Source organism: Streptomyces sp. cg35, from assembly GCF_050410835.1.
Taxonomy (GTDB): domain Bacteria; phylum Actinomycetota; class Actinomycetes; order Streptomycetales; family Streptomycetaceae; genus Streptomyces.
In genome coordinates this window covers 1,237,248-1,290,942 of record NZ_CP191268.1, presented here as the reverse complement: position 1 = coordinate 1,290,942, position 53,695 = coordinate 1,237,248, and the positions used below count along the sequence as shown (strand labels likewise).

Below are 53,695 nucleotides of genomic sequence, written 5' to 3'. Positions count from 1 at the left end.
GGGATCATCACGTCCAGCACGTTGTACCCCGCGTCCCGCAGCGTCGTGGCGGTCTCCTTCGGCGAGGCGGCCGACGCGTTCGTGCGGGTCAGGATGACGAGCAGCGGGGGAGGCGTCATGCCCATGGACGTCATGGTCTGGAGCCCGCTGCGTACCGATGCGGCGCGCTGTAGTTCCATGCCCGTGGGCTGGATCATCAGGACCGCGAGGTGCGAGACGGCGAGCGCGGCCATGTGAGCACCGCCTATGCGGGCCTTCCAGGCGTCGGTGTCGATGCCGAGCACGCCGTGCGCCGGCGTGCAGGCCACCGCCATGTTCGGCAGGCTCATCGGGTCGCGGTGCGGCATCACCGTCGCCCCGCCGATGGGGGACAGCTCCGCCCACGTGGCGAGGGAGCCGTCCTCGTCCTCGCCGGGCTCGTCGGTGTCGAGGCCGGCGGTCGGGTGCCCCTGGTCGGCCCACCGCTTGAGGCAGTGGGCGAGCGTGGTCGTCTTGGTGCTGCCGCCCTTGCCGACGAAGGCAATGCGGACCCCGGATTCGGGGAGTACGAGTTGGCTGGTCATGCGCCGCAAGCTAGGACCGCGCGCGCGAGGGGGGCCGAGGCAGGGCCCACCTGTGGGGCGGCGCTATCCTGATCCGTTTTGCCCCTGCACCCCGCGACTTGTAAAGACCGCAGGTCACAGGCTTGCGGCCCTGTAAAGACGCGGGATTCCTTCAAGCGGAATCGCTTGAAGGAATGCTCCCCCGAACTACAGGCCCTCGGGCGGCTCACCGGGATGGAGTCCCAGGTGAGCGCAGATCGCCTCCAGCATGGTCTGCTGCTGGATCAGCATCGCGTGCTGCCTCTTGAGGGCTTCGAGCGCCACGGCGAGATGATCGCCGCGCACGGGCCTGAACTTCGCCAGATCGTACTGGGGGAAGCTGCGCGCGTGCTCGGCGGCCTCCGCCGTGCGCTGCACGGCGTCGGCCAGCTCGGCTTCGGTGCGGCTGCTCATGCCGCCTCGTCCTGCTGCACGCGCGGGTCTCCCACATACGGGATCATGCGCTGGACGATCTGCTGATCGGCGTGGATGTCCTTGTAGTAGAGGCTCAGCCCGAACGCGTCGCCCAGATTTACGGCACAGCGCTTGAGCGCCCCGGACAGGGCGGACTTCATGGCGTTGTCGTGGGCGTCTCCGTAGTTGCCCTGGTTGGTCTTGGCGTCGAAGGCGGCGTCGTCGAACCGGGCGATGACGTGCCCGCACGGCGCCTTCACCGACAGACGCGCCTGCGCGCGGTAGGCGACGTTGAAGCGGGCCGCGCCGTCGCTGTTCTTGTAGGTCACGTCGAGGGTGTTGGACAGCTCCAGCGTCTCGACGTCCCACCCGCCGACGGCGAACACGCGGTTCAGCCACACCCGGATGTCGAAGGCCTTCACGTACTTGAAGCCATTGGGGTCGACCTGGACGCGCCGGAAGTCCAGGGGCTTGAGCAGGTACTCGACCTGCCTGGGGGACAGCTGGCAGACGTGCTGCGCGGGCTCGGCCGGCGCCTCGCTACGCTTGAGGTGGTGCAGGGTCGTTCGCTCCACGGGGCGGGTCCTCTCTGTGCTCCGAGAGCGTGTCGCGTACTGATCTGGCTGGTCTGCCGCGACACGCTTTCGCGTTTCGTTCTGCTAATACAACAGTACAGGGCGGGCGGGGGAATCCCCGGATCAGGTCCGGGTGATCCCGCTTACGAGCCCGTCCGCTTGCTGGGCTTCTTCGTCCGGGGGTCCAGGCGCCGCGTGTCGATGCCCCACTGGGTGATGGTGTCCTCACGCCAGTACACGAAGCCCGACTCCCGCAGGTCCTCCTCGGGGATGTCGTACGGCGCGCCGCGCGTGCGCCGCCGCTTGGTCCACTGGTTCACCGTCGCGGCCTCGACCGCGAACAGCTCCGCGACCTGCGGCACCGACAACAGGCGCATCCCGTCGGCGGCGTATTTCTGCTGGTCGGAGTAGACGTGGTGCCCGCCGCGCTGGACGGTGCGGATCACCTGCCCGTCGTCGTCGAGCACCTTTTCCACCTTGCCCGCGAGGAAGACGTAACGCGGGTCGTACAGGTGCTCTCCCGCGCTGCCGCGCGCCTCGACGACGGGGCCGAACTTGCCCTTGCGGGCCCATGCGCCGGCGGTCGTGCGGTTCATGCGGAGCCGCTCGGCGATCTCGTCGACCGGGATCGGGTCCACGGATTCCCACCATTTCGACTGGTCGTGCGCGTTCATGAATAGGTGTCCCATCGGAATGACCTGGCTGGTCTTTCCAACGGTACAGCCACGTGGCGCGATCAGCAGATCAGGCATCCGCGGTCTGCCGATCGGGATGGTGGGCGGTGCAGTAGTAGACGTACCCGGCCTGGGAGCCGCGCCAGCACCAGCCGGCCTCGCGCAGCGCGAGCCTTATGCGCATGTAGGACAGGGCGCCCGGCGCCTCGAAGAGGGTTCCGCACGAGCGGCACGTCAGCCGCCACGGCGGCCTGATGCCCCCAGGCGCGCTCACGCTGCGGCCTCACGGTCGATGGTCAGGTCCATGCACGAACAGTTGGAGTCATCGCACGGAAGGCGCAGGTCCTCGGTCAGCGGCCCGTGGTGGCGGTGCTGGGTGTGCCCGCACCGGCAGTACGTCGAGCCGCCGGCCTCGGTGACGCGGCGCTCGGCCTCGGCCCACGCCGTGAGGAAGCCCGCCTCGCGCTCGGCGCTGGCCCGCTCGGCGTCGAGCGCGGCCGGGGTGAGTCGCTGTTCCATGTCGAAGGTGTCGACATCGGCGAGGACGGCGGCCAGCTCCGGCTGCTGCTCGGCGAGCTGGACCAGGCGCCGCAGGGCGGTCGCCTGACGCTGCGCGGTGTTGGCGCGCTCGGCATAGGTGGGGTGGTCGGTCATCGGGACAGCTCCGGGTGGCGACGGGCGAGGGAAGCGGTATTGCTGAGGATCTTGGACGCCTCGTTGAGGCTACGGACGTCCACTGACAAAGCGGTCTGCTCGTCGAGGCCGGCGATGTGTTCGGCCAGGTCGCGGGCGGTCTCGGGGAACGCGCAGTCCACGCGCACGGGGTAGTCCTGGCCGGGGCGAGTCCACGTCAGCTCCCAGTTCCACGCCTCGGCGTGGATCATCACGCGGCCGTGGGGGGTGTCGGTCTCGTAGGCGGCGAACGGCTCGGGCTGTATCTCGGTCCAGGTCAGCGTGCTCATGGGGGGGTGCTCCTTCTCCCGCCCCTTCGTGGGGCGGGATCTTTCTTCTTCGTGAACTGTTTACAACAGTACAGGAGTGGGGCGGGTTTGTCGGGCCACCCCACTCGGGGCGGTCAGGCGGCTGCGCCCATGTCGTAGCGGTAGGCGTCGCACTCGCCGAGTGCGTCGTCGTAGCAGGTCGGGCACAGCGTCTCGCACGTGCAGAAGGCGCGTATGACGTGCCAACCCTCGTCCTCGGCCTCGCTCTCGTCCCAGCTCGGAGGCGCGATCTCGTCGCAGTGCGCGCACTGGATGCGGCTTTCGAGCTCAAGGTCGTGCTCGGGGTGGGCGTCGAGGGTGTGGCGGGCGGTCTTCATCGTGCTCTCTTCTCTCTCGTGCTCTGTCTATAACAGTACAGGCGAGGGGGAGGGGATGCCGGATCGTCGGCGGGTGATGCCACTCACTCGGTACGCTCGCCACAGATGTCGCACTCCGGCCTGAGCGACCAGGCGCGGCCCGTCCGGGTCCTCTTCTCCCCGGGCGGGCCGTCGCCGTCTCAGCCCATCGCGCGCAACTTGCCCATGATCCGCGCCAGCGGCAAGGCGACATCCCCGCCCTCGTGCCGCGCGATCAGGCGCAGCGCTCGGCGCTCCTCCTCGTCGAGGGGGACGTCGCCCACGTGCGCGAGCATGGCGTCCAGGTAGCGCCGCGTATAACGCTCCGCTGCCTGCTGCCACAGGACACGCTCATCCATCTCGCACGGGTCCTCGATGACCGCCGCGTCGTCCTCGGGGAACAGCCAGCGGTGCCGGATCGGGCAGCGCCGCACCGCGCGCACCGCGTGGCGCGTCAGGTCCTCGCGCTGCTCGACGGTGAACTCGGAGCCGTCGATCAACTCGACGTCGGCCGTTTCGGGCACGACGTACGGATCGGGGCTGCCCGAGCGGTTCAGGCCCCACAGGTGCAGCGTCCGGCCGGCGCGCTCGACCGGCACGCCGAACCGGTTGCGGGCCAGCACGCCGGCGCGGCGATGCAAGACGCCGGCTTCGGTCACTTCGGTGTGCGCGACCCACATGCCGGGCTCGGCGTCGCGCATGCTGATCGCCGTCATCAGATCAGTCCCAAGTCGTGTGCGTGCTCGATCATTTCGAGGCAGCCCCCGCAGAACCCGTCCATGGTCGGCTGCGGGTCGTGGTAGCCGCCGGGGCACAGGTCGCCGCGCACGATGCGCGCCTCCTCGGCCTCGGGCCACTGGCGGACATCGGTGGGCCGGTCGCTTCGGTCGCTCATTCGCCGAACGCCTCCTTCTCGCGCTCGACGGCGCGCTGGTGATCTTCTGCGGTGTAGCCGACGTCGCAGTGCGGGTAGCAGAACGAGCCGGGCGGCGCGTTGCAGGTCTCGCAACGGTCGATGAAGTCCTCGGGGCGCCAGAGCCGCAGGCGTAGGCGTGGGGCGCTCACGGGACACGCACGCTGTAGACGTCGCGCAGGTGGATGCGGGCCGCTTCGTACGTCGCCTTCAGCTCGTCGCGCTGCGCGCTGTAGTGCGCGCGCAGCTTGGCTGTCTCGTCGTACGTCTGCGCGCTGTCCAGGCCGATCAGGCGCGCAACGTCGCCGATGCGGCGCAGGGCGGCGTCGGTGCTCTCGGCGTCGACCTCGTCCCAGCCGGCGGCAGCGCTCGCGCACATGACGCTGCCGTTTCCGCAGGGCTGGATCAGGCCGATGGTCTGGCCGTAGCGGTTCAGGACCTCGCCGAAGGCCAGCGTCTCGCCCTCGTAGGTCGCGCGGACCGGGTGGCCGGCGAGGGTGGTCATCGTCTGGTGCTCGCGGGTGGTGCTCATGGGTACTCCCTTGGCCCGCCTCTTTCGCGGGGCGGGGTCGTGCTGGTCGGTCAGGCGGCGGCGATGTACTTGTCGCCCAGGCCGCGGCGCTCGCTGGGCTTGACGGGGCGGCCCAGGGCGGCCCACTCGGCGGAGGTCTGGATCGTCGCGAGGTCGTGCTCGGCGAGGTCGTAGAGCGCGTCGAGGAGTTCCCACGCGTCCATCACGTCGGCGTCGAGGTCGTTGATGCGGGCGTTCAGGTCTGCGGCGGCGGTGTCGCCGGCCTCGGCGCAGATGTCGAACAGGACGTCCCAGATGCGGACGGGGGCGCTCTGGCGGTTCAGGTAGGCGCTGATCGTCTCGGTCATCGTGATCATGGGGTTCGCTCGCTCTCTTGCGTCTCTCGCGTTCTGTTTACAACAGTACAGGAGGGGGGCGGCTCGTCCAAGCCGCCCCCGTGGGGGTCAGGCGGTGAACGTCTGGTTGCTGCTCAGGCGCCACCCCTGCTGTACGGCGAAGCGGACGGCCTCGCTCTGGTAGCTCAGCTGCGCGTCGACGGTGGGCGCCTCGGTGGTGATGTCGACGGTGGAGAGGGCGTTTACGTTGAAGTGGTTGTCCCGGTCAGTGTTGGTGCGGGTCAGCTGCCCGTCCTTGAGCAGGATGTGAAGGATCTGGTCGTCGCGGGCCAGGATCGCGCTGGCGGCGTTGTGGCGGGTGGCGGTGATCATGGCGTGCTCGCTTTCGTGTGTCTCTCTCGCTCTCTGTCTACAACAGTACAGCGTCATGTGGTGCGGTGCCGGATCGCCGGTGGGTGACCCCACTCACCCGCGAACTGGTGCAAGGACCGTGCACCTATCCGCCGGCCACGCAAAAGCCCCCAGCGCGCGGCTGGGGGCTTGCGAGAGAAAGCGAGAGGGATTCAGTTCAGGGGCACGCCCCCTCTCGGCAGAGGGGGCGCTACGCGCTGCCTCACGCGGTGAGCGAGAGGACGTTGCGCGACATCTTCCACGCGCGCAGCTTCATGTCCTGGGGGCGAATGACGTTGCGGTGCAGCATCGAGTCGGCGGACTCGGCGCGGCGCAGGTGGTCGGCCCACTCGATCGCGGACTGGGCGAGCCCGAGCGCGGTGTCCATCAGGGGGGCGTTGGTCTCCATCTCGAACAGGGCGCGCAGCGTCTCGCGACGATTCTCCGTCGCCTTGATCGCGCTGTCGGTCGCGTCCTTGCCGGTCGGCATCGCGAAGTAGTTGCGCACGAACGCCTCGCGGTTCTTCGCGGTGATCCTGATGTGCGACAGCTCGTCGAAAATGCTGGAGATCATCCCGAACTGGTTGCGGGTCTGCGCTACCAGCTCGTGCACGTTCTCGGCGCGCAGGTTCCACAGGCTCGTGTGGCGGATCGTGGCGTGCATCCCGTTCTTGCGGCCCGTCGCCTCGCTCGCGGCCATCTGGTTGGTGCAGATCCAGCGCGTCGCGGTGCCCCAGACGCGCAGCGCGCCGCCCCCGTCGTGGGACGTGGTGAACGCGAGGTAGGGGACGGTCGGGGAGAAGTCGCCCGGCAGGACCGTCTCGTCACCGATGCGCACGAGTCCGAAGATCTTGCGTCCCTCGTTGAGTTCCACGAGGTGCTCGAAGGCGGTACCCGGCACGTCGAGGACGGGGTCGATGAGGTTGCCGAGCGCTTCGTGGTTGATCACGCCGTAGCCCTCTCCCGTTATGCCGAGCGTCTTGCCGCCGGGGCCTCGGGTGATGCGCTTGTAGTCGGCTTCGACCTCGTAGACGGGGCGGCCTTCCTCGTCGAGGCCGGCGATGACGGGGTGGCCGTTCTCGTCGCAGCGCGGGATGCGCTGCACGGTGGGCTCCCAGGTGAGGCCGGCGGCCTCACGGGCGGCGTTCCATGTGGGGGCGTTGATCTGGTTGTTCTGGCCGATCAGCTTCCAGGGCTGGACGCGCAGGGAGGCGGCGGGGATCTCGACGGTGTTCGCGGTGGGGGTGGCGGTGGTCATGATGTGCTCTCGTCTCTCTCGTCGTGCTGTGTTTACAACAGTACAGGAGGGAGGTGGTTGTTCCAAGCCACCCCCCGGGGTGGCGCTGTGATCTAGTCGGCGTAGCGCATCTCGCGCACGACGGGCGGGTGCGCGGCACGCAGGCGCTCGATCAACTCGGCCTCGGTGTCGTCGTCCAGCTCGGTGCGGGTGGCGTCGAGCGCTGCGGTCTCGGCGCTGATCTCGGCGACAAGTGCGAGGCGGTGGCGCTCGCTCATGGTCGCGGCGGCGAGCGCGCGGACGGCTATCTGGTACGTGCGGCGCTTCTTGGGGTCGGTCTCGCACGTCATTGCGAGCGTCATCTGCGTCCACGCGTCATTGAGCGTGTCGTGGTCGATGGCGTTCAGTCGGTCCTGGGCTTCGTTGTACTGGCGCAGGTGGAGGTCGTCGGCTCGCATGATGGTCGCTCGTTTCTGTCGTGCGTTTCGCTTTCTGTCTACAACAGTACAGCGCCGTTCCGGGTGGTGCCGGATCGTGAGCGGGTGACGCCCGACACCCGCCGAAGCGACTGACTGCTCCGTACGCCGAACCGAGACGGGTGAGTGCCATCACTCGCGCTCGATCCGGCACCGACCCGCCCCCATCTGTACTGTTGTAAACGTGAACGAGCGAGAGCCCGCCTCGCTTCTATCCACAGACACGCGACCACCTCTCGCTCGTTCACCCTGTACCAACGTAAAGAGAAAGCGTGCACCGCGATGAGCGAGCAGCAGCCCACCCCCGAAGCCAAAGCCCTGTACGAGTGGCTGTCCGCCCAGACCACGCCCGTGACCATGGCCGAACTCGCCGCCGCCGGCGGCCCCGACAACCGCGCCGCTCACCAGGCCATCGCCGAGCTGGAGATGGGCGGCAGCATCGTCCTGCTCCCCGCCACCGAGTGGCGCCGCAACGGCATCACCCAGTTCAACCGGCCGCCCACTCGCGCCGAGCATCACTACTACGCCACCCGCGTCCAGCTCGAAGCCTGGGCCCGCCCCTACTACTCCGTCATGTGGATGAGCCACGACGAGATCGGGAGCAGCGACCCGGACGCCTGGACCCGGGGCTACGCCTTTCGCGGCCTGACCATCAACGACAACGCCTACGACATCACCGGCATCGTCTCCGACGAGTTCTCCCGCACGTTCTGGACCGGCCGCGCCCACAACGCGCCGGAGGCGTACTGCGAGGCCTTCACCCAGATCGCCTTCGACGAGTGGGACATGGAGGAGTACGACCGCGGCCGAGGGGTGGAAGACGTTGCACGCCTGATCAGCGAAGTGCACGCCTTCATCCACACGATGACGCGTGACCTGGACCCGACCGACCCCGAGTACGTCGCGTCGCTCATCGAGCAGTTGAACAGCAAGCGCCACGCCCGGGAGGGCGCCGCATGAGCGACAGCATGGACGACGACCTGAACGCGCCCGGCGACGACGCCCTGTACTGGGCCGGGGCGGAACTCCTCGCCAAGATGACGGCCGCCCTGACCGGCGTGAGCAATGAGCGCGCCCAAGACGAGATCCGGGCCAACTTCGAGGCGGACGCACTCGACCTGATCCGCGACCACGTCATGCAGTGCGACATCGACGACACCTACAAGCGACTGGAAGCGAAAGGCGCCCTGGAATGAGCTGCGACCCGAACGACGCGCAGTACGCCGCGACCATCCGGCACGAAGGAGCGATGACGGCCCAGCGGGCGCGGGAGCTGATCGGCGAGCACGTCCAGGGCGTCACGCTGACCGGCAACGGGATCGCCGGCCGCCTGCTCGGCGTCCGCGACGACGAGCAGATCTGGATTGGCAACGGCCTGTACCAGCGCAAGACCGTGCGCCTGTCCGGCCACTACTGGCTCTGGCACACCGAGGGCCCGTGGGCCGCCGCCAAGGGCCTTCCCCTGGGCACGAACCGCGTACGCCGCTGACACGCCGCAGGCGGCCCGACAAGCGGAACGGCCCGCCGGCGCCCTCCGGGGGAGAGGGAGTGCCGTGACGGGCCGTTCCAGTGGAAGAGTCCAGCGGGCCACGTGTGGGAGGGCGACGCCGACTCACTTCCGAGCGTGACACAGGGGGCCGGGGGTCCACTCACGTTTCGCCGAAACATCACCCACGCGAACCCAGCCACGAAAAAATAGTGTGCCAAGCACCTCATTTACCCAGGTCAGTGGGGGTCCGTGGGGGGTCCCGGAGGGGTCCACTCGCGCGCGTCGTAGTCCGGCCAGGGTTCACACCGGCACTCGGAACGGGGGCCCTGCGGCCGGGGAGCGGGCCCGTAAGCGCCGCGCATGACGCGGGTGACCTCCGCTGCGAGGTCCGCGCGCTCGTCGTCTGTGAGGCAGGCTGGCCACGTACAGGCGGTCATCGAGTGGGGGCCTTTCGTGGAGCGGTCGGAGTGGGTGTGGCGTGAGGTGTGGTCGCAGGCCACGGCCGAGGACGCCCCGGACGATGTGGTGCGCCTGGCGGCGATGGTCGGGATCGTGCGGGCGACGCGGGCGCGGCGCGGTGAGCTGGTGCGGATGCAGCTGTCGGATCACGCTCCGGTGCGGCGCAAGCTCATGGTGCGCGTGACGAAGTTTCAGCAGGTGACCACGGTGGACGTGGACGACGATCTGCACCGGGTGCTGGGGGAGTGGCGCACCCGGCGCCGGCGCCTCGTCGCTGAGCTGGAGGGCGCCCCGCACGACGCCATGTTCGTGACGTGCCATCACACGATGTGGCGGGGTGTCGAGGGGCAGGTGACCAAGCAGGTCGGGCTGCCACTGTCGGAGCAGGGCCTGTTGCTGGGCTGGCGCAGGTGGGCGCAGCGCACCAACGCCGAGCGCGCCGGCGCCTTTGGGTGGGAGCCGTTGCCGACGCGGTTCGAGTCGATCCGCGGTGGGTGGCGTCACCGGTAGACGGCCTCGGACAGCATGCTTAGGCCCATGCCGATGCAGACGCCGCCGCCGGCGGAGAACGCCATGGTGAGCAGCCGGGCGCGGGTGGTCCACGCCGCGTCGACTTGGTGCCACATCTCCTCGGCGTCGCTGGGGATGAGGTACTGGCGCTGCTGGAGAGCATGCATCCAGGCATCCATGACGGTCTTGCGGGCCTGCTGTCCGCGCAGCATGCGCACGCGGCCCGTCCACACGAACAGGGCGCCGGCCGCGAGCCAGATGAGCCCGCCGAGGACGTCGGTCACGAGGCCCCTCCGAGGAACGTGGCCGGCGGGCGGGCGCAGGCGGCGAGGATGCGTTCCAGGCTGGTGAGCATCCGGGTGGGCTTGGAGGCGTAGCCGGGCAGGGCGGTGCCGACGCTGGGGTGTTCGTCGCCGCGTTTCCACCAGCCCATGACCGGCGGGTAGCCCTTCTGGAGCGCGATGAGCTGGCGCACCTCGAACCGGTCGGGGTCGTTACGCGGCTGCACGTCTGGCGTCGTGGTCGTTGCGCCGTCGCGGCCCCACGACTCGTACATGAACGCGATGCCGAGCCAGCCGGGGCCCCAGTCGGGCGGCCCGTTGGGGTCGGTCTCCATGCTGTCTGCCATGTGGTGCAGCAGCGTCGGCGGCGGGACCTGGCCCCACATGCCGTCGAGTTCGTCCATGCGGTCCATGCGGTCGGTGTAGAGCCAGTACAGCGCGGGGGCGGCGTCCCAGGGCTGCGACTCCATCGCCTCCAGGAGCAGGAGTTCCAGCCCGGGGGCGTGTTCGTGGCGCTTCACGTGGTGGGGTCCTTCGGGGCGTCGATGTCGTGGAAGTGGTTCAGGGCGTGGTCCAGCTCGACGTCGTGCAGGGTGCGGTGCACGACGTTGCGGATCAGCCGGGCGAACGCCTTGTCGCTGTCTGCGGTGGCCGGGCGTCTGGGGGAGTCGGCCAGGTAGGCGACGGCCAGGGCGAGCGTCTGGGAGGCGGCAAGCCACTTCATGGCCGCGCGCATCGCGGTGTCGAACTCCAGGCCGTGCGGGTCGTCGGGCCCGCGTATCTCGCGCCGGGCGCGCTCGGCGAACAGCTCGGCGGGCATCTGCTCGACGGTCGCGGCCAGATTCACGGCGATGGTCGCCATGTGCGAGCGGAGCTGGGCCGGTGTCTGCTCGGCGGGTTCGTCGCTCACGGGCGGTCCTTGTACTGGTGAACGGTGTTGGACATGGCGAACGGGGCGTCCTGGGGCCCGCGCGGGTAGTCGAGGATGGTGACCTCCTCGTGCACGCACGCGTCGCCCAGCTCGGCATGCCGGCGCGTGTTGGGGCACTGGCCCTTGGTGTGCTCCAGCACCCAGTGCCGCTTGTCCAGCGGCTTACGCGAGCCGGGCACCGCGGGCTTGGACACGGCAGGGCGGCGCGGGGCGTCCGGGCGGCCGATGGTGACGATGTGCACCGCGCCGTCGTCCTGGAGGCCGCCGCGCCGGTCGCGGCGTACGTGCTGGGGCTTGCGGTCCTTGCGCGTGACGGTGGTGATCGGCCGGCCGGCGGCCTTGCCCCGCCCCTGCGTGATCATTTCCCAGCACGCGACGAGGTGCCGCAGCACGTACTCGGTGTCATCGGGCTGGGGTACGGGGCTGGAGAACTTGCCGCCGCTGGCGAAACACGTCTCGTTCTCCCAGGCCAGCGGTGAGCCGAGGTCCTGCTGTGCGGCCTCGGGCGGGCGGGCGTAGTAGGTCAGCCACCACGACGGATGGCCCGGGTCGACGAACTGCTCGCCCAGGCGCGCGAGTCCGTCGGTCGTCTTCCCGATCCACGACTCGACGGAGTCGATGTTCCAGCGGCCCCAGGACACAGCGACGACGTCCGCGCCTCCCTCGACCTGCACGGGCTGGGGGAAGAACAACAGCCCGTACGCGGACGGCACACGGTGCGCCAGGAGCGGTTCTGTGCGCGGGCGCAGCGCTTTGCGGCAGGCAATCGGCCAGGACTCGGGGTCCATCCAGTACAGGCGCGCACGGGCCAGGCGTGCGCGTTCCTCGTCGAGCTGGATGCGCGCGGCCTGCTCGGCGGTGTCGGCGTCGGGGCGCAGGGAGTACTGGCCGACGGCGAGCGACAGGGCGAACTGCCGGCGGGTCTCGGGGGCGCCCAGGTGCTTGTGCAGGCGCCGGCGCATCTCGGGGAACTTCTTGGGGTCCGGGCTCCAGCCGGGACGAGCGAAGTCGATGACGACGGGCCAGCGGCCGAGAGCGCGGGCCTTGGCGCACAGGCCGGCCAGGGCCGCCATGAGGATGATCAGGACGTCGTCGCCGAGGTCGTCGAGGGCGTCGGAGAACACCTCCGGGTTGGTGTCGAGGTTGCGCAACAGCAGTGCCGCCACGCGGGTGTTGGTGATGGTCTCGGCGCTGGAGCGGCGCTCGGCGAGCGCCCTGGTGACCTTGGTGAAACCGGTCCAGTCGCCGAACTCGATCTCCACGTGTTCGCCGGCCTGGTGAACCATCAGGCGGACCATCCACGGGCCGTCTCCGTCGCGCGCGAGCCGCGCAGCGGCGTTCTTGAACTCGTCGCCCACGCGGGTGTCGTACGAAGCTTGGGCGTGGTCCAACAGGGCGTTGAGCCTGTCGAGTTGAGCGGGCGTGACGGCGCTGAGCATCGGGGTTTGGATCATGGTGCGGTCCGCTTCACAGAGACGGGATCGGCAGGGACGTTGCAGCAGATTTCGAGGAGCAGCGCCGCGTCCTCCACGGCGACGTTGGCGGGCCCGTTGTGGCGGGGATGGCCGTACCAGGCGACCCGCGAGCCGGGGACGCAGTACGCGAGGGTCGCCGGCCACTTGAAGGGAATCTCCCAGCGCAGCCACACCCCGCCCGGCGTGAGCTTCCACCCCCACGCCCCGGGATCGAACCCGGGCGGGAGCTCAATCAGGAACACCCGGCCCGTCCTTCCCGTGCATCAGCAGGTCGGTACGCATCTGCACCACCGCGCTACGGATTCCTTCCAGGCTCGTGTGCACGTCGTTGAGGATCTGGCCGCGAAGGTCGTCGCTGACGGGCTCATCGTCGAGCAACGCGGCGGCCAGGCCCGCGCCGAGCGTGGCCAGGTGCAGGCCCTCTCTGATGGCGGCCGCCGCCGGGAAGGACGGATCGACCAGACACAGAGCCTCGGCTGCCTGGCGCGGCAGACGGTCACACAACACCGTGCTGACGTAGCGCCGTGACTGGCGCAGGGCCCCGCTGTCCACGCCCGCAATGAACGTCTTCAGGGCCAGCTCATCGGGCATGCTCGCGTGCTCCAGAGCGCTCGTGATCCGCAGCTCCATGAGCACCGACAACAAGCCGTGCACGTACAGCACGGTGGGTTCGTCCCACGGTCCCTCCGGTGCGGAGTGCACCGGCGCCCCCATCGCGGCCAGCACGCCGCGCAGTTGTTCCTCGGTCACGCGAAAATCTCCCAGCGGATCGGGATGAGGAGTTCCAGCTCCAGGCCGGACAGCGGCACCCACGCCACGTCGAGGGTGATCGGGTCGGGGACCTGCTCGGCGAGGTGCACGTGGGGGACCTGGCCCCAGCCGTAGACGATGCGGTGCCGGGGCGCGAGCATCGTGTACCGGTCGGTAATCGCCGCGCGCAGGAAGACGGCCTCCAGCGCGTCTCGCGCGGCCGGGTCCTCCTGCGCACGGATCAGCGACAGCGTTGTCGAGGCGTCCAGCAGCCAGCTCTGTACCTCGACGATCTGCTGGCGGGCGTGCCTGAGGACGATGCCTTCGCCGATGTCGAGGAGCTGGGGCAGTCGGCTCACGCCCCCTCCTGTGCCGCACGGCGCGTCAGGAACGTGCCGTCACGCATCGCCTCGTCGCGGAAGTGCGTCAGGTGCCGGCGCGCGTCGCGCATCGTGTGCTGAGTGGCGATGTAGGACTCGGCGACGCCGTCGGGGGTGCCGGCGACCATGCGCGAAGTCAGCGCGACCGCGCCTTGCAGGTCGACGGCGGCCGACGCGAGCGAGGTCCGGGCGGGCATGAGCCGGTCCATCTCGCGGTGCGTCAGCTCGCTGCGCCGGGCGAGGTTTTCCCGGTACACGTGACCCACGTAGGCGGTGCCCTCATGCGTGCGGTCGGCCAGTGCTGCCGCGACGCCGTCGACGAACCCGGTCTCGGCCTGCTCGTCGCCGCGCTCCACCGCGGACTGCACATGGGCGTTCGTCACTGCTGAGAGCACGCCGAGCAGGTAGGGGATGTCGGCCTCGGTGGGTGCGTTGGTGGACAGGTACTCGGCGCCCAGCACCCGCAGCGCGTCGACTACATCTGACGGATCGATGGTGTGCACGGCCGTCATGCGGCGTCAGCCTGCTTGGGCAGCATCGGCAGGTAGCGGGCGTTGGACGGCATCAGCGGGAAGTCCGGGAGATCACGCGGGACGGCGAAGTCCTTGCGTGGGGAGAGCTGTTTGATCTCGGTGTGGGTCAGGGTGTTCTGCCACGACTTGAGGATCAGGTACAGCTGGAACTGCGCGGTGCGCGCGCCCACGTTCATGCGGTTGTACTCGGTCTTGTCGGCCGTCATCAGGTAGTCGCGCAGCGCGGCCGAAGGGTCGCCGGCCTGGAGGTTGTAGCCGTGGTGGAGGCGGTCGAACCAGGCATCGATGTAGCGCTGATGCGTCTGGTCGGTGTAGCGCCGCATCAGGATCGTGTGCGCGGTGATCGCGGATGTGGCGTTGAAGCCGCGCTCGCGCAGCTTCCCCCAGTACATCGACTCCCGCACGTCCTTGTTGGCGTCCAGGTGGCCCACGATCTGGTCGTCGGACAGCGCGGTGGAGTGCCAGTCGGACTGGGGCACCTTGTCGAACAGGTACAGCAGACGCACGACGGCGCCGAGCTGGGTCGGGTTCTTCTCCCCGAGGCCCTGCAACGTGTTGGCGACGGAGCGACGGCGCTGCTTGTCGATGTACCGGAACATCGCCCTCGGCACGTTCTCCCACACGACGAACGGCACTTCGAGGTGCAGGTTCCCGTCCGCGTTGTCGGGGTCGGTGGCCCACAGGACGGCGCCCAGGCGGGTCTGTCCGTCCAGCGGCATGCCGTCGGGGTCGCGCAGGATGCCGTGGGGGATCATCGCCCACTCACCGCGCAGCATGATCCGCCCGTACTTGCGCTCGGTGATGGGGGAGCGCTTGCGCTGGTAGGCGGGGATGCGCTGCATCCACTCCCACGCCGTGGCACGGTCGATCATGACCGGCTTCACGGTCATCTGCTCGAAGGCGTCCAGGCCGTAGATGTCGACCTGATCGGCCGCGCGCATCGCGCGCACGCCGTAGTCGTCGGGGTGCGAGCCGTCGCGCTGCGCGGGGATGAGCGGCAGGGTGGGCGCGGACGGCTTGTCCTCGAAGGACGTGCCGGCGAACAGGGCGGCGGCCACCGCGGCGTCGGCTTCCTTGGCGGCCTTGACCCGCGCATCACGCGCTGCCGTCTTGGACTCCCGGTACACCTCGTAGGTCCAGCCGATGCGGCGTAGGCGTTGCAGGCAGTTCTGGAAGGACCGGTCGTCCTCGAACTTCAAGCCGATCCCGGTCGACGAGGCAGCCTGGCCGCCGTCCTTGCGCTCGGTGTTCACGGCCCACCAGCCGTGCCCGTTGCGGCGCTGCTGGGTGCAGGTGAAACCCGGAGTCTTGTGGATCTTGGCGGCCAGCTTTTCGGGCGCTTCGAGCTGTGGCATGTGCGTTGAACGTCTTCCTGTGCAGCGGCACGCCCCCAGGCGCGTGCACGGGATGGACGGGGCCCCAAGGTCTAGGGGGCCCCGTGACAGAGCGGGTTAGCTTCTTCGTCGTCGCCTCACGGCCGCACTGGACGCACGGTTTCCGCGAGACCACAGACGTGGTGGTGGTGCTCCGCGCCGTACCGGCGACGACGCTCCGGAGAGCGCGGCCGGCACCGCGGGTTCGGCAGGCGGTTCCTCGACAGGGGGCGGCTCTGCCCCCTGTCTCTGGGGCGGAACCGTGATCAGCGCGTCGGGCAGCTTGACGATGCTGTTGGGCCGCACGGGGATCTGGACTGCGTCCACGGCGACTGCGCCGGCGCCGGGAAGCTCGGAGATCACGTCGAAGCGGTCCTTGACGCTGACCTTGGCGTACCCGGCCGTGGAGGTGGGCGAGCGGTGCCGGAGCACCTGCATGGTCAGCAGCAGGTCGCCACGCTTCTCGTGCACGCGGGTGCCGAGCAGGTGGCGCAGCTGGTGAAAGCGCAGCCCGATCCCGATGGTCTCGGCGCGCTCCTTGACCCGTGTCGACACGTACGCCGAGGTGACGTGCCCCTTCTTGGTGTAGGAGGGGAACAGGTACCCGGTGTACTCGCTGGTGTCAGGCAGCTCGTTCTCGACGACCGGCGGGATGACCACCAGGTCCTCGAAGCCGCCCTTGCCGATGACGCGGCACACCATCGTCTTGCCGAGCCGGCGGAAGTCGCGCGTATGGATCTTCGCGACCTCGTGGGCGCGCAGACCGCAGTACGCGCCGAGCAGCACCCACAGCAGGTCGCGGCGGGAGTTGGTTTCGCCGAGGTGTTCCACGAGGCGGTCGAAGGCGACCTCGTCGAGCGGGTCGGGCAGGTGACGCGGTGACCTCGGGCGAGGGATGCCGTCGGTCGGGTCAGGAATCTGCGCGTAGCGGGCGTACTGCCGCAGTGCGGTCAGGTACGTGATGCGTGATTCGTCGGCGTAGTTGTCCAGGTGCAGCAGCAGCTGGTCGCGGGTCAGGTCTTGGGGCAGGACTCCGATGGCGCGGCAGACGGCGTAGACGCTGTCGCGGCGGCCTTCGGCGGTGCGCACGGCTCTGCCGAGCGCACGGAGGTGGGCATAGAACGGCTCGCCCAGCTCCCTCAGATTGTTCTCGAATTGTGTCACATGTACTAATTTGCGGCGATTTGACCATCCTGTGATGTGGCTTTGGGATACCAAACCGGCTGGCTGAAAGTCCCCGCTCATGCGACTGAGGTCACGTGTACATAAAGGTCAAAAGCCCCTTCATACGATCGCGTGTGCCGAGTCTCACCGTCGTCGGGGTCTACATACGGTCGCGTAGGTCACAACCGAGGGTGAAAGATGTGTGGTCGTGGCAAACGAATCGAGATCACTCAGCGGCGGCACGATTCGGTCCTACGCGGCGGTGGGGGACAGCTTCACCGAAGGCGTCGGGGACCCCGGGCCCGACGGGAACTTCGTCGGATGGGCCGACCGGCTCGCCGTCCTCCTGGACGACCGCGTCCCCGAGGACACCTTCCAGTACGCGAACCTCGCCGTGCGCGGCAAGCTCATCGACCAGATCGTCGAGGACCAGATCCCGCGGGCCGTCGAGCTCGCCCCCGACCTGGTGTCCCTGGTCGCCGGCGGGAACGACATCATCCGCCCCGGCACCGACCCGGACGACGTGGCCGAGCGCTTCGAGAAGGCCGTGGTGCGGCTGACCGAGGCCGCCGGGACCGTCATGGTCGCCACCGGCTTCGACACCCGCGACGTGGCCGTCCTCAAGCATCTGCGCGGCAAGATCGCCACGTACAACATGCACGTACGGGCCATCGCCGACCGGCACGGCTGCACGATGCTCGACCTGTGGTCGCTGAAGTCCATCCAGGACCGCAGGGCCTGGGACGAGGACCGGCTGCACCTCTCCGCCGAAGGACACACCCGCGTCGCGCTGCGCGCCGGGCAGATGCTCGGCGTCGACGTGCCCGCCGACCCGGAGCAGCCCTGGCCGCTGCTCCCGCCGCGCGGCACGTTCGAGGTGCGGCGCGACGACATCCACTGGGCCCGGGAGTTCCTGGTGCCGTGGATCGGCCGGCGGCTGCGCGGGGAGTCCTCCGGGGACCGCGTGGAGGCCAAGGGGTTCGTGGACCCGCACATCATCAAGGCGCACCTGGAATCGGCGTCCTGACCGCCTGAACCGGCGCCGCCGGTATCCGCTCCAGGACCCCGCCCGCGAAGACGTCGTACAGCGGCAGCGTCTCCAGGTGGACGTAGCCGATGTGACAGTCGCAGACCGCCAGCGGGCATGCCCGGGGTCCGAGCGCCGCGCGCCAGGAACCGTCGTACAGGTTGCCCAGCTCGGCCCGGACGAAGTGACAGCGGCGCACCGTGCCCTCGCCGTCCACCGAGACGACCGAGGAACCGGTCCGGCAGGGCAGCCCGGCCGAGCGGTGCGGATGCCTGCTGTACGGGAAGAGGGGGTCGACGGCCGTCCAGGCCGCGGCCTCCTCGTCCGTGTACGTACGGCCCTCCGCCGCGTTCACCCACAGGTACACCTCGGACGGCAGCGCCCTGCGCAGCGTACGGGCCTGCTCCAGATGCTCCGGGAGGCCGACCACGCCGACACTGAACCGCACCCCGCGCCGCGCCAGCTCTCGCGTCTTGCCGAGGAACCGCTCGTAGGGCGTCTGCCCCGGGTGGAACGTGCACCACAGGGCGAGCGCGTCCAGGTCGGCGTCGGCGAGCCACTCCGTGCGGCAGCTCAGATTCGTCTGGATGGCGACGCGCGCGACGTGCCGCTGGTGCGAGAGCTCGACCATCGCCTTCCGGTACCAGGACCGCACCAGCCCCTCACCCCACGGCGTGAACAGGACGGACAGCCGGTCCTCGCGCTGCCCGGCCACCCAGCCGGAGAACCGCTCCAGCGCCGCGCGGTCCGCGCGCAGCTGCGCGGTGGAGTCGCGGCGCTTGGCGAACGGGCAGTACGGACAGTCGTAGTCGCACGAGGACAGCGGCCCCCGGTACAGCAGCGTCAGGTCCATCGGCCCGCTCACCTCGGCTCGTACGCGGCCATCGCGGCGCGCACCTCGGGGGAGAACAGCTCCGGCCCGAGCGCGTCCGAGTACGCCAGGCCCTCGGGCGTCAGCCGCAGCCGCTCCCCGTCGTCCCACGGCTCCAGCCAGCCGCGCGCGGCGAACGCCGCGAGCTCGGCCGCGAAGTCGTCGAATGGGCCGGCGCCGAACCGGAGCCGGTAGTCGTCCAGCGGCATGCCCTCGGCCTGCAGCAGCGACTGCAGCAGATGACGGCGGCGCGCCTCCCGCCCGTCGACCCGGCGGCCGTGCCGCGCCCGCGCGAACTCCTCGGCGGCGGTGGCCGTGTAGCCGTCGATGATCGCGCGGATCTCCCGCATGTCGACGGCGTACTCGAAGGAGTAGTGCAGCGACGAGGTGTACGAGCGGGCGCCGCAGCCCAGGCCGATCATGCCGTCGGTCTGGCAGGCGTAGTCGTCCGGGCCCTGCGCCGGGGCGTCCGCGCGCCGGAACATGCGCATCGACACCTGCTCGTAGCCGTGCTCCAGGAGATGGTCGCGGCCCTGGCGGTACAGGCGCAGCCGCTGCTCGTCCCAGGCGTGGTCGGACAGCGGGGCGGTGCTCCGGCCCAGGCCGGTCAGCGGCCGGACGTAGAGCGGGTAGAGGTACAGCTCCTCGGGGCGCCAGGCGAGCGCCGCGTCGAGGGAGGCGCGCCAGCTCGCCGGGGTCTGGCCGCCGATGCCGTAGATCAGGTCGATGTTCAGCACCGGGATGTCCGTGTCCCGGATGCGGGTCAGCGCCGCCTCCACATCCGCGCGGCGCTGCGGCCGGACCGCGGCGCGGGCCTCCGCGTCCACGAAGCTCTGCACGCCGATGCTCAGCCGGGTCGTGCCGCGCTCCGCGAGGACCGCGAGCCGGTCCGCCGTGGCCGTCGCGGGCGAGGTCTCCACGGACAGCGGCACCGCCCGCAGGTCCGCGCCCGTCCGCAGCTCGGCGATGTCGCACAGCCGCGCCAGCTCGTCCGCGTCGAGGAAGGTGGGGGTGCCGCCGCCGAACGCCGCGTTCGCGAACCGCACGTCCGGACCGTCGCCGAGCGCCTCGCGCACCGCCACGGCCTGCCGTTCCAGGGCGTCCAGATAGCGGCCCGTCAGCTCGTCCGGTGCGCCGATGCGCGTGAACAGATTGCAGAAGCCGCAGCGGACCTCGCAGAACGGTATGTGGAGATAGAGGGAGAGCGCGCCCTTGGGCTCGTCGCGCCACAGGTCGCGCAGCGCGGGACGCTCGGGCAACGGCCGGTAGGCGGTCTTGTGCGGATACGCGTAGACGTAACTCTGGTACGGGCGCGGGGCGTCGGCGGACACGGTCCCCGCGCGTCCGGCCGCTTCGGCGGTGGTGGTCATCCGGTCGGCTCCAGGAAGAAGTGGGCGTAGGGCACGGTCCAGACCGCCTCGTGGCCGAGACGGTGGCCGGTGTAGCCGTCGTCCCCGTAGGCCGTGCCGTGGTCGGAGCAGACGACGGCGAAGCAGCGGCGGCGCGCGCTCATCGCCGCGAACAGCCGCCCCACGTGCCGGTCGATGTACTCCAGAGCGGCGGCGTGGGTCTCGGGCGAGTCACCTGCCGCGCGCGTGGCACCCGGCAGGTGGAACCAGTTCGGCTGGTGCAGCGCCGCGGCGTTCACGAACAGGAACAGGCGCTGCTCGTGCGGGAGTTCGGCGACGACCTGCTCCGCGCGCGCGACCTGCGCCTCGAACGACGTGGGCGACGCGACCCCGAACTCGGGCTCCCAGTGGCTCTCCTGGAAGAGGCCGGGCAGGACGCTCCCCAGGGCGCCCTGCCGGTTGAAGAAGCCGACGCCGCCGACGCACACCGTCCGGTACCCGGCCGCGGCCAGACCCGACACCAGGTCCGGGGTGTCGAAGACATAGGTGCGGCCCGCCGTGGTCTCGCTGCCCGCGAACCGCGCCGCGAACAGCCGCGGATGCGGGCCGGGCGTCACGGGAGTCGGCAGGAAACCGGCGAACATCGCCTGATGGGACGCGTACGTGAAGCTGCCCGGCGCGTGCCGCTTCTCCCAGGTGCCGCCCGGCAGATGACGTGCCAGGTGGGGGATGCGGCCCGCCGCGGCCAGCTCCACCGCCACGTCGTGGCGGAGCGTGTCGAGGGTGAGCAGCAGGAGGTCGTCGCGGCCCACCACCTCGTTCATGTCGGGATCGGCCGTCGCGCCGGCCGCGGCGGGTGCCGTGGGCATGACCGGTGCCGTGTGCGGGGCGGCGGGTGGTGGCGAGGTGGTGTCAGGTGCGGGCATCGCGGGTCCTTGCGGGGTGGTGCGGGTGTGCGGCGGCGGGAGCCGCTCGGTGCGGGGCGCCGAAAACGGCCGGGGCCCGCGCGGGGTGCCGGGCGTCAGGGAAGTGGCGGAGCACGGCGGCGACCTGGGCCGCGTACGTGTCCAGTCCCTCGGCACCGCCGCCGGGCAGCCCGGTCAGGCGCGGCAGCAGATCGCCGAAGGCGTTGACCTCGCCGACGGCGAAGCGCCGCCAGCCCACCGAGGGCAGCAGGTCGACGCCGACGCAGAGCGTGCGCGGGAAGCAGGCGGCGGCGCGCTCGCACAGGTCGAGGGCGTGCGCCCAGGACGCGCCCGCGGCCTGCCGGGCGGCGGCCGACTCGCCGCGCAGGCCGCCGAGATGGAGGTTGGTCAGAGGCGTCCGGCTGGTGCGCACGACGGCGTGCGTGGCGCGGCCGGCGACCACGACGACGCGCAGGTCGGCCGCGCGCCCGTGCAGCGACGCCTTCGGCAGCCAGCGCTCGATGTGCAGCCCGTCCGGGGCCAGCGCGTCCACGATCGCCGCGATGTCCGCCTCGCGTGTGTAGCGCCGCACGCGCAGGGAGTTGTGCAGTGCGCCGTCCGCCGGCTCCACGGACGTCGTGGCGCGGATCCGGCCGGGGCCGGCCGTCTCCAGGGCGAGCACACCCGAGGCCGACGAGCCGTGGGCCGGCTTGACGAACACCCGGGGCATCCCGTGCTCCGCCATCAGCGCCCGCACGTCGTCCCAGCCGCGCACCTCGGCGGCGCCGCCGGACGTGGGGGAGGCCGGGACGGCCACCCCGGCCCGGGCGAGGACTTGATGGCAGCGGCGCTTGTCGAAGAGCACGGCGACGTCGTCGGGATCGTCGAGCCGGACCCCGCCGTCGAGGGACCGCACGGCCGTCAGGAAGCGCCGGTACCACCGGGCGCCGCCCTCGACGCGCGTCGGATCGGCCACGTCCCGCAGGGCGCGCTCGACCTCCTCGTCCTCGCCCGCCGAGTCGATCCGCACGATCTCGTCACCGGCGAACGAGGCTCCGCCCTCGCGCAGCACGTCGCGCCACGCGACCACGCGCGGCGCCGGCAGTCCGGCGTCCCGCACGGCGGCCGTGAACAGGTCCACCCGCCGGTTGCCGGGGTTGCCGACGACCGCGAGACGGAGCGGAGCGGGGCCAGTTGGGGACGCGGCCGCCGCGTCCCGCGGGCCGTCCGGTCCCGCCGGTGCCGTCCGCCCGGTCATTCGCCGACCGAGACGTACCGCCACACGGTGTCCCCGTCCTGGTCCTCGTCCGCGTCGTCGGCGTCGAGGTCGACCTCGACGCCCGCGGGCACCAGGGAGTCCAGGAAGCGCTGGCGCAGCCCGTCGCTCAGGTAGTTGTGGTGCAGGTCGAGCTTGCGCAGGTGCGTGAGGGGCTGACCCGCGAGGAGCGCGGTGGCGCCGACATCGGTGAGGACGCCCATCGACAGGTCGAGCGTGTCGAGCCGGGCCACCACCGGGGCGGCCGCCGCGGCCGCCGCGATCTCGTCCTGGATCTCGCTGTTGCACAGCGCCAGGTGCTTCAGGGCCGGCAGCCGGCCGCCCGTCAGGAAGGGCTCGACATCGGCGACGGTGGAGTCCCCGCCGTAGTCCGACGTGCCCAGCCACAGGGCCAGCCGGGTCAGGGCGGGCAGCTCGCTCGCCGCGATCCCGCGCACCACCTCGGCGGGCAGACCGCCCGTCTCCACGGTGAGCGAGCGCAGCCGCTCGTGGCGCACCGCCGGGAACGCCAGACTGGTCCCGCCGCGCACCGCGAACTCCGTCAGCTCCGGGAAGCCGCTCAGCAGCGGGGTCACGTCGCCCTGCGTGATCCAGGAGATCTCGCACTCCTCGAAGACGATGTCGCCCAGGAAGAGCGCGCGCAGCGCCGTCAGCCGGTCCCGCGCCTCCAGCAGCGCGGCGATGACCGGCTCCGGCCCGTTCTCGTACGGGTCGCTCCACGAACCGACCACGATCGCCTTGACGCCGCCGAGGTCGACGGCCTTCGCGAACCGGGCGAACGCCTCCGGCCACGCCTCCTCGCTGTCGTACGACTCGACGGAGACCCGCCACGCGACGGCGTCGGCGGCGGGCAGCGTCGCGGCCTGCTCCCCGTCCGCCGCCGGGAAGTCGAAAATGGGCAGGCCGTGCAGCTCCTGCAGGTGGTTTCCGATGGCCATGTCCGCCCCGTTCCCGATCCGTTCGCGCCGTCCGCGATCTCCGCTGGAACTGAAGTTGTACCAACCGTCACTGACAACCACGGCCGCGGGGCGCCAGGCCGCCGTTGTCAGACCCTGCCCCTACCGTCGGCAACGACGCGGCCGCACTCGGCGGACCGTGGGACGGGAGAGTCATGTACCGGCAGGGAGACGTGCTGATCGTGCCGCTCGCGGAGGGCGCGGTGCCCCCGCACGTGGCGGACGCCCCCGACGAGCCGCGGGACGCCCGCGGGCGGCTGGTGCTCGCGCTGGGCGAGGTCACGGGCCACGCCCACGCGGTCGTCGGCCCCGGCCGACTGGTGCGCGAGCCGGGCCCGTTCGGCCCGCTGCTGCTCCAACTGCCCGACGGCGGGCGGGTGGTGCACGAGGAGCACGCGGCGATCTCGCTGCCCAAGGGCTGGTTCCGGGTGATCCGGCAGCGCGAGTACGTGCCGGGCTCGGTGCGGCTCGTGGCGGACTGAGCGCGCGGGGCGCGGCGGGAGCGGGAGAGGGACGGGGAGAGGACGACGAGTGAGCGTGGACGAGGGGTTCCGGGGGATGGCCGACACGATGAGGGCACAGCAGATGACGTCCACGGCGCAGGCAGCGGCGCCGGCATGGTCAAGGAGCCGCGAGGGTGCGGGGAGCGCCGCGGCGGACCTGGCGCACTGGCGGGCGGTCGCCGCCGCCACCGGGCCCGCCGACCGGGAAGCGGCCGAGGCCGGTGTGCGGCTCGCCTACCTTGAGGCCGGGCTCGCCGAGCCGGCGCGCATCCTGTGGGCGGACTCGCCGCGCGCGGCGGCCGTGACGCTGCTCGCGCGCCGCGCGGAGACGGGCGAACCGGGCTCTTCCGTAAGGGACTTGGTTCGCAACGGCCCATGGGCCCAGGCCCGTGAGCGGCTGCACGCGCGGCTCGGCCCGGCCGGATGGAGCGCGCACTGGAACGCCACGGGAGGCCGCCTGTGGGACACCACCCAGATGCTGGTCGACCGCATCAGAACAGGAATCGTGGAGGAACTGGCCGAGCCCTCCCGCACGGTCGTAGGCGCACGGGACCGGGGGAGCGAGGCGGCGATCCGCCTCCTGCTCCTGGACGCCGTGCTCGGCCAGCACGAGGCCGCCTGGCTCAGCGCCTTCGGCTCGTCCGACGAGGAGCGGGACTCCCGGTTGGGCGGGCTGGCCCAGGTCGCCCGGTCGGCCGGCTGGTGGTGGCCGTACGAGGACGTGGCCGTGGTGTGCGAGCGGCCCACGGAGCTGCACCGCGACGAGGCCGGGCGCCTCGACAGCGCCACGGGACCCGCTGTGGCCTTCCCCGACGGATTCGCGCTGCACGCCTGGCGCGGCATGCCGGTGCCCGCCGACTTCCTGGCCGGTCTCGCCGGGCTGACCCCGCAGCGCATCCGCGACGAGGAGAACGCGGAACTGCGCCGGGTGATGCTGGAGCACTTCGGCTACGACCGCTATCTGACGGAGTCCGGGGCCGAGCCCGTGCACCGGGACGCCACCGGAGTCCTGTGGCGGGTCCGGCTCCCCGGTGACGAGGACGTGGTGATGGTCGAGGTCGTCAACTCCACCCCGGAGCCCGACGGCAGTCACCGCACCTACTGGCTGCGCGTGCCGCCGCGCACGAGAACCGCGCGCGAAGGCGTCGCCTGGACGTTCGGGCTGCACGCCGACGCGTACGAGCCGCAGCGCGAGACGTGAGCGGCGGGCGGCCGGGGGGCGTCGTGCGCGCGGCGCGCCCGCGCCGCGCGCGTGGCCGGCCGCGCGGGTGGTCGTACCTAGCGTGCGGGCCGCGCCAACTGGGCGCTTTCGAGGCCGAGTTCCCGTGCCAGCGCCTCGTCCACCCACTCCTGTGTACGGGCCCGGGACACCGCCCCGTCGTACGCCGTCATCTGTACGGCGAGCCCGTCGAGCAGGGCCGTCAGGCGCAGCGCCGTCGCCGCGGGGTCGGGGCAGGTGAACTCGCCCGCCACGACGCCCTCCGTGACGACCTCGGCGAGTGCCGCCTTCCACTGCTTGTCGAGGTCACGGGTGACGTCGCGCAGCGCGGGCTCGCGCAGCGACGCGGCCCAGCCCTCGATCCACAGGCGCCAGCCCTTGGCCTGGCCCGTCGGCGCGTACCAGCGCACCGCCGCCCGCAGCCGCTTGAGCGCCGTGGTCCGACGGCCGAGGAGTCTGCGCAGCCGGGCGAGGTCGTCCTGCGCCGCGTACGTGAACGCGGCCGCGACGAGCTTCTCCTTCGTAGCGAAGTGGTACAGCACCAGCGCGTTGCTCACGCCGAGCGCCGACGCCACGTCGGCGATGCGCACGGCCGCGATCCCGCGCGCCTCGATCTGCTCGATGGCGGCCCGCAGCAGCTCCTCGCGCCGCTCGGCCACGCTCAACCGGACTCTAGCCACACGGGCACCCTAATTGTTCGGCCGGGCGGCCCCGGTGCGAGCGGCCGTCCCGGTGCGGGGGCGCGCGGTCACCGGTACCAGCCGAAGCGCTCCGCGATGACGGGCAGCCGGTCGGCGACGATGGCGTGCGCGGCGGCCCGCGGCGTCGTCCCCTCGGCCTCCGCGCGGTCGAGCATCCGCCCGGTCAGGGCGCGCATGGAACGGCGCGTGCGGTCGAAGGCCTCGTCCGCGTCCGCACCGATGTCGCCGAACAGCGTCCACCACCACCAGGCGTTCGTACCCGAGTTGACGACCACGTCCGGCAGGACGGTGGTGCCGCGGCGCGCGAGCAGTTCCTCGGCGTCGGGCAGCACCGGCATGTTGGCGGCCTCCACGATCCAGCGGGCCGTGATCCGTTCCTGGTTCGCGGCGTCGATCGCGTACGACACCGCGGCCGGCACGAGCACGTCGGCGTCGGCCGACAGCCAGGCGTCGCCCGGCAGTTCGCGGTCCTGCGGGCGCAGCGCCGAGCGGTCCACCGAGCCGTACGCGTCGCGCGCGGCGAGCAGCGCCTCCACGTCGAGCCCGTCGGCGTTCGCGACCGTGCCCCTGAGATCGGCGATCGCGACCACCCTCAGACCCGCACGGGCGAGGAAGCGCGCCGTGGCGCCGCCCATGGTGCCCAGGCCCTGGAGCGCGACGCGGGTGTCCTCGTACGGAACCCCCGCCCGGTCGAGCGCCACGAGCACCGACTCGGCGACACCGCAGCCGCCCACGAGCTCGTCCAGGCCGATCCCGTCGACGTCCAGCGCGAACGCGTCCGCGAGACGTTCCCGGGCGGCCCGCTCGTCGTCGAGCAGCGGATACACCGCCTGGATCGACGAGACGAGGCCCGCCTCCGCGGCCGCCTCGTCCACCAGGTCCTGGGTCAGGCCCAGGTCCTCGCCCGTCGTCCAGAAGGACTCGATGTGGGGGCGCATGGCCCGCAGGTAGCGCACCAGGACCCCGTACGCCTCCGGGGAGCGCGGGTCGCAGTCGATGCCGCCCTTGGCGCCGCCGAGCGGGATGTACCGGGCCCGCGGGTCGTAGTGCAGGGCCTCCTTCATGGTCATGCCGCGCGCGAGTCCCGCGACCTCTTCGAGGGTGCAGCCGGGGCGCATCCGCAGGCCGCCGCTGGAGACGCCGCGCACCAGGCGGTCCACCACCAGGTAGCCGGTGCGGCCGGTGACATGGTCGGTCCAGGTCAGCGTCATCAAGGGCTTCGCCGGGAGCGCGGCGGGCGGCGCGGTGGACATGAGGGCTCCTCGGGAACGGTGATCGGGTCGGGGCCCGGTGCGGCGACGGCTTTACTGAATCGTCGGTCAGTATCGGAACCGGCAAGGAGCCCTGTCAACGGAGCGCGTACTGAATGCCCGATCAGTACTGCCCGGGGCGGCCCGGGGGCGGCGGCGCGCACCGGCGGCGGGGCGGCACATAATGGAACACCCTGATCGATCAACGGGAGGCGCCGTGTCACGTTCTCTGAGTACCGGACTGCGTTCGCTGCAGCCCGCTGCGTTCGGCGCCGAGGCCACCGGCGCGCGCCTGGAGCGCATCCGCAGGTCGCCGAACTTCGCCGACGGGCAGTTCCGGAACCCGGAGGGCGCGCGCATCCGCCCCGACGGCTCGATGCTCGAGTTCGCGAAGATCTACTTCCGCAAGGAGGAGCGCGCGCTGCGCACGCCCACGGGCACCGTCCCCGTGCACGCCACCACCCTCGCCGACCTGGCCAAACCGGCCGTGAGCGGACTGCGGATCACCTGGATGGGGCACTCCAGCGTGCTCGCGGAGATCGACGGCGTCCGGGTGCTCTTCGACCCGGTGTGGGGCGAGCGCTGCTCCCCGTTCCCCTTCGCCGGACCCAAGCGGCTGCACCCCGCCCCGCTGCCCCTCGCGGCGCTCGGCCCGGTCGACGTGGTCGTCATCTCGCACGATCACTACGACCACCTGGACATGCCGACGATCAAGGCGCTCGCCGGGACGGACACCGTCTTCGCCGTGCCGCTCGGCGTCGGCGCGCACCTGGAGCACTGGGGCGTCCCGGCCGACCGCCTGCGCGAGCTGGACTGGCACGAGTCGACCGAGGTCGGCGGCGTGACGCTCACGGCCACGCCCGCCCGCCACTTCTGCGGCCGCGGCCTGCGCAATCCGCAGCACACCCTGTGGGCGTCCTGGGTCGCCCAGGGACCGGAGCACCGGATCTACCACAGCGGGGACACCGGCTACTTCCAGGGCTTCCAGGACATCGGCGCGCAGCACGGCCCGTTCGACGTGACCATGATCCAGATCGGGGCCTACTCCGAGTTCTGGCCCGACATCCACATGACGCCCGAGGAGGGCCTGCGCGCCCACCTCGACCTGCAGGGCGGCCGGCCGCACGGCGTGCTGATGCCGATCCACTGGGGCACGTTCAACCTGGCGCCCCACCCGTGGGCCGAGCCCGGTGAATGGTCCGTGGACGCGGCGCTGGATGCCGGCCAGGCCCTCGCCACGCCGCGTCCGGGCGAGCCGTTCGAGCCGGCCGGGGATCTCCCGACCGACGCGTGGTGGCGCGGTGTGAGCGCCCCCGTCACCCGCTCCTGGCGGCCGGTCGGGCCGCGCGCGGTCGAGGACGGCCCGGCCCCGTCGCAGCTCGACCTGGCGGGCGACCGCTGACCGCGCCGGGGAGCGGCGGCCCACCGCCCCTCCCCGGCCCCGTCAGGGCGTACCGCGATCCGTCAGTTCCCGGAGGTCCACGGGGGCCCGCCAGGTGATCCGGCGGTGCATCGCGTTGAGGTCGTGCTGAAGCGGCGAGGGCGGCACGGCGAGCACCGGACAGCGGGCGTGGGCCAGGCAGTACCGGGCGGCCGAGGGGCGCAGCGCGCGGCGCAGCCGGCCCCGGGAGCCGGCGCCGAGCACCAAAAGATCGTCGGGCCGGTCGGCGATGCCCACCAGCGCGGCGCCCGGGGTGCCGCGCACGACGACACCCGCCAGTCGCACGCCGGGCACCGTGCGGCCGAACGCGCCGCCGAGGGTCAGGAGCAGGCGTTCGCCCGCGACCCGCCGGCACTCGGCGAGCACAGCGGGCGCCGACGGGCCGCGGTGCCCGAGTTCACCGCCGGGCGGCGCCCAGGCCAGCACCGCCCACAGCTCGGCGCCGGAACGCCGGGCCTCGGCGGCCGCGCGGTGCAGTGCGGTGAGGCTCCCCGGGCTGCCGCTGACCCCCGCCACGACGCGGGGCGCCCGCTCGGTTCTTTCCTCTTCCATGCAGGCCTCACTTCTTCCAGCCCCGGTACCTTCCGCCATGGGACACGCGAAGTCGCCTGCCGCGGCGCGCTGTTGGCGCGGTCCTGATGTCCGGCAGTCCCCTTCTTACGGAGTGTTGACGAGCGGTGCACCCGTCCCCGGGCCGGTGCCCGCGACCGATGCGACGCTGCTCCACGGGCCGCTCCCCGTCCCGCCGTCAGCGTCGCGTCAGAGCTGGGCTCCGTGCCGTCAGCGTCGCGTCATGAGGCGTCGGAGTCCCCGCCACCCCGGGCATAGCGTCGATGCCACCCCGGCCTTCCGGCTTCCGTGACGGCCCGGGCGACCGATACCGCTCCGAGGATTCTCCAGGGGGAGTCCCATGAACGACCTGCTGTGCGGTGAAGACCCGGAACCTGGCGAACGTGTCCCGGCCGGGCCGCTCTACGTTCCCGTCCGGCCGGGACCTTCCGGGTGTGCCGCCCGTATGTTCCGCACCCCGCCCGGTGAACGCACCGCCGTCGGATTCACCAGCCGCGAACGGCTGGCCGCGACGCTCGGCCCGGACCAGCGCTGGATCCGGCTCGGCGCACCCGCGCTGAGAGCCCTCGCCGAGCCCCTCGGCGTCACCGCCGTCACCGTCGACCCGACCTTCTCCGCCCCGGTCACCGCGGCCCCGCTCGCCCGTGGCGGCGCCGGGACGGTCCGGGACCGGTGGCGGGAGCAGACGACCGGCGTCGCGCGGGTGACCGGCGCCGCCACCGTCGCCGACGCGCTGTGGATCCACTGAACAAGGGAGTACGCAGATCATGACCATCACGCACCCGCATGCTCCCGCTCCCGCTGCCGCGGACGACCTGTCGGTGTGGCCGGCCTCCACCGCCCGCCGGCCGCACGGCGACCTCGCCGTCGGCGGGGTGTCGCTCGCCGAGATCGCGGAGCGCTTCGAGACGCCCGCCTATGTGGTCGACGAGGCGGAGGTCCGCGACCGCTGCCGCACCTACCGCGCCGCCTTCCCCGAGGCCCATGTCCTGTACGCCGCCAAGGCGTTCCTGTCGCGGGCCATGGTCCACTGGATGGACGAGGAGGGGCTCGGGCTCGACGTGTGCTCGGCCGGTGAGCTGGAACTCGCCGTCACCTCCGGCTTCCCGGCCGAGCGGATCGTGCTGCACGGCAACGCCAAGTCTCCGCGCGACATCGACGTCGCGCTGCGCCTCGGCGTCGGCCGCATCGTCATCGACAGCCCCTCCGAGATCGCCCGGCTCGCCGCCGCCGTCGGCCCGGACGGCCACCAGAAGGTAATGGTGCGCATCGTGCCCGGCATCACCGCCGGAGGGCACGAGAAGATCCGGACCGGTACCGACGACCAGAAGTTCGGCCTGTCCCTGGCCGACGGCTACGCACACCACGCCATCGCCCGCATCCTGGACCAGTCGCAACTCGAACTCACCGGGCTGCACTGCCACTTGGGCTCCCAGATCACCACGGCCAAGCCCTACCTCACCGCGGTGCGCCGCATGGTCGGGCTCATGGCCCGGATCCGCGACAGCCACGGTGTCGTCCTGCCGGAACTCGACATGGGCGGCGGCCACGGCATCGCCTACCGCCCCGGGGAGGAGTCGCTGGACATCACGGCGCTGGCCCGCCGGATGCGCGCCGAACTCGTCGAGAGCTGCGCGGGCGCCGGCCTGACCGTGCCCCGCCTGCTGATCGAACCCGGCCGGGCGGTCGCCGGACCCGCCGGGGTCGCCGTGTACCGCGTCCTCGCGGTCAAGCACACCGGCGCGAAGGTGTTCGTCGCCGTCGACGGCGGCATGAGCGACAACCCGCGGCCCGCCCTGTACGGAGTCCGGTACGCCCCGCGCCTGATCGGCCGTCACTCCACCGCCGCGGCCGCCACGGCGACCGTGGTCGGCCGGCACTGCGAGGCGGGCGACGTGCTCGCTGCCGACGTCGAGCTGCCGGCCGATGTCCATCCCGGCGACCTGCTCGCCGTCCCGGTGGCCGGCGCATACCACCTCTCCATGGCCTCCGGATACAACCTGGTCGGCCGTCCGCCCGTGATCGCCGTCGCCGACGGGCACGCCCGCCTCCTGGTGCGCCGCGAGTCCCTCGACGACTACCGCAGCCGCGACATCGGTCTCTGAGCCCCCGGGCCCGCGGACCGGTCCGCTCCGACGAAGAGCCCACCTCCGGGCAGGTGCCGCCCCACCCTCGCCCGGAGGTGCCGTCGCCCTGTCCGCACCCGTGCGGCAAGCCCCGGCGCGTCAGCCCGAACCCGCCACCACACAGAACTCGTTGCCCTCCGGATCCGCCATCACGATGTGATGGCCGTCGAACTCCTCCAGGATCGTGCCGCCCGCCAGGGCCAGCCGGTCCGCCTCCGTCTCGATCCGGGCCCAGCGCTCGTCCGCCGTGCCATGACCCGGCACGCGGATGTCGAGGTGCAGCCTGTTCTTCGCCGTCTTCGGCTCCCGCACCTTCAGGATCGACAGCCGCGGCCCCACCCCGTCCGGGTCGCACAGCCACGCACCGTCGTCCTCCTCCTCGTCCTGAGGCGGGCCGAACGAGGCGAGCCACTCCTCACGCGTCGTGAACGGCGCGGGCGGGGGCTCGTCCACGTAACCGAGCGCCGTCTTCCAGAACGCGGCGAGCAGCGACGCGTCCGCGCAGTCGAGTGTGAGGTCGATTCGGGTAGCCATGGGAGGCGACCGTACGGGAGGGCACTGACAGTCCGACCTCGGCGAACACCTGTCCGGTGGCGTAATCGGTCGGCTGTGCGAGCGCTCATACCAGAGCGGGACGTGGGCCGCCGGAGTTTGGCAACTGCCCCTCGCACGTGAAGCGTTGACGACTACCGTGAGTGTCCGCCGCGCGACGCCCGGTCGATCGTTCCTGCCGCCGTGCCGCCCTGCCCATCCCCGAGAGAACCGAGGACGAGGACGCCGTATGTCTCAGCTCCGCCAGCCGGCCGCCCGCGCAGAACGTCGCGAAGGCGGTCGGCACGGCAGGCCGGCGGGGCGGGCCGCGCCGCACCCCGAGACTCACATACGACCCCAACTGCTGCGTCTCGCCGTGCTGCCGCCCCTCGCGGTGGCGCTCAGCGCGTGTGCGGCCGTCCTGTTCGCCGTACGGTCCACCGGGGCGCGGCCCAGCCTCACCCTGTGGAGCGTGCTCGCCGGGGCCTGCCTCGTCACCGTCGCGGGCATCGTCATCGCGGGCGTCGCCGCCGACCGCGCCGCCACGACCGTCCGCGACCGCGTCCTCGCGCTGCGCCGCACCAGCGCCCGGGGCCAGGCCGAACTGCGCGGACTCGTCGACCAGTTGCGCAAGGGCGAAGGACCGCCGCCGCGCCGCGCCCCCAAGGCGCCCGCGCCCGGCTCCGACGACTTCGACCTGCTCGCCGCCGACCTCGCCCGCGCCCAGGACGTCGCCGTCACCGCCGTCGTCCAGGCCACCCAGCTGTCCGGCCAGGCCGGCAGCCGGCAGAAGGTCGAGGTCTCCGTGAACCTCGCCCGCCGCCTGCAGTCCCTGGTGCACCGCGAGATCTCCGTCCTCGACGAGTTGGAGAACGACGTCGAGGACCCCGATCTGCTCAAGGGCCTCTTCCACGTCGACCACCTCGCCACCCGCATCCGGCGGCACGCCGAGAACCTCGCCGTGCTCGGCGGCGCCGTCTCCCGGCGCCAGTGGAGCCACCCCGTCTCCATGACCGAGGTCATGCGCTCCGCGATCGCCGAGGTCGAGCAGTACTCCCGGGTCAAACTCGTGCCCCCGGTCGACGGCACCCTGCGCGGGCACGCCGTCGCCGACTGCATCCACCTGCTCGCCGAACTCGTCGAGAACGCCACGGTGTTCTCCGCCCCGCACACCCAGGTCCTGCTCCGCGCCAACCTGGTCACCTCCGGGCTCGCCGTCGAGGTCGAGGACCGCGGACTCGGCATGCCGGTCACCGAACAGAACAAGATGAACGCGCTGCTCGCCGACCCCGACCAGGTCAACGTGTCCAGCCTGCTGCAGGACGGGCGCATCGGACTGTTCGTCGTGTCGCAGCTCGCCCGGCGGCACGGCATCACCGTCCGGCTCGGGACCAACATCTACGGCGGGGTCCAGGCCGTCCTCGTCCTGCCGCAGGAACTGCTCGGCGCCGACCAGGACGAGCGGGCCCCCCGCGTGCGCCGAGCCGCCGCCGCGGCCACCGCCGACAGCGTGCTCGCACCGGGAGCCGCCGACGGGCACGGCGCGCTCGGACACCCCGACGACACACGACACCCGGTGCCCCCGACCACGCGGCCCGCCCCGGCCCCGCGGCACGGCGCCGTCACCGCCGTGCCGCGGCAGCCGCCCGTCGGACAGCCGGGACCCGCACAGCCGCCGCCCAGCGGATTCGGCGCCCCGCCCCTCCCGCAGCGCACCACGGGCGACCCGCGCCCCACCCCCGCGGACGCCCTGCCCGGGATCCGCCCCGAGGACCGTGAGTCCGCCGTGGAGCACGCGGCGACGCCGCCCCTCCCGGTCAGCGGCGCGGTCCGCGGCACCATGGGCCGCCCCCTGCTTCCCAAGCGCAGGGCTCAGGAACACCTCGCTCCGCAACTGCGCGGCGGCCCCGCGCAACGCCAGGACGACGAGCCGCCGGTCGGGCACGACCCCGGGCTCATGGCCGCCTTCCAGCGCGGCATCACGCTCGCCGAGGCGGCCGACGCGCGCGAGCTGCCCCACCGGTCGCCGGACACCGGCGACGCCGAAGGCGGCAGTGCCGGATGACCGTTGCCCGGCCTGCCGATGTCCGCGAGGTGATATCCGGCGGGCCCCGCCCCCACCGTTCCCCCGACCAGCACCACACCGAGCAGTCCACCAAGGAGTCGATCCCCCATGGCGAGCGATGTGCCGACGGGTCATGTGTCCGATCTCGACTGGCTGATGAGCGGCCTCGTCCAGCGCGTTCCCCACACCAACAGCGCCGTGCTCCTCTCCTCCGACGGTCTCGTCAAGTCCGTGCACGGCCTCGACGCCGACAGCGCGGACCACATGGCGGCCCTCGCGTCGGGCCTCTACTCGCTGGGCCGCAGCGCCGGCGCCCGGTTCGGTGACGGCGGCGACGTACGACAGGTGGTGGTGGAACTCGACTCCACCCTCCTGTTCGTGTCGACCGCGGGCTCCGGCACCTGTCTCGCGGTGCTCGCCGGGCGGGAGGCCGACGCCGCCGTGCTCGGCTACGAGATGGCCATGCTCGTCAAGAGCGTGCGCCCCTACCTGGTGACGGCGCCCCGGCAGCACTCGGTCGAACCCACGGCGATGAGGAATTGAGGGTGACGGCCCCGCAGGACGGGCCATGGCTCGACGGCGCCGCGGGACGCCTCGTGCGCCCGTACACGATCAGCAACGGGCGCACCCGGCCGAGCACGTCGATGGATCTGCTGTCCCAGGTCATGGCCACCGGCACGACCCCCCTCGGGTACCTGGGGCCGGAACACAGCACCGCGCTCGAACTGTGCGCGCAGCCCACGTCGGTCGCGGAGATCGCCGGCCATCTCGGACTCCCCGCAGCCGTCACCAAGGTCCTTCTGTCCGACCTCGTCGACTGCGGGGCGGTCACCACCAAGCCCCCCACGTTCCACGACAACCCCACTGACCGGTCCCTACTGGAGGCAGTGCTCGATGGACTACGACGACAGCTCTGATCCCTTCCCCACCGCACTGAAGATCCTGGTCGCGGGCGGGTTCGGGGTCGGCAAGACGACTTTCGTCGGGGCGGTCAGCGAGATCGCTCCGCTCAGCACCGAAGAGCTGCTCACCACCGTCAGCGCCGCGACCGACAACCTCGACGGCATCGAGAACAAGGTCGAGACGACCGTCGCGATGGACTTCGGGCGCATCACCCTCGACCCCGAACACGTGCTGTACCTCTTCGGCACACCGGGCCAGGAACGCTTCTGGTTCATGTGGGACGAACTGTCCGAGGGCGCCCTCGGCGCGGTGATCCTCGCCGACACCCGTCGCCTCGAGGACTGCTTCGCCGCCGTCGACTTCTTCGAGGAGCGCGGCATGGGATTCATCGTGGCGGTCAACGAGTTCGACGGCGGCTACCGCTACGAACCCGAGGAGGTGCGCGCCGCCATCGACCTCGACCCGCAGGTGCCCGTGGTGCGCTGCGACGCCCGGATCTCCAGCTCCGGCATCCAGACCCTGCTCACCCTGGTCCGCCATCTCCTGGCGCACGCCGCCCCGGCGGCCACCGGTTTCGGGGCCCACACCTGACCCTTCGACCTGCTCACGGCCGGATCTGCGCGACCGGCCCTAGACGGTGACCGTCCCACCGTCCGGGAACGTGATGCGCACCTGCCCGTCCGCGTCCACCGCGCACTCGATCGACTCCCGCAGAGCCTGGGGGTGCACCACGTCGCGGGTCAGCGCCACCAGCGTCACCTGCGTGCTGGTGCCGCCGGGGTGCCGCGTGGCGCGCAGGAAGGGGGTGGCGGAGTGCGGCCCGTGGGCGTTGGCCTCCACCTCGCGCGCGATGCCGGTCTCCTCGTCCCAGCCGTACAGGCCCACGACCGCGCTCGTCAGCCCCGTCTCCGTGCGGGTCAGCGCCCAGCCCGGGCCCTGCTCGGCGTGCGGCCGCGCGGTGTCGGCGACCGCGTACCCGCCCTCGCGCACGGCGCAGCCCGCCGGCGCCTGCACCCGGTGGACCCGCAGTTCCCAGGGCCCGTGCAGCACGCTCGTCGACTCGATGGGGAACTCCTCGTCCGAGCCCGGGAGTTGCGCGTCGTGCCGGGACGAGGCGCGGCGTCCCTCGCAGGTCAAAGGGTGGATGCGGCGGCGGCGCGACGGGGTGCCGTCGGGCGCGAGCAGCGCCAGATGGTTGTCGACGGTACGCGCCCAGGCGTGCGGCGCCGACTCGGGAGCGGTGGCCGTGGAGTAGGCGAGCTTGGCGTAGTGCGGATCGTCCGCGGCAGGACCGTCGAGCGGGTTGTGGTCGCTGCCGTGGTTGACCAGGCGGACGATACCGTCGTGCGGAGTGCCGTGCAGCAGCCAGCCCGGCGCGGGCAGCGCCGTGTACTGCTCCGACTGCTCGACGGGCAGCGGCAGTTCACGCTCCGTCCACACCGGATGGTCCGCGGGCAGCAGCAGACCGAGGAAGCCCTTGCTCGCCCAGTACGGTGACGCGGGCCCCGAGTAGGCCTGGGTCGACGGCAGGAACGTGTCGTACCAGCCGAGCGGCAGCAGGCCCCGCTCGTCGGGGACCCCGCGCTCCACGAAGTGCCGGGCCGTGCCGGACGCCAGGCGGCGGGTCAGTCCGGGCGCCAGCGGCGTGCAGTCGGCCAGCGCCCCCATCCACACCGGAGCGGTCGCCGCGAACCGGTAGGTGAGGGAGCGGCCCTGGTGCACGGGCGCGCCGTCCCCGCCGAAGAAGTGCGGGTACGTGGACAGGAACTGGTTCAGCCGCTCGCGGTAGACCTTGCCGCGCCCGTCGTCGCCGTCCGGCCCGGCCATGCGGGCCCACAGCAGCGGGTACAGGTGCAGGGCCCAGCCGATGTAGTAGTCGAAGTTGCGGCCGTCGCCGTCGGTGTACCAGCCGTCGCCGACGTACCAGTCCTCGATCCGGTCGAGGCCGCCGTCGATGTCGCTCCGGCTGTACGGCGCGCCGACCGACGCCAGGAACTGCTCCGACACCACTTGGAACAGGCGCCAGTTGTTGTCCCAGGTCCGCCCGCCGACGAAGCCGGTGAACCAGTCGACGACCCGTTCCTGGACCCGGGTGTCGAGCCGGTCCCAGATCCACGGCCGGGTCTCGTGCAGGCCGATCGCGATCGACGCGGCCTCCACCATCTGCTGGGAGCAGTCGGTGAGGTCGGGCCAGGCCTCCCCGCTGTCACGGTCCGTGCCTGTTGTCAGACCCTGTGTGTACCTTTCGATCAGGTGGGACACGGCGGACGGGCCGGGGTCGTCGGTCCCGCCGCCCGCGCCCGCTATCCGGAAGGAGGCCAGCAGAAATGTCCGAGCGAACCCTTCGAGACCGTCCGAGACGACCCCGGACCAGCTGGCCCGTCCGGGCAGCCGGTACTGCGCGAATCCCGGTGTCGCGTACGGCACGAGTGCGTCCAGCTGCCGGTCGGCCAGCGCCTCCCAGTGCGCCCGGGTCCAGCCCGTCAGCGGGGAGCGGACCCGGTCGGTGGGCGGCAGGGAGAAGTACGGGGCGGGCATGGTGGTTCGCTGGCTCCTCGGTCGGTCTGCGGGGTGGGCGGCGGCGAAGATCCGCTGCGGTCAGGCGAGTTCGGCGGTGTGTGTGTGACCGCGCGAGCCGCCGACCCGGACGGTGACGACCGGCCGGCGGCCGGTCGTGACGGTGATCGTGTCGTCGGCGCGGACCACGCGGCGCACGGGGAAGGGCAGTTCGACCGTCAGGGTCGTCGCGGTGCGGCCCGGGTCCGCGACGGCCACCGTCACCCCGTGCCCGTGGCGGCGCACGAGGACCGTGCCGGGTCCGTCCGTGCGCAGGCCACCGGCTGTGCCGGCGGCCCAGAAGTGCGCGGCGAGCAGCCCGTGCCGCGGTGATTCGACGGCCTGGACGGTCCCGTCGGCCGTGAGGACCCGCACGGGCCGGGACCGGGACCAGGCGGCCGTCGCGGCGGCGGTGGCGCCCGGCAGCAGGACATAGGCGTACGAGGCGGAGACGGGGGAGGGGCCGTGGTCGAACCAGACAGTGGCGTAGCGGCGGGTGACCGGGGTGCTGCTGCCGCCGGTGTCCGCGCCGGTGTTGAGGGCCCGCCAGGTGCCGGTCCGCTCCTCGCGCAGGGCGTGCAGCGGGCCGCCGGACGGGAAGACATAGCCGCCCGTGCCCTCCAGATGGGCCCACCGCGCGTCGGGAAGCGATGCCGACCAGCCCAGATCCGTGGGATGCCGGTGACCGTCGACCACGAGCCGGGGCGCGCCGTCGGCGTGCAGGTTCCGGTTCTCCACGACCGTCTCGATCGTGCGGCCGTCGCTCGCCGTGATGTCCGCGCCGAGCGCGACGACCGCGTCGTCCACGAAGAACCACGTCTTCTTGGCGCGCAGGGTCGACCCGTCGGCGATCAGCTCCATCGCGGCGGCGCCGTACCGACGGTCGAGGACGGCCCCGCCCGCGACGGCGTTCTTCGGACGGAACGTGCTGGTCCCGCTGCCCGTGCCGAGATCGGTCCGGGCGCGCGTGTCCACCGTCGTACCCGGCAGGCGGTACGGATCGACCGTCGGCCAGAAGCCGTCACCGAAGGCGTCGAGGTCGTCGCCGTCGTACACATAGGTCATGCCGTCGCCGGTGTACCAGCCGTGCAGGTTCTCGCCGTTGCCCGCCTCGTAAGCGGAGATCCGCTTCGAGGAGAGCGACAGGGAGCACGCCCAGCGTGGCCGCCGGTGCACGATCCGGTCCATGTCGGCGAGGACGAAGTGCCCCGTGAGACGGTCCGCCGGCCGTACCGCCGGGTCGTCGAGGACCGCCTTCGCGCGTGCCAGGGCGGGCACGCCGACCAGCCCGGCGTACGGGGTCTGCGTGTTGCGCAGGATCCAGCCCTTGGCCGCCGCGCGCCAGCGGTCCGCGTACGACTGCGGTGCGCCGTCGGCGAGCTGGAGGATGTACGTGACGGCCGTGGCGCCGTCGGTGTGGTCGCGGGCACGCTCGCGGGATATCGCGCGGCCGCGCACCGCGTCCATCATCACGCCGTCGAAGAGGACGGGGGAGAAGGTCCGGTCGACGGCCTCGTGGAGCACGGTGACCGCCGGATCGGTGACGGCCCAGTCGGAGCCGGCCAGCAGAGCGATGAGCTGGCCCGCGCTGCCGAGCAGGATGCTCCCGTACGTGCCCGTGTAGGCGACGTATTCGTGCTGCACGAACGAGCCGTCGGCGTAGAACCCGTCGCCCGAAGTGACGTACCGGAACAGGCTGTTCTTCCCGCTGTCGCGGACGTCGGACAGGCCGTCGCGGGCCAGCGCGAGCACGGTGGCGTCCCGGGCGAGCAGGCCGCGCAGGGCGACGATGACGGCCTTGTCGGCGCGGTTGGCTCCGGTCTCGGCGAGGGACGGGGAGTTGGTGCGGCGGTCCGGGTCCGGGACGAAGCGGGCGACGGTCCGCACGTACGCGGCGAGGTCGTCGGCGGGCAGGTGGGCACGGAGCAGGACACAGGTGTCCATGAGCGCGCGGGGCGCACCGATCTCCCAGAACCACCAGTTGCCGGACTCGGAGCGGGCGGGGTCGTAGCGGCCGGTGTTGAGGAAGCGCAGCGCGTCGACCAGTGCGGCGAGCACGGCCCCGTCGCCGGTCAGCGAGGTGCCCGGGGTGGCCCAGGCGGTGGCGAGGGTGCGCAGCCGCGGATAGCTCTGGCCGAACATGCCGGGGTCGGCGGCAGGGGAGAGGTCCGGCCACAGCGCCGTGCGTCCGGCGGAGGTGTCGAGCTGCCTCCACCAGGCGGTGGCCTGCGTGTCCAGGGCGGTGAGCGCCGCCGCGAAGTCGGGGTCGTCGGCGTCGAACGGGACGCCGGTGAGCTGCTGTTCGGCGCGGGCGAGGAGGGCGTCGTAGGGGTCGGCGTCGGCTGCGGCGGCGCGTCCGCCGAGCGGCAGAGCCGTCGCGGCGGCGCCCGCCGCGGCCAGTGCGAGGGTCCGGCGTCGGGTCAGGTCCATGGTCGGTCGTCGCCCTCCAGATCAGTCGGACAGGGTGGCCGGGTCGACGGGCGGCTCGGGGAGGCCGAGGGCGGCCAGTGCGGCGAGGCCGTCGGCGTCGATCGGGTACGCCCACCGGGTCACGAAGAAGTCGGTGAGGTCGTAGCCGCTGACACGGCTGACGTAGACGGCGAAGTTGGTCCAGCGCAGGGCGTCCTGGGTGGCCCAGTCGGACTGCGGGTTCTCGGTCCGGACGATCCGGTGCAGCTTCGGCCAGAGGTCCGTGCCGAAGGCGAGTTCCAGCTGGCGCAGCGACACGAGCTTCTCGTACGCGCCGAACGAGGTGGCGAACGCGAGCCCCGGAGTGCCGAGCTTGGGCAGCGCGGACTGGAACGGGGTGAGACCGGTCGTGGCGTCCGGGGTGAGGAGGTTGGAGGGCTGGCCGAGGACGCGTTGCGCGGCGAGCGAGTAGATGTTGACGGTGACCTCGGTCAGGCCGGACGGCCGGTAGGCGAACTGCTGGTGCAGGTGGCCGAGTTCGTGGTAGAGCCCCCAGCCGCGGGTGGTGAGGCCCTGGACGGTCAGGAGCCGGTCGAAATAGGCGGGCGGGAAGGCGTTGTAGTAGTGCGTGGCGTACGCGCCGACCCCGGCCGGGACCTTCGGTACCTCGCTGAACTGGTAGGGGCCGGCCTTGCGCCGGTGAAGCGGGGCGGAGCCGTCGAGTCCCGCGACGGCGGCATGGGAGTCGATGACCTTCTCGAAGGTCTGCATCAGCGCCGTGTGGTCCTCGTCGCGGTAGGGCAGGAAGTTCGCCCGGGTGACGGTCACCAGGGCGTGCGGAGAGGACAGTTCCACGTACAGGGAGTCGGTGAACGTGTCGAGTTCCTGCTGGAACTGCGCCTCCGTCGTGCCGCCCAGGACGAACGTCGGCATGCGCACGGCGCCCTGTGCGAAGGTGACATGCGCGCGCTGGCCGTTGCCGGGCAGCCGCAGATGGACCGGTCCGCCGTAGGGGTCGCTGAAGGTGTTGACGCCCTGGGTCAGGGTGACGGCGCGGGGCGTCATGAGGTCGGCGTTGTCGGGATGGTTGTCGAACGTGCCGATGTGCAGCGTCGGCAGTACTCCGTCGAGCGCCGTCACCCGGACGGTGATCTGCGTGCCCGCGGGGGCGTAGCGGCCGGTGGCGATGAAGTCGCTGCCGCGGTAGGTCGTGGCAAGGCGCAGCCGCTCGGTCTCGGCGTCCGGGAACGCCTCGATGAGCAGGGTGTCGGGGTCCGTGGCCCGCGGCGGGGTCGATGCGGCGGCGGTCCCGGAGCCGAGGAGCGCGGCGGCACCGGCTCCCGCGAGCCCGGCCAGCAGGGAACGGCGGCCGAATCCGGGCGAGCCGGCGGCGGTGGGACGAGGCAGGTGGGCAGGGCGCATCCAGGACTCCCATGGGGACGAAGAACGTCGGAGTGATGGGCGGGACGAGCGTGGGGGCTGCGCGCCAGCATGTAAGCGTTTGCTATCCGGCCGCAAGAGGGTTCGGGGAGTTTCTGTTCGTTACTACGCCGAGCGGCCCTGGTTCGAGCAGCATCGCGCACGGTGGAGGTGCGGGGCGTCGGGTCAGTCCTGGCGGCGCTTCGCGGGCGGCGGCGCCACCGAGTCCCGCACCACGAGCTGCGTCCCGAGCCGCACGGTGCCGGTCGTGGGTGCGCGCCAGTCGTCCTCGTCGCCCCCGTTCAGGGCGTTGCGCACGGCCTGGCGGCCCATCTCCTCCAGGGGGATCCGGACCGTCGTCAGGCGTGGCCGCAGTTCCTGGGCCACCGGGATGTCGTCGTAGCCGACCAGGGAGATGTCCTGCGGGATGCGCACCCCGGCCTCCTCCAGGGCCTGCGCCGCGCCGGCCGCCACGATGTCGTTCGCGGCGAACACCGCGGTGAACTCGGGTCCTTCCCGCAGGAGTTCGGTCATGCGCCGGTAGCCGAAGGCGCGGCTGAACGCGCCCGGCTGCTCCAGCTCGGGATCCCGTGCGATGCCGCGCAGCTCGAGGGCGCGCCGGTGTCCGGCCAGCCGGTCCTTGGCCGTGGACAGGCCGGGCGGCCCGCCGAGGTACAGGATCCGCTCGTGCCCCTGGGTGATCAGGTGGTCGGTGAGTGCGAAGGCGCCGCCCTCGTTGTCGTACTCCACGCCGACCGTGGGTGCCCCGTTGCCGATCGAGGGGCGCCCGCACAGCACGAGCTTGGAGCCGCCCGCGTCCAACTCACGTGCGCGACGCGCGAGTTCGGCCGTGTACGCGCGGTCGTCGACACTGCCGCCGACGAGCACCACCGCGTCCGCGCGCCGCTCGTGCATCAGCTCGATGAAGGCGAGCTCGCGCTGCGGTTCGCCCTGGGTGCAGCAGACCAGGCAGAGGCGGCCGCCGGCGGTGGCCTCGCGCTCGACGCCCCGCGCGATGTACGCGTAGAAGGGGTCGACGACGTCGTTGACGATGATGCCGACCGTGCGGCCGGAGACACCGGCGAGGGCGCGCGCATGCGCGTTGACCACGTATCCGAGCTCGCGCATCGCCGCTTCGACGCGCTCGCGGGTCTCGGTGGCCACCGGGTAGTTGCGGTTCATCACGCGGGACACGGTCGCCGTGGACACTCCGGCGCGCTTGGCCACGTCGACGACGGTGGCGCGGCGCTGTCCGGCGGGTCCGCCGCTGCCGGGTGCCGTGGAACTCTGCCGGGACATCCGGCCCACCCCCTGATGGTCGTGCTGCTCTGCCTCTGGTCGTCCGCCCGTCGCAGAGCCTAGGCGCTGCGGCGCGGGCCCGCTCACGCGATCCGCTCCAGTTCGTCGAGGAGTACGGGGTGGTTCAGCGGCACCCCTCGCGCGTAGCGGGCGAGCTCGTCGACGGCGAGGGCGCCGAGCCGCCCGACCTCGTTGCCCTGGGCGCCCGCCATGTGCGGGGTGATGAAGACGTTGGGCAGGTCCCACAGCGGGTGCCCGGCGGGCAGCGGCTCCGGGTCCGTGACGTCGAGCACGGCGTCGATCCGGCCGCTGGCCAGGTGCTCGGTGAGGGCCGCGGTGTCCACGAGGGGGCCGCGCGCGGTGTTCACCAGCAGGGCGCCCGGCCGCATCATGCCGAGCCGGCGGGCGTCCAGCAGGTGCCGGGTCTCGTCGGTGTCGGGCGCGTGCAGGGTCACGACGTCGCTGGTGGCGACGAGGGTGTCCAGGTCGGTGCGGGTCGCGCCGAGCAGTTCGGCCTCGGCGTCGCCGACGTACGGGTCGTACAGCAGGACCTCGGCGTCGAGCGAGCGCAGCAGTTGCGCCACGCGGCGTCCGATCCGGGACGCGCCGACCACGCCGACCGTGATGCCGCGGGTGCCCAGCCAGTGCTGGCGGTCCAGGTCGGCGCCGGTGCGGTGGGTGCGCCGGGTGCGGAAGAGATGGGCGAGCGGGAAGGCCCGCTTGGCGCCCAGGATGATCGCGGCGAGGGTGAACTCGGCGACCGGCACCGCGTTGGCCGCGGCCGCCGAGGAGACCGTGATGCCGCGCGCGTACGCGTCCCGGCTCAGGAACGTCTTCACGGTGCCGGCCGCGTGGATCACCGCGCGCAGCCGGGGTGCCCGGTCGAGCACGGCGGTGTCGATGGCCGGGCAGCCCCAGCCGGTGAGCAGGACCTCGCACTCGGCGAGCGCGGCGCGCGCCTCCGGGCTGCTGAACTCGCGCACGACGCGCGGCGGTTGGATGTCCGCGGTCTCCTCGAGGCGGGCCCGCACGGCCGGCGGGAAGACGTCGTCGACGACCGCGGAGTCCATCGCGAGAACCGTACGGGGCCGCCGCGGGGGCGGTGTGGCGTCGGCGGCCATGGCCTCGACCGGCGCCTCGTCAGTGGTACGCACCCTGCCTCCGGACAGTAAACGTGTTCTATGGCGTGACCGCACGCTAGGGATCGTGCAGCTCGACCGTCAAGGTCAAGAGTCGGCCAGGAGCGACAGGTTGTCCTGATAGTGCGTGAAATGGCAGCTCATGAAGCTGACTTGAACGCCCGACTTAACGCGGCTGTTCCACGGATCTCTTGACGATGAGGTTAAACGCTTACTAACTTGCCGCCGCAGAAACGCAGTTACGTGCGAACACGGCTTTCCGCGCCACTCGGCCGAACAGGACCGCCCCATGACTGTTCCCGCACCACCCCTCGTCGTTCCCCGCAAGACCTTCTGGCAGCGCGTCAAACGCGACAAGGTGATGCTGCTGCTGTGCCTGCCCGGCTTCCTGTACTTCGTGGTGTTCCACTACGTGCCGCTGCTCGGCTACATGGTCGCCTTCCAGGACTACCAGCCCTACCTGGGCTACCTGCACAGCGCCTGGACCGGCCTCACGAACTTCACGAACGCCTTCGCCGACCCCGACTTCTGGTCGGCGACCGGCAACACCCTGGAGATCGCGCTCGTCCAGCTGGTCCTGTTCTTCCCCGTGCCGATCGGGCTCGCCCTGCTGCTCAACAGCATCGTCAGCGACAAACTGCGCCGCTTCGTGCAGAGCGTCGTCTACCTGCCGCACTTCATCGGCTGGGTCATCATCGTCTCGATCTTCCAGCAGATCCTCGGCGGCGCGGGCGTGGTCCCCGACCTGCTCGAAGCCGTCGGCCTGCCGCGCTACGACATGATGACCGACCCGGACGCCTTCCCCTGGCTGCTCGCGCTCCAGGTCATGTGGAAGGACGCCGGCTGGGGCACGATCATCATCCTCGCCGCGCTGCTCTCCATCGACCGCGGCCTGTACGAGGCGGCCGCCATGGACGGCGCGGCCCGCTGGCGCCGTTTCTGGCACGTCACCCTGCCCGGCCTGTCCCCGGTGCTCGTGCTGCTGCTGATCCTCAACCTCGGCAACATCCTCACCGTCGGCTTCGAGCAGATCCTGCTCCAGCGCGACGCCGTCGGCCCCGGCAGCGGTGAGGTCCTCGACACCTACGTCTACTTCCACGGCATCAAGGACAACCAGTGGGGCACCGCCGCCGCGGTCGGCCTGGTGAAGGCCGTGATCGGCACCGTGCTCGTCATCGGCGCCAACAAGTTCGCCCACCGGCTCGGCCATGAAGGGGTGTACCGCGGTGCTGACCGTTGACACGACCGCGGTGCCCACGCGCCGCCGCAGGAGCACGCCCGCCGCCGGGCAACTGCGCCCGTCCGGCGCCCGCCCGCCGTGGATGGAGCGCCCCACGAAGGCCGGGCTCGTCCTCAAGTGCCTCGCCCTCGTCATCGTCGTCGGCCTGGTCGCGTACCCGCTGCTCGGCGTGATCGGCACGAGCTTCGCCTCGCAGAACGACATCATCCGGTCCAACGGCCTCGTCCTGTGGCCCGACCACCCGAGCCTCGACGCCTACCGCACCGCGTTCACCGGCGGCCGCGTCACCCGCGCCCTGTTCGTGAGCGTCGGCGTCACCGTCATCGGCACCGCGTGCAGCCTCCTCGCCACCATCGGCATGGCGTACGGACTCTCGCGGCGCGGCATCGTCGGCGGCCGCTTCATCCTGATGACGGCCCTGTTCACCATGCTCTTCAACGCGGGCGTCATCCCCAACTTCCTTCTGGTGAAGGAGCTCGGCCTCTACAACACCTTCGCCGCGCTCGTCCTGCCCACCATGGTCAGCGCGTTCAACCTCGTCGTCATGCGGGCCTTCTTCATGAACCTGCCCGAGGAGCTGTACGACGCGGCCAAGGTCGACGGCGCGGGCGACTTCCGCACCCTGGTCCGGGTCGTGCTGCCGCTGTCGAAGGCGGTCATCGCCGTCGTCGGTCTCTTCTACGCCGTCGCGTACTGGAACGCGTACTTCAACGCCCTGCTCTACCTCGGCGACAACGACAAGTGGCCGCTCCCGATGGTGCTGCGCACCTTCGTCCTGCAGGGCCAGAACCTCGACACCGCCGCGGCCGGCGAGGCCATCGCCCCGCAGCAGGCCGTGCAGATGGCCGTGCTGGTGATCGCGGTGGTGCCGATCCTGCTCGTCTACCCCTTCCTCCAGCGGTTCTTCACCAAGGGCGTCCTCACCGGCGCCGTCAAGGGCTGACCCCGCTGCCCGCACCCCCCTCACCCCGTCCTCTTTCGTCTCGTGTCTCGTCTCGTGCTGAGGAGTCCCCCGATGTCCGGCACCACGCCCATCAACCGCCGCACCCTGTTCCGCTGGGGTGCGGGCGCCGGCCTCGCCGTCGCCGCCGCCCCGCTGCTCGCCGCCTGCGGCGACGGCGGCGCCGCGGCCAAGGCCGAGGCGAACAGCGCCAAGCTGCTCCCGACGACCACGGTCCGCTCCATCGGCGCCAACGCCGACCTGCCCGGCACCGCGGCCGGTGTCCCGAACGCCTTCCTGAAGTACCCGGCGAAACCCGCCCGGGCCACCCGCGGCACCCCGCTGAAGGGAGCCCGGAAGATCACCGCGGTCACCGAGACGTTCGCGCCGCTGCCGCCCGAGCGCGGCAAGAACGCGGCGTGGCGGGCGATCGAGAAGATGCTCGGCACCGAGGTCGACTTCACGGCGGTGCCCGCCGACGACTACCCGGCGAAGTTCTCCACCATGGTGGCCGGTGACCAGCTGCCGGACATCTTCATGTACCCGGAGACCGGCGGCGTCGACAACAAGGGCGCCTTCCTCACCGCCACGTGCGCGGACCTCACGCCGCACCTGTCCGGCGACAAGGTCAAGGACTACCCGAACCTGGCCGCCGTCCCCGAGTACGCCTGGCAGGACGCCATCTACGCGGGCCGGCTCTACGGCATACCGATCGCCCGCTCCGGCAGCGGCGGCGCCGGCTTCTACCGCGCCGACCTCTTCGAGCAGGCGGGCGTCACCGACCTCGACCAGATCGACAGCGTCGAGCGGCTCGTGGAACTCGCCAAGGACCTCACCGACGCCAAGAAGAAGCAGTACTTCTTCACCGGCGGCAGCATGAACCTGCTCGCCATGTCGTCCGGCGCCCAGCACTTCTGGAAGCGCGACCCGAAGACCGGCAAATGGACCTACCAGCTGGAGGACGACGCGTTCCGGCACGCCGTCGAGACCGCGGCCCAGCTGTACAAGGCGGGCTGCTTCTATCCCGGCACCGTGCAGATGTCCGGCGCCCAGAAGGCCCAGTACACCGGCCTGTTCATGAACGGGAAGGCCGCGTACGTGTACGACGGCATGCCGGCCTACCTGGCCACCGCCACCGGTTACGTCGACGCCATGGCCGCCATCGACACGTCCTTCGACGTACGGCCCATGGTGCCGGTCGGCAAGGACGCCGTCGTCTGGACCGACAACGTGTCGCTGCAGAACTGCCACATCACCAAGGCCGGTGACAAGCGGGTCAAGGAGCTGCTGCGCCTCGCCGACTTCGCCGCCTCGCCCTTCGGCTCGGCCGAGTACACGCTCATCAACTACGGCGTCGAGGGCACCGACCACAAGCGTGACAAGAACGGCACCCCGGTGCTCACCGAGCAGGGTGCCCAGGACGTCACCGTGCCCTGGTCCAAGCTGGCCTCGGCGACCCCCGCGTTCTTCAGCGCCACCCACCCCGACGCGGCGCGCTACGTCCACGAGGCGTACACGAAGCTCATCCCGATGATGATCGAGGACCCCACCCTCGCCTACACGGCACCGACCTGGGACTCCAAGGGCCTGGGCAGTCTCTACACCATCCACCTCGACGGCGTGAAGGACCTCATCACCGGCCGCAGGCCCCTGTCCTCGTACGACGACCTGGTCAAGAAGTGGCGGAGCGCCGGCGGCGACAAGTGCCGCGCCGAGTTCGAGCAGGCCTCCCAGAAGCAGTCCTCGCGGAAGGGGAAGAAGTGACCACCAGCAGACGCGTACTCCTGAAGGGCGCGGGCGCCGCCGCCTTCACCGTCCCACTGTTCGCCACGGCCGCCCACGCCCGGGGCTTCGACCCGAAACCCGGCGGCGACGGCGTCGGCGACCCGCTGTACCCGACGCTCGGCAACGGCGGCTACCAGGTCACCCACTACGACCTGACCTTCGACTTCACCCCGGTCACCTACGACTTCACCGGCGTGGTCGAGCTGTCCGCCAGGGCGACGCAGGACCTGTCGTCGTTCAACCTGGACACCGACGGCCACACCATCGACGCGATCACGGTCAACGGCCGCCCCGCTCAATTCGCCCTGACCGTCGGCGCGTCGGGCCAGGAGCTGACGGTCACCCCGGCCGGGCCGCTGCACAAGAACGCGCCCTTCACGGTCACCGTCACCTACCACGGCAACGGCAAGGCGCCGCGCACCAGCCTGTCCGGCTGGAAGTTCGGCAGCGACGGCGGCTTCGCCTCGGCCGTGCAGTCGTCGCGCGCGGACACCTTCCTGCCGTGCAACGACACCCCGTCCGACAAGGCCACCTGGACCTTCCACATCTCCGCGCCCGAGGGGTATGTCGCCGCCGCCAACGGCGTGTTGACCGGCAAGGACAAGCGGTCCGACGGCTCGGCCGTGTGGCACTTCGCACTCCGCGAGCGGATGCCCACCGAGCTCCTCGGCATCGCCGTCGTCAAGGGCACCTATCTGTACGGCACTTCGCACACCGGACTGCCGCTGCGCCACGTCGTCCCGCAGGGCCAGGAGGACAAGTACGGCCCGATCGTGGCCCGCACGCCGGACCATCTCGCCTGGCTGGAAGCGAAGTTCGGCAGGTACCCGTTCTCCGTGTACGGCGTGCACATCTACGACGGATACACCGACGCGCTGGAGAACTCCACGCTCACGCTCATGGGCACCAACTGGTTCAAGCCCAACGCCGACGGCAACCCCACCTACGAGAACACCATGGTCCACGAGCTGACCCACCAGTGGTTCGGCGACAGCGTGACCCCGAACGACTGGCAGCAGGCCTGGCTGAACGAAGGCCCCGCCGTGTACTACGCCGCCCTCTACAGCGAGGAGCGCGGCTGGTCGGTGATGGACGACAAGATGAAGGCGACCTACGCCGAACTCGACGCGATCCGGGCGAGCGACGGGCCTCCGGGGCTGCCCAAGGGGCTCGGCGGCGTCAACATCTACGACGGCGGGGCGCTCGTCCTGTACGCGCTGCAACTCCAGGTCGGGCAGCCGACGTTCGACCGGATCATGGGGTCGTGGCCGCGCCGTTTCAAGGACACCACCGTGACCAGCGAGGACTTCATCCGGCACGCCGTCGCCGTGACGGGCGACCGGTCCCTCGACTCCTTCCTGCGGGACTGGCTGTTCGGGGCCACGAATCCGCCGATGCCGGGCCGTCCCGACTGGGCGGTGGCGTCATGAGCCGGCGACCGGGGCGCCTTTCGGCCCGGGATCTTCCCTTCGTGCGCGGCTCCCGGACCTCTGTGGTTGCTCGCGCGGTTCCCCGTGCCGCTTTGGGGCGCGCTGCCGTGGCGGTGCTGACGGCTGTCGCGGTCCTCGCCCTCACCCCGCTGCCCGGCGCCCGGGCAGCGGCCTCCGGCCCCATGGTCCTGCACGCCGCACCGCACGGGTCCGGCACGTCCTGCACCACCGGGCGCCCCTGTACGGTCGAGGGCGCGCGCGACGCCGCGCGCGCCGTCACCGGGCGGGCGGTACGCGTCGAACTCGCCGACGGCACCTACCGGTTGACTGCGCCCTTGAAGCTGGGCGCCGACGACTCCGGCGTCACCTGGGCCGCCGCGCCCGGCGCCGACCCCGTGCTCTCCGGCGGGCGCACGCTCACGGGCTGGGCCCCGAACTCCGACGGCACCTGGACCGCGAAGGTGCCCGAGGGCGTCACCCCGCGCCAGCTCTTCGTCGACGGGACCCGCGCCGTGCGGGCCCGGGGCGACTCCTGCGCCGCCGCCGTGTGCGACGCCACCAAGACCGGCATGACCGGCGCGCAGGCCACCGGGATCGACCGATGGGCCCGGCCCACCGACGCCGAGGCCGTCATCCGGGTGCGGTGGCGCAACTACCACTGCCGCATCGCGTCCGTCACCGGCGACCACATGACGTTCGCCCAGCCCTGCTGGACCAACTCCGCGTCCGGCACGAACCGCACGGGCCCCGCCTGGGACTCGACGACCGTCGACTCGGCCCGCTACTCCAAGGTCGCCTTCTTCGAGAACGCGCGTGAACTCCTCGACCGGCCGGGCGAGTTCGTGTGGGACTCGGCCGCGCGCACCGTCACGTACCTGCCGCGCGAGGGTGAGGACCCCCGCCGCTTCCGGGCCGTCACCCCCGTCATGGAGAACCTCCTCGTCCTCGACGGCGCCCACGACGTCCGCGTCACCGGCATCGACTTCGCGTACGCCGCCTACCTGCAGCCGTCCACCGACGAGGGCTACGCGGGCATGCAGGCCGGACTGACCCTGACCGGCGCCACGGGTCCCGTGGACCACGCGGGCCGGTTCTACACCAAGCCCGCCGCGGCCCTCACCGTGCGCGGCGGCCGGCATGTCGTCGTCGACCACGCGCGGTTCAGCCACCTCGGCGGCGCCGGCGCGGTCTTCGAGCAGGGCACGCAGGACTCCACCCTCACCCGCTCCCGCTTCACCGACCTCTCCTCCGGCGCCGCGTACATCGGCGACACGGACCCCACGCCGGGACCCGAACTCGTGGGGGCCCGCAACACGGTGTCGTACAACACCGTTCGCCACACAGGGGTGGAGTACACGGACGCCGTCGGCATCTGGGCGGGCTACGAGGCCGGGACCGTCATCGACCACAACACCCTCGACGACCTGCCGTACTCCGCCGTCTCCGTCGGCTGGGGCTGGAACCAGCCCGAGGCCCAGCAGTCCGTGCTGCGCGACAACCGCGTCACGAACAACCGGATCACCGACGTCATGCGGGTCGCCCACGAGCAGCACGACGGCGGCGCCATCTACACCCAGGGCGCCCAGCCCGGCACGGTGATCTCCGGCAACTACATCAACCGCAGCGCCTACGGGAACACCGAGCGCGACGGCAACGGCATCTACCTGGACGAACAGTCCAGCCACATCACGGTCAGCGGCAACGTCCTGACCCGCCTCGGCTACAAGTGGGTCTCCAACTGGGCCGACTACGGCATCGACAACCACGCCACCGGCAACTGGACCGACACCGACGCCCCCGCCCTCGCGGGCACCGGCTCGACCATGACCGACAACCACACCCGGCTCGACCGGCTGCCCGCCGCCGCCCTCAAGGTCGCCGCGGCGGCGGGCGCGGACGGCCACGGCCACGTCGAGCGGCTCCGGCCGGACCTGGCCCGCACCGGCACGGCCACCCAGTCCTCCACCGACGGGACGAGCGCCGCCGCCCGCGCCGTCGACGGGGACACCTCCACCGACACGCGCACGCTGTCCGAGGCGGGAGCCTGGTGGCAGGTCGACCTGGGCGCCGAACGGCACGTCGGGCAGGTGGAGATCTGGAACGACGCGTCGATGACGACGGGCGCGTTCGACGTGCGGCTCGCGTCGTCGGCCGACTTCTCCGACGCCACCACCGTCCACGTCACGGGCAAGGCCCTGCGCCCGACCCTGCTCGACACCGACACCGAGGCCCGTTACGTCCGCATCCAGCTGACCGGCACCGGACGCGTGGGCCTCGCGCAGGTCCAGGTGCACTCCTAGGACAGGGCGCACTCCCGCGAACCGCGCGGGGGCACCGCGGGTCCGTGGGGGACCCGCGGTGCCCCCGCGCCCGCGTGCTTGCTTCCATGAGGGCGCGCGCCGCACCGACACCACGTACAGGAAAGGCGGTTACGCCATGACCGATGCTCCCTCCGACCTCAGACTCGGCGTCCTCGGCTACGGACTGCGCGGCTCGATCGCCCGCACCGCCCACCGGCCCGGGGCCGGCTCCCGGGTCGTCGCCCTCGCGGACAGCGACGCGGCGGCGCGGACGGAGGCGGCCCTGGCGTTCCCCGGCGCCCTGATATCGAGTGACCACAAGAAGGTGATCGCGGACCCGGACGTCGACGCGATCGTCGTCCTCACCCCCGACCACACCCACGCCGACGTCGCCGGCGAGGCGCTCGAGGCGGGCAAGCCGGTCTTCGTCGAGAAGCCCCTCGACATCTCCGTCGAGCGCTGCGACGAACTGCTGCGCACCGCGTACGAGACCGGTTCGCGGCTCTACGTCGGCCACAACATGCGGCACATGCCGGTCGTCCGCCTGATGCGCGACGTCATCGCACGCGGCGAGATCGGCGAGGTCAAGACCGTGTGGGTGCGGCACTTCGTCGGCTACGGCGGCGACTGGTACTTCAAGGACTGGCACGCCGAACGGCAGTACACGAACGGGCTGTTGCTGCAGAAGGCCGCCCACGACATCGATGTCCTGCACTGGCTCGCGAACGGCTACACCCGCCAGGTGCAGGCCCTCGGCGACCTCATGGTCTACGGCGACAACCCGCACCGCCGGGAACCCGGCGAGCCCAAGCACGACGACTGGTACACGAAGGACGGCCACTGGCCGGCGGCCACCCAGCGCGGACTCAACCCCGTCATCGACGTCGAGGACGTGTCCCTGGTCAACATGCGCCTGGACAACGGGGTGCTGGCGGCCTACCAGCAGTGCCACTTCACCCCCGACTACTGGCGCAACTACACCGTCATCGGTGACGCGGGCCGCCTGGAGAACTTCGGCGACGGACCCGGGGGAGTGGTCAAGGTGTGGAACACGCGCCGCTCCTCCTACCGCGGCGAGGCCGACGCCGAGTACCCCGTGCCGGACGCCGAGGACAACGCCGGACACGGCGGAGCCGACCCGCTGCTCATCGACGAGTTCGTGCGCTTCGCGCGTGACGGCGGCGCCACCGACACCTCGCCGGTCGCCGCCCGCATGGCCGTCGCCGCCGGGGTGCGGGCCACCGAGTCGCTGCGCGACGGCGGCACGCCGCGAGAGGTGCCGGACCTGGACCCGGAGCTGATCGCGTACTTCGAGCGCGGACAGACCCACGGGGCGGCACACCGGCACGGCCTGTAGGAAAGCTGCGACGGCGCTTAAGAAATCCTCGATGGACCTGGGGCGCCGTCGTACGGAAGAGTCCGGGGTGGCGGCCGGCTGACCGCCACCCCACCCACTCTTCCCCGTACGCGGGCGGCTTCGCGCTGCCCGCGTACGCGACGACAGGAGCCGAGCCGTTGAAGGCACTGGTCAAGGAGAAGGCCGAACCGGGACTGTGGCTGACGGACGTGCCAGAGCCGTCCGTCGGCCCCGGTGACGTACTGATCAAGGTGCTGCGGACCGGGATCTGCGGTACAGACCTGCACATCCGCGGCTGGGACGGCTGGGCGCAGTCCACCGTCAGCGCGCCGCTCGTCGTCGGCCACGAGTTCGTCGGCGAGGTCGTCGGGACCGGCCGGGACGTCGCGGACATCGCCGTCGGTGACACGGTCAGCGGCGAGGGCCACCTCGTGTGCGGCAAGTGCCGCAACTGCCTGGCCGGACGGCGCCACCTGTGCCGCGCCACGGTCGGCCTCGGTGTCGGCCGCGACGGGGCGTTCGCCGAGTACGTCGCCCTGCCCGCGTCGAACGTGTGGGTGCACCGGGTCCCCGTCGACCTCGACGTGGCGGCGATCTTCGACCCGTTCGGCAACGCCGTGCACACCGCGCTGTCCTTCCCCCTCGTCGGCGAGGACGTGCTCATCACCGGCGCCGGACCGATCGGCCTCATGGCCGCCGCCGTCGCCAAGCACGCCGGCGCCCGCAACGTCGTGATCACCGACGTCAGCGAGGAGCGCCTGGAGCTGGCCCGCAAGGTCGGCGTCAGCCTCGCCCTGAACGTCGCGGACGCCACCATCGCCGACGGCCAGCGCACGCTCGGCCTGCGCGAGGGCTTCGACATCGGCCTGGAGATGTCCGGCAACCCGGTCGCGATGCGCGACATGCTCGCCAACATGACCCACGGCGGCAAGATCGCCATGCTCGGCCTGCCGTCGCAGGAGTTCGCCGTCGACTGGGCCCGCATCGTCACCTCGATGATCACCATCAAGGGCATCTACGGCCGCGAGATGTTCGAGACCTGGTACGCCATGTCGGTGCTGCTCGAAGGCGGCCTCGACCTCGCCCCGGTGATCACCGGCCGCTACGCGTACACCGACTTCGACGCGGCCTTCGACGACGCGGCGAGCGGCCGCGGCGGCAAGGTCATCCTCGACTGGGAAGTCTGATCCTCCAGGCTCGGTTCGCCTCCGGGACCCCGAAGCCGGTGCCCCTTCGGCTCACTCGCCGGGCGCCGGACCCGCCCCCGAACTCCCCCCGCTGACAAGGACTCACGTCATGTTCGACAACGTACGCGAAGAC

62 protein-coding genes (2 of these 62 only partly in view) are annotated in these 53,695 nt (G+C 71.7%); 22 read left to right on the top strand and 40 right to left on the bottom strand.

Going from position 1 to position 53,695, the window contains the following annotated elements:
• The 16 genes from ACQUQD_RS06205 to ACQUQD_RS06130 all read right to left on the bottom strand — a co-directional run.
• Nucleotides 1-563: the 5' portion of a hypothetical protein gene (locus ACQUQD_RS06205; RefSeq protein ID WP_428950929.1), read on the bottom strand. The gene continues 121 nt to the left of window position 1, outside the view; the window shows 563 of its 684 coding nt (coding positions 1-563); its start codon is at nt 561-563; the stop codon falls past the left edge of the window.
• Nucleotides 564-749: 186 nt separating this feature from the next.
• Nucleotides 750-995 (bottom strand): hypothetical protein, encoded by a 246-nt coding sequence (locus ACQUQD_RS06200; protein ID WP_428950928.1) that lies wholly within the window; start codon nt 993-995, stop codon nt 750-752.
• Complete coding sequence (locus ACQUQD_RS06195; protein ID WP_428950927.1) at nt 992-1,570, bottom strand: Rad52/Rad22 family DNA repair protein; 579 nt, start codon at nt 1,568-1,570, stop codon at nt 992-994. Before ACQUQD_RS06195 ends, ACQUQD_RS06200 begins: the two co-directional genes overlap by 4 nt.
• Before the next feature lie 143 nt (nt 1,571-1,713).
• Entirely contained in the window at nt 1,714-2,244 is a 531-nt protein-coding gene (locus ACQUQD_RS06190; RefSeq protein WP_428950926.1) for a hypothetical protein, read from the bottom strand.
• Between the two features lie 70 nt (nt 2,245-2,314).
• Nucleotides 2,315-2,518: a hypothetical protein gene (locus ACQUQD_RS06185; protein ID WP_428950925.1), complete on the bottom strand. Its 204-nt coding sequence runs from the start codon at nt 2,516-2,518 to the stop codon at nt 2,315-2,317.
• Nucleotides 2,515-2,898: a hypothetical protein gene (locus tag ACQUQD_RS06180; RefSeq protein ID WP_428950924.1), complete on the bottom strand. Its 384-nt coding sequence runs from the start codon at nt 2,896-2,898 to the stop codon at nt 2,515-2,517. The genes ACQUQD_RS06185 and ACQUQD_RS06180 overlap by 4 nt, the downstream gene beginning before the upstream one ends.
• Complete coding sequence (locus ACQUQD_RS06175; protein ID WP_428950923.1) at nt 2,895-3,206, bottom strand: hypothetical protein; 312 nt, start codon at nt 3,204-3,206, stop codon at nt 2,895-2,897. The genes ACQUQD_RS06180 and ACQUQD_RS06175 overlap by 4 nt, the downstream gene beginning before the upstream one ends.
• A 113-nt stretch (nt 3,207-3,319) precedes the next feature.
• Nucleotides 3,320-3,562 (bottom strand): hypothetical protein, encoded by a 243-nt coding sequence (locus tag ACQUQD_RS06170; protein WP_428950922.1) that lies wholly within the window; start codon nt 3,560-3,562, stop codon nt 3,320-3,322.
• Nucleotides 3,563-3,741: 179 nt separating this feature from the next.
• The gene (locus tag ACQUQD_RS06165) at nt 3,742-4,296 is read right to left on the bottom strand and encodes a hypothetical protein (protein WP_428950921.1); all 555 of its coding nucleotides are present in this window, start codon (nt 4,294-4,296) and stop codon (nt 3,742-3,744) included.
• Nucleotides 4,296-4,475 carry a hypothetical protein gene (locus ACQUQD_RS06160; RefSeq protein ID WP_428950920.1) on the bottom strand — a complete coding sequence of 60 codons (180 nt, stop codon included), beginning with the start codon at nt 4,473-4,475 and terminating at the stop codon, nt 4,296-4,298. The genes ACQUQD_RS06165 and ACQUQD_RS06160 overlap by 1 nt, the downstream gene beginning before the upstream one ends.
• Nucleotides 4,472-4,645 (bottom strand): hypothetical protein, encoded by a 174-nt coding sequence (locus ACQUQD_RS06155; RefSeq protein WP_428950919.1) that lies wholly within the window; start codon nt 4,643-4,645, stop codon nt 4,472-4,474. Before ACQUQD_RS06155 ends, ACQUQD_RS06160 begins: the two co-directional genes overlap by 4 nt.
• The gene (locus ACQUQD_RS06150) at nt 4,642-5,025 is read right to left on the bottom strand and encodes a hypothetical protein (RefSeq protein ID WP_428950918.1); all 384 of its coding nucleotides are present in this window, start codon (nt 5,023-5,025) and stop codon (nt 4,642-4,644) included. Before ACQUQD_RS06150 ends, ACQUQD_RS06155 begins: the two co-directional genes overlap by 4 nt.
• Before the next feature lie 50 nt (nt 5,026-5,075).
• Nucleotides 5,076-5,381 carry a hypothetical protein gene (locus ACQUQD_RS06145; RefSeq protein ID WP_428950917.1) on the bottom strand — a complete coding sequence of 102 codons (306 nt, stop codon included), beginning with the start codon at nt 5,379-5,381 and terminating at the stop codon, nt 5,076-5,078.
• A gap of 87 nt (nt 5,382-5,468) precedes the next feature.
• Complete coding sequence (locus ACQUQD_RS06140; RefSeq protein WP_428950916.1) at nt 5,469-5,732, bottom strand: hypothetical protein; 264 nt, start codon at nt 5,730-5,732, stop codon at nt 5,469-5,471.
• 241 nt (nt 5,733-5,973) lie between these two features.
• Entirely contained in the window at nt 5,974-7,008 is a 1,035-nt protein-coding gene (locus ACQUQD_RS06135) for a DUF932 domain-containing protein (protein WP_428950915.1), read from the bottom strand.
• 92 nt (nt 7,009-7,100) lie between these two features.
• Nucleotides 7,101-7,445 carry a hypothetical protein gene (locus ACQUQD_RS06130; RefSeq protein WP_428950914.1) on the bottom strand — a complete coding sequence of 115 codons (345 nt, stop codon included), beginning with the start codon at nt 7,443-7,445 and terminating at the stop codon, nt 7,101-7,103.
• A gap of 300 nt (nt 7,446-7,745) precedes the next feature.
• Here ACQUQD_RS06130 and ACQUQD_RS06125 point away from each other — a divergent pair, with 300 nt between their 5' ends.
• The 4 genes from ACQUQD_RS06125 to ACQUQD_RS06110 all read left to right on the top strand — a co-directional run bounded on the left by ACQUQD_RS06125 (nt 7,746) and on the right by ACQUQD_RS06110 (nt 9,921).
• Complete coding sequence (locus ACQUQD_RS06125; RefSeq protein ID WP_428950913.1) at nt 7,746-8,423, top strand: hypothetical protein; 678 nt, start codon at nt 7,746-7,748, stop codon at nt 8,421-8,423.
• Nucleotides 8,420-8,659 carry a hypothetical protein gene (locus ACQUQD_RS06120; RefSeq protein WP_428950912.1) on the top strand — a complete coding sequence of 80 codons (240 nt, stop codon included), beginning with the start codon at nt 8,420-8,422 and terminating at the stop codon, nt 8,657-8,659. The genes ACQUQD_RS06125 and ACQUQD_RS06120 overlap by 4 nt, the downstream gene beginning before the upstream one ends.
• Nucleotides 8,656-8,952 carry a hypothetical protein gene (locus ACQUQD_RS06115; protein ID WP_428950911.1) on the top strand — a complete coding sequence of 99 codons (297 nt, stop codon included), beginning with the start codon at nt 8,656-8,658 and terminating at the stop codon, nt 8,950-8,952. Before ACQUQD_RS06120 ends, ACQUQD_RS06115 begins: the two co-directional genes overlap by 4 nt.
• A gap of 453 nt (nt 8,953-9,405) precedes the next feature.
• Nucleotides 9,406-9,921 carry a tyrosine-type recombinase/integrase gene (locus ACQUQD_RS06110; RefSeq protein WP_428950910.1) on the top strand — a complete coding sequence of 172 codons (516 nt, stop codon included), beginning with the start codon at nt 9,406-9,408 and terminating at the stop codon, nt 9,919-9,921.
• Here ACQUQD_RS06110 and ACQUQD_RS06105 read toward each other — a convergent pair.
• The 10 genes from ACQUQD_RS06105 to ACQUQD_RS06060 all read right to left on the bottom strand — a co-directional run bounded on the left by ACQUQD_RS06105 (nt 9,912) and on the right by ACQUQD_RS06060 (nt 16,808).
• Nucleotides 9,912-10,205 (bottom strand): hypothetical protein, encoded by a 294-nt coding sequence (locus tag ACQUQD_RS06105; RefSeq protein WP_428950909.1) that lies wholly within the window; start codon nt 10,203-10,205, stop codon nt 9,912-9,914. The two genes, ACQUQD_RS06110 and ACQUQD_RS06105, sit on opposite strands and share 10 nt — an antisense overlap.
• Entirely contained in the window at nt 10,202-10,723 is a 522-nt protein-coding gene (locus ACQUQD_RS06100; protein WP_428950908.1) for a hypothetical protein, read from the bottom strand. The genes ACQUQD_RS06105 and ACQUQD_RS06100 overlap by 4 nt, the downstream gene beginning before the upstream one ends.
• Nucleotides 10,720-11,112, bottom strand: coding sequence for a hypothetical protein (locus ACQUQD_RS06095; protein ID WP_428950907.1), 393 nt, complete (start codon nt 11,110-11,112; stop codon nt 10,720-10,722). Before ACQUQD_RS06095 ends, ACQUQD_RS06100 begins: the two co-directional genes overlap by 4 nt.
• On the bottom strand, nt 11,109-12,587 hold the full coding sequence (locus ACQUQD_RS06090; protein WP_428950906.1) for a hypothetical protein: 1,479 nt from the start codon (nt 12,585-12,587) through the stop codon (nt 11,109-11,111). The genes ACQUQD_RS06095 and ACQUQD_RS06090 overlap by 4 nt, the downstream gene beginning before the upstream one ends.
• Entirely contained in the window at nt 12,584-12,850 is a 267-nt protein-coding gene (locus ACQUQD_RS06085) for a hypothetical protein (protein ID WP_428950905.1), read from the bottom strand. The genes ACQUQD_RS06090 and ACQUQD_RS06085 overlap by 4 nt, the downstream gene beginning before the upstream one ends.
• The gene (locus tag ACQUQD_RS06080) at nt 12,837-13,358 is read right to left on the bottom strand and encodes a hypothetical protein (protein ID WP_428950904.1); all 522 of its coding nucleotides are present in this window, start codon (nt 13,356-13,358) and stop codon (nt 12,837-12,839) included. The genes ACQUQD_RS06085 and ACQUQD_RS06080 overlap by 14 nt, the downstream gene beginning before the upstream one ends.
• Complete coding sequence (locus ACQUQD_RS06075) at nt 13,355-13,717, bottom strand: hypothetical protein (RefSeq protein WP_428950903.1); 363 nt, start codon at nt 13,715-13,717, stop codon at nt 13,355-13,357. The genes ACQUQD_RS06080 and ACQUQD_RS06075 overlap by 4 nt, the downstream gene beginning before the upstream one ends.
• A complete protein-coding gene (locus ACQUQD_RS06070) occupies nt 13,714-14,250 on the bottom strand; it encodes a hypothetical protein (protein ID WP_428950902.1) in 537 nt (178 codons plus the stop codon). Before ACQUQD_RS06070 ends, ACQUQD_RS06075 begins: the two co-directional genes overlap by 4 nt.
• Nucleotides 14,247-15,626, bottom strand: coding sequence for a hypothetical protein (locus tag ACQUQD_RS06065; RefSeq protein ID WP_428950901.1), 1,380 nt, complete (start codon nt 15,624-15,626; stop codon nt 14,247-14,249). Before ACQUQD_RS06065 ends, ACQUQD_RS06070 begins: the two co-directional genes overlap by 4 nt.
• Before the next feature lie 96 nt (nt 15,627-15,722).
• On the bottom strand, nt 15,723-16,808 hold the full coding sequence (locus ACQUQD_RS06060; RefSeq protein ID WP_428950900.1) for a tyrosine-type recombinase/integrase: 1,086 nt from the start codon (nt 16,806-16,808) through the stop codon (nt 15,723-15,725).
• 208 nt (nt 16,809-17,016) lie between these two features.
• Here ACQUQD_RS06060 and ACQUQD_RS06055 point away from each other — a divergent pair, with 208 nt between their 5' ends.
• A complete protein-coding gene (locus ACQUQD_RS06055) occupies nt 17,017-17,835 on the top strand; it encodes an SGNH/GDSL hydrolase family protein (RefSeq protein ID WP_428950899.1) in 819 nt (272 codons plus the stop codon).
• On the opposite strand, the gene ACQUQD_RS06050 is transcribed toward ACQUQD_RS06055, so the two are convergent.
• The 5 genes from ACQUQD_RS06050 to ACQUQD_RS06030 form a co-directional block, all read right to left on the bottom strand.
• Nucleotides 17,807-18,688 (bottom strand): STM4011 family radical SAM protein, encoded by an 882-nt coding sequence (locus tag ACQUQD_RS06050; protein WP_428950898.1) that lies wholly within the window; start codon nt 18,686-18,688, stop codon nt 17,807-17,809. The genes ACQUQD_RS06055 and ACQUQD_RS06050 overlap by 29 nt on opposite strands.
• A gap of 8 nt (nt 18,689-18,696) precedes the next feature.
• Nucleotides 18,697-20,076: an STM4012 family radical SAM protein gene (locus ACQUQD_RS06045; RefSeq protein ID WP_428950897.1), complete on the bottom strand. Its 1,380-nt coding sequence runs from the start codon at nt 20,074-20,076 to the stop codon at nt 18,697-18,699.
• The gene (locus tag ACQUQD_RS06040; RefSeq protein ID WP_428957466.1) at nt 20,073-20,879 is read right to left on the bottom strand and encodes an STM4013/SEN3800 family hydrolase; all 807 of its coding nucleotides are present in this window, start codon (nt 20,877-20,879) and stop codon (nt 20,073-20,075) included. Before ACQUQD_RS06040 ends, ACQUQD_RS06045 begins: the two co-directional genes overlap by 4 nt.
• A gap of 88 nt (nt 20,880-20,967) precedes the next feature.
• Nucleotides 20,968-22,218, bottom strand: coding sequence for an STM4014 family protein (locus tag ACQUQD_RS06035; RefSeq protein ID WP_428950896.1), 1,251 nt, complete (start codon nt 22,216-22,218; stop codon nt 20,968-20,970).
• Nucleotides 22,215-23,174 (bottom strand): STM4015 family protein, encoded by a 960-nt coding sequence (locus ACQUQD_RS06030; protein ID WP_428950895.1) that lies wholly within the window; start codon nt 23,172-23,174, stop codon nt 22,215-22,217. The genes ACQUQD_RS06035 and ACQUQD_RS06030 overlap by 4 nt, the downstream gene beginning before the upstream one ends.
• Before the next feature lie 173 nt (nt 23,175-23,347).
• Here ACQUQD_RS06030 and ACQUQD_RS06025 point away from each other — a divergent pair, with 173 nt between their 5' ends.
• Nucleotides 23,348-23,674 carry a hypothetical protein gene (locus tag ACQUQD_RS06025; protein WP_428950894.1) on the top strand — a complete coding sequence of 109 codons (327 nt, stop codon included), beginning with the start codon at nt 23,348-23,350 and terminating at the stop codon, nt 23,672-23,674.
• 76 nt (nt 23,675-23,750) lie between these two features.
• On the top strand, nt 23,751-24,896 hold the full coding sequence (locus ACQUQD_RS06020) for a DUF6745 domain-containing protein (RefSeq protein ID WP_428950893.1): 1,146 nt from the start codon (nt 23,751-23,753) through the stop codon (nt 24,894-24,896).
• A 77-nt stretch (nt 24,897-24,973) separates the two neighbouring features.
• On the opposite strand, the gene ACQUQD_RS06015 is transcribed toward ACQUQD_RS06020, so the two are convergent.
• Together ACQUQD_RS06015 and ACQUQD_RS06010 are read right to left on the bottom strand one after the other, a co-directional pair.
• Entirely contained in the window at nt 24,974-25,594 is a 621-nt protein-coding gene (locus tag ACQUQD_RS06015) for a TetR/AcrR family transcriptional regulator (RefSeq protein ID WP_428950892.1), read from the bottom strand.
• 68 nt (nt 25,595-25,662) lie between these two features.
• Nucleotides 25,663-26,868 (bottom strand): Glu/Leu/Phe/Val dehydrogenase dimerization domain-containing protein, encoded by a 1,206-nt coding sequence (locus ACQUQD_RS06010; RefSeq protein WP_428950891.1) that lies wholly within the window; start codon nt 26,866-26,868, stop codon nt 25,663-25,665.
• A 181-nt stretch (nt 26,869-27,049) separates the two neighbouring features.
• Between ACQUQD_RS06010 and ACQUQD_RS06005 the strand changes: the two genes are divergently transcribed.
• Nucleotides 27,050-28,267 (top strand): MBL fold metallo-hydrolase, encoded by a 1,218-nt coding sequence (locus ACQUQD_RS06005; RefSeq protein ID WP_428950890.1) that lies wholly within the window; start codon nt 27,050-27,052, stop codon nt 28,265-28,267.
• A 42-nt stretch (nt 28,268-28,309) separates the two neighbouring features.
• Here ACQUQD_RS06005 and ACQUQD_RS06000 read toward each other — a convergent pair whose 3' ends face one another.
• Nucleotides 28,310-28,858, bottom strand: coding sequence for a universal stress protein (locus tag ACQUQD_RS06000; protein WP_428950889.1), 549 nt, complete (start codon nt 28,856-28,858; stop codon nt 28,310-28,312).
• A 463-nt stretch (nt 28,859-29,321) separates the two neighbouring features.
• Here ACQUQD_RS06000 and ACQUQD_RS05995 point away from each other — a divergent pair, with 463 nt between their 5' ends.
• Together ACQUQD_RS05995 and lysA are read left to right on the top strand one after the other, a co-directional pair.
• Nucleotides 29,322-29,624, top strand: a complete 303-nt coding sequence (locus tag ACQUQD_RS05995) for an SAV_915 family protein (protein ID WP_428950888.1) — start codon at nt 29,322-29,324, stop codon at nt 29,622-29,624.
• 19 nt (nt 29,625-29,643) lie between these two features.
• Nucleotides 29,644-30,981 (top strand): diaminopimelate decarboxylase, encoded by a 1,338-nt coding sequence (gene lysA / locus ACQUQD_RS05990; RefSeq protein WP_428950887.1) that lies wholly within the window; start codon nt 29,644-29,646, stop codon nt 30,979-30,981.
• A gap of 120 nt (nt 30,982-31,101) precedes the next feature.
• Here lysA and ACQUQD_RS05985 read toward each other — a convergent pair whose 3' ends face one another.
• Complete coding sequence (locus tag ACQUQD_RS05985; protein ID WP_428950886.1) at nt 31,102-31,536, bottom strand: VOC family protein; 435 nt, start codon at nt 31,534-31,536, stop codon at nt 31,102-31,104.
• 247 nt (nt 31,537-31,783) lie between these two features.
• Between ACQUQD_RS05985 and ACQUQD_RS05980 the strand changes: the two genes are divergently transcribed.
• The 4 genes from ACQUQD_RS05980 (at nt 31,784) to ACQUQD_RS05965 (ending at nt 35,092) form a co-directional block, all read left to right on the top strand.
• Nucleotides 31,784-33,598 carry a sensor histidine kinase gene (locus ACQUQD_RS05980; protein WP_428950885.1) on the top strand — a complete coding sequence of 605 codons (1,815 nt, stop codon included), beginning with the start codon at nt 31,784-31,786 and terminating at the stop codon, nt 33,596-33,598.
• Nucleotides 33,599-33,706: 108 nt separating this feature from the next.
• Entirely contained in the window at nt 33,707-34,141 is a 435-nt protein-coding gene (locus ACQUQD_RS05975; protein WP_428950884.1) for a roadblock/LC7 domain-containing protein, read from the top strand.
• A gap of 2 nt (nt 34,142-34,143) precedes the next feature.
• On the top strand, nt 34,144-34,515 hold the full coding sequence (locus ACQUQD_RS05970; RefSeq protein WP_428950883.1) for a DUF742 domain-containing protein: 372 nt from the start codon (nt 34,144-34,146) through the stop codon (nt 34,513-34,515).
• Nucleotides 34,493-35,092 (top strand): GTP-binding protein, encoded by a 600-nt coding sequence (locus ACQUQD_RS05965; RefSeq protein WP_363192142.1) that lies wholly within the window; start codon nt 34,493-34,495, stop codon nt 35,090-35,092. Before ACQUQD_RS05970 ends, ACQUQD_RS05965 begins: the two co-directional genes overlap by 23 nt.
• Nucleotides 35,093-35,131: 39 nt before the next feature.
• Here ACQUQD_RS05965 and ACQUQD_RS05960 read toward each other — a convergent pair whose 3' ends face one another.
• The 5 genes from ACQUQD_RS05960 to ACQUQD_RS05940 form a co-directional block, all read right to left on the bottom strand.
• Nucleotides 35,132-37,039 carry a DUF2264 domain-containing protein gene (locus ACQUQD_RS05960; protein WP_428950882.1) on the bottom strand — a complete coding sequence of 636 codons (1,908 nt, stop codon included), beginning with the start codon at nt 37,037-37,039 and terminating at the stop codon, nt 35,132-35,134.
• 60 nt (nt 37,040-37,099) lie between these two features.
• On the bottom strand, nt 37,100-39,487 hold the full coding sequence (locus ACQUQD_RS05955; RefSeq protein WP_428950881.1) for a polysaccharide lyase 8 family protein: 2,388 nt from the start codon (nt 39,485-39,487) through the stop codon (nt 37,100-37,102).
• 21 nt (nt 39,488-39,508) lie between these two features.
• Complete coding sequence (locus ACQUQD_RS05950) at nt 39,509-40,888, bottom strand: M60 family metallopeptidase (protein ID WP_428950880.1); 1,380 nt, start codon at nt 40,886-40,888, stop codon at nt 39,509-39,511.
• Between the two features lie 183 nt (nt 40,889-41,071).
• A complete protein-coding gene (locus ACQUQD_RS05945; protein WP_428950879.1) occupies nt 41,072-42,184 on the bottom strand; it encodes a LacI family DNA-binding transcriptional regulator in 1,113 nt (370 codons plus the stop codon).
• Nucleotides 42,185-42,267: 83 nt separating this feature from the next.
• Nucleotides 42,268-43,338, bottom strand: coding sequence for a hydroxyacid dehydrogenase (locus ACQUQD_RS05940; protein WP_428950878.1), 1,071 nt, complete (start codon nt 43,336-43,338; stop codon nt 42,268-42,270).
• A gap of 274 nt (nt 43,339-43,612) precedes the next feature.
• Between ACQUQD_RS05940 and ACQUQD_RS05935 the strand changes: the two genes are divergently transcribed.
• The 8 genes from ACQUQD_RS05935 to ACQUQD_RS05900 all read left to right on the top strand — a co-directional run.
• Nucleotides 43,613-44,563, top strand: a complete 951-nt coding sequence (locus ACQUQD_RS05935) for an ABC transporter permease (protein WP_428950877.1) — start codon at nt 43,613-43,615, stop codon at nt 44,561-44,563.
• An 82-nt stretch (nt 44,564-44,645) separates the two neighbouring features.
• A complete protein-coding gene (locus ACQUQD_RS05930) occupies nt 44,646-45,506 on the top strand; it encodes a carbohydrate ABC transporter permease (RefSeq protein ID WP_428957465.1) in 861 nt (286 codons plus the stop codon).
• 72 nt (nt 45,507-45,578) lie between these two features.
• Nucleotides 45,579-47,267, top strand: a complete 1,689-nt coding sequence (locus ACQUQD_RS05925) for an extracellular solute-binding protein (RefSeq protein WP_428950876.1) — start codon at nt 45,579-45,581, stop codon at nt 47,265-47,267.
• Nucleotides 47,264-48,718, top strand: coding sequence for a M1 family metallopeptidase (locus ACQUQD_RS05920; protein ID WP_428950875.1), 1,455 nt, complete (start codon nt 47,264-47,266; stop codon nt 48,716-48,718). The genes ACQUQD_RS05925 and ACQUQD_RS05920 overlap by 4 nt, the downstream gene beginning before the upstream one ends.
• 107 nt (nt 48,719-48,825) lie before the next feature.
• Nucleotides 48,826-51,018: a right-handed parallel beta-helix repeat-containing protein gene (locus ACQUQD_RS05915; RefSeq protein WP_428950874.1), complete on the top strand. Its 2,193-nt coding sequence runs from the start codon at nt 48,826-48,828 to the stop codon at nt 51,016-51,018.
• Between the two features lie 136 nt (nt 51,019-51,154).
• Nucleotides 51,155-52,375, top strand: coding sequence for a Gfo/Idh/MocA family protein (locus ACQUQD_RS05910; protein ID WP_428950873.1), 1,221 nt, complete (start codon nt 51,155-51,157; stop codon nt 52,373-52,375).
• 158 nt (nt 52,376-52,533) lie between these two features.
• Nucleotides 52,534-53,562: an L-threonine 3-dehydrogenase gene (gene tdh / locus ACQUQD_RS05905; RefSeq protein ID WP_428950872.1), complete on the top strand. Its 1,029-nt coding sequence runs from the start codon at nt 52,534-52,536 to the stop codon at nt 53,560-53,562.
• Between the two features lie 109 nt (nt 53,563-53,671).
• On the top strand, nt 53,672-53,695 hold the beginning of the coding sequence (locus tag ACQUQD_RS05900; RefSeq protein WP_428950870.1) for a glycine C-acetyltransferase. 1,173 nt of this gene lie beyond the right edge of the window; 24 of the gene's 1,197 nt are visible here — the first part of the coding sequence; it begins with the start codon at nt 53,672-53,674; its stop codon lies off the right edge, out of view.

What these genes read in the sequence shown, in the direction of transcription:
- ACQUQD_RS06200 (WP_428950928.1), bottom strand. Translation starts at nt 995, where the DNA reads ATGAGCAGCCGCACCGAAGCCGAGCTGGCCGACGCCGTGCAGCGCACG.
- ACQUQD_RS06190 (WP_428950926.1), bottom strand. Translation starts at nt 2,244, where the DNA reads ATGAACGCGCACGACCAGTCGAAATGGTGGGAATCCGTGGACCCGATC.
- ACQUQD_RS06180 (WP_428950924.1), bottom strand. Translation starts at nt 2,898, where the DNA reads ATGACCGACCACCCCACCTATGCCGAGCGCGCCAACACCGCGCAGCGT.
- ACQUQD_RS06175 (WP_428950923.1), bottom strand. Translation starts at nt 3,206, where the DNA reads ATGAGCACGCTGACCTGGACCGAGATACAGCCCGAGCCGTTCGCCGCC.
- ACQUQD_RS06170 (WP_428950922.1), bottom strand. Translation starts at nt 3,562, where the DNA reads ATGAAGACCGCCCGCCACACCCTCGACGCCCACCCCGAGCACGACCTT.
- ACQUQD_RS06165 (WP_428950921.1), bottom strand. Translation starts at nt 4,296, where the DNA reads ATGACGGCGATCAGCATGCGCGACGCCGAGCCCGGCATGTGGGTCGCG.
- ACQUQD_RS06160 (WP_428950920.1), bottom strand. Translation starts at nt 4,475, where the DNA reads ATGAGCGACCGAAGCGACCGGCCCACCGATGTCCGCCAGTGGCCCGAG.
- ACQUQD_RS06150 (WP_428950918.1), bottom strand. Translation starts at nt 5,025, where the DNA reads ATGAGCACCACCCGCGAGCACCAGACGATGACCACCCTCGCCGGCCAC.
- ACQUQD_RS06145 (WP_428950917.1), bottom strand. Translation starts at nt 5,381, where the DNA reads ATGATCACGATGACCGAGACGATCAGCGCCTACCTGAACCGCCAGAGC.
- ACQUQD_RS06140 (WP_428950916.1), bottom strand. Translation starts at nt 5,732, where the DNA reads ATGATCACCGCCACCCGCCACAACGCCGCCAGCGCGATCCTGGCCCGC.
- ACQUQD_RS06135 (WP_428950915.1), bottom strand. Translation starts at nt 7,008, where the DNA reads ATGACCACCGCCACCCCCACCGCGAACACCGTCGAGATCCCCGCCGCC.
- ACQUQD_RS06130 (WP_428950914.1), bottom strand. Translation starts at nt 7,445, where the DNA reads ATGCGAGCCGACGACCTCCACCTGCGCCAGTACAACGAAGCCCAGGAC.
- ACQUQD_RS06125 (WP_428950913.1), top strand. Translation starts at nt 7,746, where the DNA reads ATGAGCGAGCAGCAGCCCACCCCCGAAGCCAAAGCCCTGTACGAGTGG.
- ACQUQD_RS06120 (WP_428950912.1), top strand. Translation starts at nt 8,420, where the DNA reads ATGAGCGACAGCATGGACGACGACCTGAACGCGCCCGGCGACGACGCC.
- ACQUQD_RS06115 (WP_428950911.1), top strand. Translation starts at nt 8,656, where the DNA reads ATGAGCTGCGACCCGAACGACGCGCAGTACGCCGCGACCATCCGGCAC.
- ACQUQD_RS06090 (WP_428950906.1), bottom strand. Translation starts at nt 12,587, where the DNA reads ATGATCCAAACCCCGATGCTCAGCGCCGTCACGCCCGCTCAACTCGAC.
- ACQUQD_RS06070 (WP_428950902.1), bottom strand. Translation starts at nt 14,250, where the DNA reads ATGACGGCCGTGCACACCATCGATCCGTCAGATGTAGTCGACGCGCTG.
- ACQUQD_RS06065 (WP_428950901.1), bottom strand. Translation starts at nt 15,626, where the DNA reads ATGCCACAGCTCGAAGCGCCCGAAAAGCTGGCCGCCAAGATCCACAAG.
- ACQUQD_RS06050 (WP_428950898.1), bottom strand. Translation starts at nt 18,688, where the DNA reads ATGGACCTGACGCTGCTGTACCGGGGGCCGCTGTCCTCGTGCGACTAC.
- ACQUQD_RS06045 (WP_428950897.1), bottom strand. Translation starts at nt 20,076, where the DNA reads ATGACCACCACCGCCGAAGCGGCCGGACGCGCGGGGACCGTGTCCGCC.
- ACQUQD_RS06040 (WP_428957466.1), bottom strand. Translation starts at nt 20,879, where the DNA reads ATGAACGAGGTGGTGGGCCGCGACGACCTCCTGCTGCTCACCCTCGAC.
- ACQUQD_RS06035 (WP_428950896.1), bottom strand. Translation starts at nt 22,218, where the DNA reads ATGACCGGGCGGACGGCACCGGCGGGACCGGACGGCCCGCGGGACGCG.
- ACQUQD_RS06030 (WP_428950895.1), bottom strand. Translation starts at nt 23,174, where the DNA reads ATGGCCATCGGAAACCACCTGCAGGAGCTGCACGGCCTGCCCATTTTC.
- ACQUQD_RS06025 (WP_428950894.1), top strand. Translation starts at nt 23,348, where the DNA reads ATGTACCGGCAGGGAGACGTGCTGATCGTGCCGCTCGCGGAGGGCGCG.
- ACQUQD_RS06020 (WP_428950893.1), top strand. Translation starts at nt 23,751, where the DNA reads ATGGCCGACACGATGAGGGCACAGCAGATGACGTCCACGGCGCAGGCA.
- ACQUQD_RS06010 (WP_428950891.1), bottom strand. Translation starts at nt 26,868, where the DNA reads ATGTCCACCGCGCCGCCCGCCGCGCTCCCGGCGAAGCCCTTGATGACG.
- ACQUQD_RS06005 (WP_428950890.1), top strand. Translation starts at nt 27,050, where the DNA reads ATGGAACACCCTGATCGATCAACGGGAGGCGCCGTGTCACGTTCTCTG.
- ACQUQD_RS06000 (WP_428950889.1), bottom strand. Translation starts at nt 28,858, where the DNA reads ATGGAAGAGGAAAGAACCGAGCGGGCGCCCCGCGTCGTGGCGGGGGTC.
- ACQUQD_RS05995 (WP_428950888.1), top strand. Translation starts at nt 29,322, where the DNA reads ATGTTCCGCACCCCGCCCGGTGAACGCACCGCCGTCGGATTCACCAGC.
- lysA (WP_428950887.1), top strand. Translation starts at nt 29,644, where the DNA reads ATGACCATCACGCACCCGCATGCTCCCGCTCCCGCTGCCGCGGACGAC.
- ACQUQD_RS05985 (WP_428950886.1), bottom strand. Translation starts at nt 31,536, where the DNA reads ATGGCTACCCGAATCGACCTCACACTCGACTGCGCGGACGCGTCGCTG.
- ACQUQD_RS05980 (WP_428950885.1), top strand. Translation starts at nt 31,784, where the DNA reads ATGTCTCAGCTCCGCCAGCCGGCCGCCCGCGCAGAACGTCGCGAAGGC.
- ACQUQD_RS05975 (WP_428950884.1), top strand. Translation starts at nt 33,707, where the DNA reads ATGGCGAGCGATGTGCCGACGGGTCATGTGTCCGATCTCGACTGGCTG.
- ACQUQD_RS05965 (WP_363192142.1), top strand. Translation starts at nt 34,493, where the DNA reads ATGGACTACGACGACAGCTCTGATCCCTTCCCCACCGCACTGAAGATC.
- ACQUQD_RS05960 (WP_428950882.1), bottom strand. Translation starts at nt 37,039, where the DNA reads ATGCCCGCCCCGTACTTCTCCCTGCCGCCCACCGACCGGGTCCGCTCC.
- ACQUQD_RS05955 (WP_428950881.1), bottom strand. Translation starts at nt 39,487, where the DNA reads ATGGACCTGACCCGACGCCGGACCCTCGCACTGGCCGCGGCGGGCGCC.
- ACQUQD_RS05950 (WP_428950880.1), bottom strand. Translation starts at nt 40,888, where the DNA reads ATGCGCCCTGCCCACCTGCCTCGTCCCACCGCCGCCGGCTCGCCCGGA.
- ACQUQD_RS05945 (WP_428950879.1), bottom strand. Translation starts at nt 42,184, where the DNA reads ATGTCCCGGCAGAGTTCCACGGCACCCGGCAGCGGCGGACCCGCCGGA.
- ACQUQD_RS05935 (WP_428950877.1), top strand. Translation starts at nt 43,613, where the DNA reads ATGACTGTTCCCGCACCACCCCTCGTCGTTCCCCGCAAGACCTTCTGG.
- ACQUQD_RS05930 (WP_428957465.1), top strand. Translation starts at nt 44,646, where the DNA reads ATGGAGCGCCCCACGAAGGCCGGGCTCGTCCTCAAGTGCCTCGCCCTC.
- ACQUQD_RS05925 (WP_428950876.1), top strand. Translation starts at nt 45,579, where the DNA reads ATGTCCGGCACCACGCCCATCAACCGCCGCACCCTGTTCCGCTGGGGT.
- ACQUQD_RS05910 (WP_428950873.1), top strand. Translation starts at nt 51,155, where the DNA reads ATGACCGATGCTCCCTCCGACCTCAGACTCGGCGTCCTCGGCTACGGA.